The sequence below is a fragment of the Sphingomonas sp. 4RDLI-65 genome (assembly GCF_049472435.1).
In the GTDB taxonomy this organism is placed as follows: Bacteria; Pseudomonadota; Alphaproteobacteria; order Sphingomonadales; family Sphingomonadaceae; genus Sphingomonas.
This window is the reverse complement of the sequence record NZ_JBCEBT010000010.1, coordinates 1-57671: the sequence shown is the minus strand read 5'-3', so window position 1 is coordinate 57671 and position 57671 is coordinate 1. Positions and strand designations below refer to the sequence as shown.

At 66.8% G+C, this 57671-nt stretch carries 45 protein-coding genes and 1 pseudogene (1 of these 46 running past the window's edge); 18 read left to right on the top strand and 28 right to left on the bottom strand.

Annotated elements, in window-relative coordinates:
- From VH567_RS16310 to VH567_RS16295, 4 genes are all read right to left on the bottom strand, one after another.
- Positions 1–2782, bottom strand: partial view of a chromosome segregation SMC family protein gene (locus VH567_RS16310; protein WP_423327289.1) — the 5' portion only. The gene continues 605 nt to the left of window position 1, outside the view; the window shows 2782 of its 3387 coding nt (coding positions 1–2782); the start codon lies at positions 2780–2782; its stop codon lies off the left edge, out of view.
- Between the two features lie 362 nt (positions 2783–3144).
- Positions 3145–3885 (bottom strand): thioredoxin domain-containing protein, encoded by a 741-nt coding sequence (locus VH567_RS16305; RefSeq protein WP_423327288.1) that lies wholly within the window; start codon positions 3883–3885, stop codon positions 3145–3147.
- A gap of 17 nt (positions 3886–3902) precedes the next feature.
- A complete protein-coding gene (locus tag VH567_RS16300) occupies positions 3903–4568 on the bottom strand; it encodes a thioredoxin domain-containing protein (RefSeq protein WP_423327287.1) in 666 nt (221 codons plus the stop codon).
- A complete protein-coding gene (locus VH567_RS16295) occupies positions 4568–5131 on the bottom strand; it encodes a DUF721 domain-containing protein (RefSeq protein ID WP_423327286.1) in 564 nt (187 codons plus the stop codon). Before VH567_RS16295 ends, VH567_RS16300 begins: the two co-directional genes overlap by 1 nt.
- Before the next feature lie 26 nt (positions 5132–5157).
- On the opposite strand from VH567_RS16295, the gene VH567_RS16290 reads away from it, so the two are divergent.
- The 3 genes from VH567_RS16290 to nudC are packed head-to-tail and all read left to right on the top strand — an operon-like array spanning position 5158 to position 8440.
- A complete protein-coding gene (locus VH567_RS16290) occupies positions 5158–6207 on the top strand; it encodes an A/G-specific adenine glycosylase (RefSeq protein ID WP_423327285.1) in 1050 nt (349 codons plus the stop codon).
- Positions 6204–7556 carry a serine hydrolase domain-containing protein gene (locus VH567_RS16285; protein WP_423327284.1) on the top strand — a complete coding sequence of 451 codons (1353 nt, stop codon included), beginning with the start codon at positions 6204–6206 and terminating at the stop codon, positions 7554–7556. The genes VH567_RS16290 and VH567_RS16285 overlap by 4 nt, the downstream gene beginning before the upstream one ends.
- A 5-nt stretch (positions 7557–7561) precedes the next feature.
- Positions 7562–8440, top strand: coding sequence for an NAD(+) diphosphatase (gene nudC, locus VH567_RS16280; RefSeq protein ID WP_423327327.1), 879 nt, complete (start codon positions 7562–7564; stop codon positions 8438–8440).
- Between the two features lie 168 nt (positions 8441–8608).
- Here nudC and VH567_RS16275 read toward each other — a convergent pair whose 3' ends face one another.
- Positions 8609–9607: an LLM class flavin-dependent oxidoreductase gene (locus VH567_RS16275; RefSeq protein WP_423327283.1), complete on the bottom strand. Its 999-nt coding sequence runs from the start codon at positions 9605–9607 to the stop codon at positions 8609–8611.
- 125 nt (positions 9608–9732) lie between these two features.
- Between VH567_RS16275 and VH567_RS16270 the strand changes: the two genes are divergently transcribed.
- From VH567_RS16270 to VH567_RS16255, 4 genes are all read left to right on the top strand, one after another.
- On the top strand, positions 9733–10398 hold the full coding sequence (locus tag VH567_RS16270) for a pyrimidine 5'-nucleotidase (RefSeq protein WP_423327282.1): 666 nt from the start codon (positions 9733–9735) through the stop codon (positions 10396–10398).
- Positions 10395–11213 (top strand): 2,3,4,5-tetrahydropyridine-2,6-dicarboxylate N-succinyltransferase, encoded by an 819-nt coding sequence (dapD, locus tag VH567_RS16265; RefSeq protein ID WP_423327281.1) that lies wholly within the window; start codon positions 10395–10397, stop codon positions 11211–11213. The genes VH567_RS16270 and dapD overlap by 4 nt, the downstream gene beginning before the upstream one ends.
- Positions 11214–11274: 61 nt before the next feature.
- A complete protein-coding gene (gene glpX, locus VH567_RS16260) occupies positions 11275–12246 on the top strand; it encodes a class II fructose-bisphosphatase (RefSeq protein ID WP_423327280.1) in 972 nt (323 codons plus the stop codon).
- 264 nt (positions 12247–12510) lie between these two features.
- On the top strand, positions 12511–13227 hold the full coding sequence (locus tag VH567_RS16255; RefSeq protein WP_423327326.1) for a CPBP family intramembrane glutamic endopeptidase: 717 nt from the start codon (positions 12511–12513) through the stop codon (positions 13225–13227).
- On the opposite strand, the gene VH567_RS16250 is transcribed toward VH567_RS16255, so the two are convergent.
- From VH567_RS16250 to VH567_RS16230, 5 genes are all read right to left on the bottom strand, one after another.
- Positions 13199–13960, bottom strand: coding sequence for an ABC transporter permease (locus tag VH567_RS16250; RefSeq protein ID WP_133030257.1), 762 nt, complete (start codon positions 13958–13960; stop codon positions 13199–13201). The genes VH567_RS16255 and VH567_RS16250 overlap by 29 nt on opposite strands.
- 127 nt (positions 13961–14087) lie before the next feature.
- Entirely contained in the window at positions 14088–15017 is a 930-nt protein-coding gene (locus tag VH567_RS16245; RefSeq protein ID WP_423327279.1) for an ABC transporter ATP-binding protein, read from the bottom strand.
- A 144-nt stretch (positions 15018–15161) separates the two neighbouring features.
- Positions 15162–15872: a DsbA family protein gene (locus tag VH567_RS16240; RefSeq protein WP_423327278.1), complete on the bottom strand. Its 711-nt coding sequence runs from the start codon at positions 15870–15872 to the stop codon at positions 15162–15164.
- Positions 15869–17224 carry a M48 family metalloprotease gene (locus tag VH567_RS16235; protein WP_423327277.1) on the bottom strand — a complete coding sequence of 452 codons (1356 nt, stop codon included), beginning with the start codon at positions 17222–17224 and terminating at the stop codon, positions 15869–15871. The genes VH567_RS16240 and VH567_RS16235 overlap by 4 nt, the downstream gene beginning before the upstream one ends.
- Before the next feature lie 640 nt (positions 17225–17864).
- On the bottom strand, positions 17865–20840 hold the full coding sequence (locus VH567_RS16230; RefSeq protein WP_423327325.1) for an Rne/Rng family ribonuclease: 2976 nt from the start codon (positions 20838–20840) through the stop codon (positions 17865–17867).
- 552 nt (positions 20841–21392) lie between these two features.
- Between VH567_RS16230 and VH567_RS16225 the strand changes: the two genes are divergently transcribed.
- Both VH567_RS16225 and VH567_RS16220 read left to right on the top strand, forming a co-directional pair.
- Positions 21393–22631: an N-acetylmuramoyl-L-alanine amidase family protein gene (locus VH567_RS16225; RefSeq protein ID WP_423327276.1), complete on the top strand. Its 1239-nt coding sequence runs from the start codon at positions 21393–21395 to the stop codon at positions 22629–22631.
- A gap of 161 nt (positions 22632–22792) precedes the next feature.
- Positions 22793–24754 (top strand): OPT family oligopeptide transporter, encoded by a 1962-nt coding sequence (locus tag VH567_RS16220; RefSeq protein ID WP_423327275.1) that lies wholly within the window; start codon positions 22793–22795, stop codon positions 24752–24754.
- Positions 24755–25005: 251 nt separating this feature from the next.
- On the opposite strand, the gene VH567_RS16215 is transcribed toward VH567_RS16220, so the two are convergent.
- The 3 genes from VH567_RS16215 to queF all read right to left on the bottom strand — a co-directional run bounded on the left by VH567_RS16215 (position 25006) and on the right by queF (position 29241).
- Positions 25006–26289 (bottom strand): glycoside hydrolase family 130 protein, encoded by a 1284-nt coding sequence (locus VH567_RS16215; protein WP_423327274.1) that lies wholly within the window; start codon positions 26287–26289, stop codon positions 25006–25008.
- Between the two features lie 63 nt (positions 26290–26352).
- Positions 26353–28623 (bottom strand): glycosyltransferase, encoded by a 2271-nt coding sequence (locus VH567_RS16210; protein WP_423327273.1) that lies wholly within the window; start codon positions 28621–28623, stop codon positions 26353–26355.
- A 159-nt stretch (positions 28624–28782) separates the two neighbouring features.
- Positions 28783–29241 carry a preQ(1) synthase gene (queF, locus tag VH567_RS16205; RefSeq protein ID WP_133030263.1) on the bottom strand — a complete coding sequence of 153 codons (459 nt, stop codon included), beginning with the start codon at positions 29239–29241 and terminating at the stop codon, positions 28783–28785.
- A gap of 20 nt (positions 29242–29261) precedes the next feature.
- On the opposite strand from queF, the gene VH567_RS16200 reads away from it, so the two are divergent.
- The 4 genes from VH567_RS16200 (at position 29262) to VH567_RS16185 (ending at position 34061) form a co-directional block, all read left to right on the top strand.
- Positions 29262–30818, top strand: a complete 1557-nt coding sequence (locus VH567_RS16200; protein WP_423327272.1) for a cryptochrome/photolyase family protein — start codon at positions 29262–29264, stop codon at positions 30816–30818.
- 24 nt (positions 30819–30842) lie between these two features.
- The gene (locus VH567_RS16195) at positions 30843–31673 is read left to right on the top strand and encodes a sulfurtransferase (protein WP_423327271.1); all 831 of its coding nucleotides are present in this window, start codon (positions 30843–30845) and stop codon (positions 31671–31673) included.
- Entirely contained in the window at positions 31670–32866 is a 1197-nt protein-coding gene (gene metC / locus VH567_RS16190; RefSeq protein ID WP_423327270.1) for a cystathionine beta-lyase, read from the top strand. The genes VH567_RS16195 and metC overlap by 4 nt, the downstream gene beginning before the upstream one ends.
- A 343-nt stretch (positions 32867–33209) precedes the next feature.
- The gene (locus VH567_RS16185; RefSeq protein ID WP_423327269.1) at positions 33210–34061 is read left to right on the top strand and encodes a TorF family putative porin; all 852 of its coding nucleotides are present in this window, start codon (positions 33210–33212) and stop codon (positions 34059–34061) included.
- Between the two features lie 333 nt (positions 34062–34394).
- On the opposite strand, the gene VH567_RS16180 is transcribed toward VH567_RS16185, so the two are convergent.
- The 7 genes from VH567_RS16180 to VH567_RS16150 form a co-directional block, all read right to left on the bottom strand.
- Entirely contained in the window at positions 34395–34808 is a 414-nt protein-coding gene (locus VH567_RS16180) for a DUF3035 domain-containing protein (RefSeq protein WP_423327268.1), read from the bottom strand.
- Positions 34801–35304: a signal peptidase II gene (lspA, locus tag VH567_RS16175; protein ID WP_107963221.1), complete on the bottom strand. Its 504-nt coding sequence runs from the start codon at positions 35302–35304 to the stop codon at positions 34801–34803. The genes VH567_RS16180 and lspA overlap by 8 nt, the downstream gene beginning before the upstream one ends.
- Complete coding sequence (gene ileS, locus VH567_RS16170) at positions 35297–38263, bottom strand: isoleucine--tRNA ligase (RefSeq protein ID WP_423327267.1); 2967 nt, start codon at positions 38261–38263, stop codon at positions 35297–35299. The genes lspA and ileS overlap by 8 nt, the downstream gene beginning before the upstream one ends.
- A gap of 62 nt (positions 38264–38325) precedes the next feature.
- A complete protein-coding gene (locus tag VH567_RS16165; protein ID WP_423327266.1) occupies positions 38326–39249 on the bottom strand; it encodes a bifunctional riboflavin kinase/FAD synthetase in 924 nt (307 codons plus the stop codon).
- 108 nt (positions 39250–39357) lie between these two features.
- Positions 39358–39822: a dihydrofolate reductase gene (locus VH567_RS16160; protein ID WP_423327265.1), complete on the bottom strand. Its 465-nt coding sequence runs from the start codon at positions 39820–39822 to the stop codon at positions 39358–39360.
- Positions 39823–40015: 193 nt separating this feature from the next.
- Positions 40016–40534 (bottom strand): hemerythrin domain-containing protein, encoded by a 519-nt coding sequence (locus VH567_RS16155; protein ID WP_423327264.1) that lies wholly within the window; start codon positions 40532–40534, stop codon positions 40016–40018.
- Between the two features lie 54 nt (positions 40535–40588).
- Positions 40589–41383, bottom strand: coding sequence for a thymidylate synthase (locus tag VH567_RS16150; RefSeq protein WP_423327263.1), 795 nt, complete (start codon positions 41381–41383; stop codon positions 40589–40591).
- Positions 41384–41483: 100 nt separating this feature from the next.
- Here VH567_RS16150 and VH567_RS16145 point away from each other — a divergent pair, with 100 nt between their 5' ends.
- Positions 41484–41861 carry a JAB domain-containing protein gene (locus tag VH567_RS16145; protein ID WP_423327262.1) on the top strand — a complete coding sequence of 126 codons (378 nt, stop codon included), beginning with the start codon at positions 41484–41486 and terminating at the stop codon, positions 41859–41861.
- A gap of 141 nt (positions 41862–42002) precedes the next feature.
- Here VH567_RS16145 and VH567_RS16140 read toward each other — a convergent pair whose 3' ends face one another.
- From VH567_RS16140 to VH567_RS16130, 3 genes are all read right to left on the bottom strand, one after another.
- Positions 42003–42698 (bottom strand): class I SAM-dependent methyltransferase, encoded by a 696-nt coding sequence (locus VH567_RS16140; protein WP_423327324.1) that lies wholly within the window; start codon positions 42696–42698, stop codon positions 42003–42005.
- Between the two features lie 23 nt (positions 42699–42721).
- Complete coding sequence (gene prfB / locus VH567_RS16135; protein WP_423327261.1) at positions 42722–43849, bottom strand: peptide chain release factor 2; 1128 nt, start codon at positions 43847–43849, stop codon at positions 42722–42724.
- A 113-nt stretch (positions 43850–43962) separates the two neighbouring features.
- The gene (locus tag VH567_RS16130; RefSeq protein WP_423327260.1) at positions 43963–46482 is read right to left on the bottom strand and encodes a penicillin-binding protein 1A; all 2520 of its coding nucleotides are present in this window, start codon (positions 46480–46482) and stop codon (positions 43963–43965) included.
- Between the two features lie 123 nt (positions 46483–46605).
- Here VH567_RS16130 and hrpB point away from each other — a divergent pair.
- Both hrpB and VH567_RS16120 read left to right on the top strand, forming a co-directional pair.
- Positions 46606–49048 (top strand): annotated as a pseudogene (gene hrpB, locus VH567_RS16125) (ATP-dependent helicase HrpB).
- 9 nt (positions 49049–49057) lie between these two features.
- Positions 49058–49339 (top strand): ETC complex I subunit, encoded by a 282-nt coding sequence (locus tag VH567_RS16120; RefSeq protein ID WP_056051595.1) that lies wholly within the window; start codon positions 49058–49060, stop codon positions 49337–49339.
- Between the two features lie 44 nt (positions 49340–49383).
- Here the strand turns inward: VH567_RS16120 and VH567_RS16115 are convergent, their stop codons facing one another.
- The 5 genes from VH567_RS16115 to VH567_RS16095 form a co-directional block, all read right to left on the bottom strand.
- Entirely contained in the window at positions 49384–50709 is a 1326-nt protein-coding gene (locus tag VH567_RS16115; RefSeq protein ID WP_423327259.1) for a PQQ-dependent sugar dehydrogenase, read from the bottom strand.
- A 310-nt stretch (positions 50710–51019) separates the two neighbouring features.
- Positions 51020–53293, bottom strand: a complete 2274-nt coding sequence (katG, locus tag VH567_RS16110) for a catalase/peroxidase HPI (protein WP_423327258.1) — start codon at positions 53291–53293, stop codon at positions 51020–51022.
- A 194-nt stretch (positions 53294–53487) separates the two neighbouring features.
- Positions 53488–54393, bottom strand: coding sequence for a hemolysin family protein (locus tag VH567_RS16105; protein WP_423327257.1), 906 nt, complete (start codon positions 54391–54393; stop codon positions 53488–53490).
- Positions 54394–54401: 8 nt separating this feature from the next.
- Complete coding sequence (ybeY, locus tag VH567_RS16100; protein ID WP_423327256.1) at positions 54402–54923, bottom strand: rRNA maturation RNase YbeY; 522 nt, start codon at positions 54921–54923, stop codon at positions 54402–54404.
- A gap of 72 nt (positions 54924–54995) precedes the next feature.
- The gene (locus VH567_RS16095) at positions 54996–55886 is read right to left on the bottom strand and encodes a LysR family transcriptional regulator (protein WP_423327255.1); all 891 of its coding nucleotides are present in this window, start codon (positions 55884–55886) and stop codon (positions 54996–54998) included.
- 239 nt (positions 55887–56125) lie between these two features.
- Here VH567_RS16095 and VH567_RS16090 point away from each other — a divergent pair, with 239 nt between their 5' ends.
- The gene (locus VH567_RS16090; RefSeq protein ID WP_423327254.1) at positions 56126–56845 is read left to right on the top strand and encodes a pirin family protein; all 720 of its coding nucleotides are present in this window, start codon (positions 56126–56128) and stop codon (positions 56843–56845) included.
- Positions 56846–57028: 183 nt separating this feature from the next.
- Positions 57029–57631, top strand: coding sequence for an NAD(P)H:quinone oxidoreductase (gene wrbA / locus VH567_RS16085; protein WP_423327253.1), 603 nt, complete (start codon positions 57029–57031; stop codon positions 57629–57631).
- Positions 57632–57671: the final 40 nt, after the last annotated feature.

The following is a 57671-nucleotide window of genomic DNA, read 5'->3' as shown; positions in this document are numbered from 1 at the left end:
CGACGAGGTTGACCGGGCCGATCCGTTCGCGATCGGTGGTGAGGCGGTCGTGGGTGGCGGACTCCTCGGCTGGCGCGCGGACGTCGGCGACTGCGAAGCCGAGGCGTTCGGGGAGGACGGGGGCGGGGCATTGGAAGCGCTCACCCGCGAGGCGGCTAAGATCGAGGCGGCGCGCTTCGTGGTTTTCGACGCGGGCGATCGCGCCAGCGCGGGCTTCGCGGGCGACCGCGAGCGCTTCGGTGGCGGCGCGGTGGGCGTCGTCGGCAGTCCCGGCGGCGGTCTCCGCGGTGCGTTCGGTGGCGAGGAGCGCGTCGGCGGTTGTGCGCGCTTCTTGGTGTTCGGCGTCGAGCGTCTCGATTTCAGCGTCGAGGGCGGCGGGGCGAGCGGCGATCGCGGCTAGGTCGGCACCTAGCGTGGCTTCGCGCGAGTCCATGGCGGCGATGCGCTTGGCGGCTTCACCGGCCCGGGCGCGCCAGCTTCGCGTGTCGGCCTGGGCTGCGGACAGGCGTTCGCGGTGGGTGGCGATGCTGCGGTCGAGCGTGGTGCGATCGGCGCGGGCCTGCGCGACCGCGGCGCGGGCACGTTCGGCGTCGTATTGGAGCGCGGCGACCTGGCGCGCGTTGGCGGTGCCGTCGGGAACGGCGGCCATCGCGGCTTCGGCGCGGGTACGGTCGGCGTGCGCGTCGGCGACGTCGTCGGCGATGCGGTGCGCGCGGACGTCGAGATCGGCGCGCTGGGTGGCGAGGCGTTCGAGCGCGGCGGCGGCGCGGTCTTCCTGGCGGAGCGCGTCGCGCGCGGCGGTTTCGGCGCGTTGCAGCGCGGCTCGGGCGGTTTGCGACTGGCTTCGGGCCTGGGCGATCCGCTCGTCGATCGCGGCGCGGGTTCGTTCGGCGTCGTCCAGCGCTTTGGCTGCGGCGGGGCGGGCGGCCTGGAGCGCGACGAGGCGGTTGCGGCGAACGAGGCGTTCGGCGGCGGCTGCGCCGGTGCCGGTTGCGGTGAAGCCGTCCCAGCGGCGAAGTTGGCCGTCTCGGGTGACGATGCGCTGGCCGACGGCGAGGTGTTGCTGGCCATCGGTGTCGACGACGAAGACCTGCGCGAGCCTGCGGGCGAGGGTGGGGGGCGCGTCAACATGCTTTGCCAGCGGTTCGGCGTCGGCGGGCGGGGCGGGGTCGTCTTCGCGGGGCTCGGCGCCGGCCCATGCGTCGAGGCCGGTGTCGAGATCGTCGCCGAGCGCAGCGGCTAGCGCGCGTTCGTAGCCGGCGCTGGCTGAGACATGGTCCAGCAATCGGTCACGACCGCTGCGCTGCGTTGCCTTGGTGAGTGCTGCCACTTCGCTGTCGATCGCCGCGAGGTTCGCGCGGGCGGTGGCGCGGGTGGTTTCGGCGGCGTCTCGCGCGCTGGTTGCGGCGGCTTCGTCGGTGTCTGCTTGTGTGATGGCCTGGCGGGCGGACTCGGCGGCAGCCATTGCGGTGCGTCGGACTTCGGCGGCGGTTTCGCGCTCGGCGGTCAGCGGGGCGGGGTCGCCGAGGGCCCGGAGGGCGGCAGCGATCTGGGCAGCGTCGCGCTCGGCGCGGTCGGCGCGGGTCCGGGCGGCGGCGAGCGCGGCGCTAGCGACGCGGACTTCGGCAGCGTCGCGGGCCTGGGTAGCGAGCGCCTGGGCGAGAGAGACTTCGGCGTCTCGGGCTTTGCGTTCGGTGTCGGCGAGCGCGGCGTCGAGATCGGGGATTGCGGCGGTGGCGTCGGCGATCGCGGTGTCGAGGGCCTTGGCTTCGTCGGCGAGGCGGGCGAGCGCGGCGGCGGCGTCGCTGGCGAGCGATCCTTCGCGCGCGCGGTCGTCGGCGATGCGGGCGCGGGCGTCGGTGAGGTCGGCGATCCTGCGCTCTACGCTGGCCTTTTCGGTCCTTAGCGCGGCGAGGCGGTGGGCGAGATCGCCGACCAGGTCGCGCGCGGCGAGGGCGGCGGCGCGTGCGGTGGCGACGGCTTCGATCGCGCGATGCTGGTCTGCGGCGGCTGCGCGCTCGGCGTCGGTGAGCGCGCGGACGCGGGTTTCTGCAGCGGCGGCTTCGGCTTTGGCGGTATCGGCTGCGGTGGCGGCTTCGCGCCATCGGGCGAACACTGTGCGCGCTTCGGCGACGCGGATCTGGGCGGAGATCAGGCGATAGCGTTCGGCGGCGCGGGCCTGGCGTTTCAGCGTGGCGGCGCGGGAATCCTGGTCGGAGATGATCTCGTCGAGCTTGGCGAGATTGGCTTCGGTGGCGCGGAGTTTCCCTTCGGCGTCCTTCCGCCGGACGTGGAGGCCTGCGATCCCCGCGGCTTCTTCCAGCATCGCGCGGCGGTCGGCGGGCTTGGCGGCGATGACCGCGCCGATCCTGCCCTGGCTGACGAGTGCGGGGGAGTGCGCGCCGGTGGCGGCGTCGGCGAAGAGCAGGCCGACGTCCTTTGCGCGGACGTCGCGGCCGTCGATCCGGTAGGCGGAGCCGGCGCCGCGTTCGATCCGGCGGACGATTTCTCTCTCGTCACCGGCTATCTCGGCGAGAATCGAGACTTCGGCGAAGTCGCGCGGGGGGCGGGTCGCGGTGCCGGCGAAGATGACGTCTTCCATGCCCGCGCCGCGCAGGGATTTGGCGCTGGCCTCGCCCATCGTCCAGCGGAGGGCTTCGAGGAGGTTGGACTTGCCGCAGCCGTTCGGGCCGACGACGCCGGTGAGGCCGGGTTCGATGCGGAGATCGGCGGGGTCGACGAAACTCTTGAAGCCGGTGATGCGGAGGCGCTTGATCTGCATTCTTGCGCCCCCCGACGACGGTTGGTTTTGATCGTGTGCCGAACCGCGGAGCTTGTTTCCCCGCGAAGGCGGGGACCCAGACTGGGCTCCCGCCTTCGCGGGAGAACAAGGAAGGGTAGGCTGCCCTCGGACATGCCCACCACTTCGCGCTCACCCCATCCGTTCGTGCTCAGTAGGGACCGAGTAGCTTCGCAGAAGCGTATCGAGGGCTCGTATCGAAGCAGGGTTCCGCCCGTTAATCTGTCCTTCGATACGCCGTCTCGATACGCTGCGTTGCAGCTACTCGACGGCTACTCAGGACGAACGGCAGTGGAGTGAGTGTTCGTCCTGAGCGGAGTTCGTGCAGCGTTTAACAGCCGCGCTTACGCCCCAGCCGCCTTCAACGCCTTCTCCATCTGGTCCCAGCTCACGACCTGGTCGAGCTTCTTGTCGTTCAGCAGGAAGGTCGGCGTGCCGGTCACGGTGCCCGCCTGCATCGCGTTCTCGGTCGGCTTGGCCATCACTTCGAGCTGCTTCTGGTCCGCCAGGCACGCACGCGCCTTCGCCTCGGGGATCCCGCGCTGCTTGACGAAATCGATCGCGCCCATCTGTTCGGCGAGCTTGGTCGCGACGACCGTCGGCGGCTGGTTGGCGAGCGCCTGCTGTTGCGCCGGCGTCATCGCCTGGAGCTTGTCGAGGAAGGCGATCTGGTTGCCGTACATCTGCTCGAGGAGCGGGAAGAACGGTGCGACGCCGCCGCACTGGCCGAGCAGCGTCAGCGCGACGTCGGGTGCGCCGTGGACGAGGAAGTCGCGAAATTCGAAGCTGACCTTGCCGGTCGCGACGTACTTCTCGGTCAGCGGCCGGAACGCCTCACGCGCGAACGCGCCGCAGGTCGGGCACGAGCGCGCGCCGTATTCGACGAGCTTGATCGCCGCGTTGGGGTTGCCCATCAGATAGCCCTCGGGGGTCTTCACGACCGTCTCGGTCCAGTTCTGGCCGGCGGGCGCGGCAGCGGCGGCGACGGGCGCCGCGGCAGGCGCGTCGACGTTGCCGGTGGAATCGTTCTTCGAGCAGGCGGCGAGCGCGAGCGGCAGGACGGCGAGGGCGATTACGAACTTCATGCTGTTACTCCAGTGGATCACTTGGCGCCGGCCTTGCGGAGCGCGGGTTCTAGCTGTTCCCAGCCGACGTGCGGGACGATCTTGCCGTTGAGGTAGAAGGTCGGCGTCGAGTCGATCTCCTTCGGCGCGTCGGCGGTCAGTTTGACGATGCGGTCGATCTCGGGCTGGTTGCCGAAGCACGCGTTGATCGCCGCATCCGACAGCCCGCGTGCCTTGACCATCGCGGTCAGGCCGGAGCCATCGGCGTTGGCGCGGATCTGCGCCGCGGCCGGGTACATGTTCAGGCGCGCGGCGTTGCCCTCCTGATAGTCGATCCCGCGCTGGAGCCATCGCGGCTGCGCCGCGAAGATCGCGGACGAGGTGGCCGAGAAGCCCTTGGGGCCGGTGCAGCGCGCGAGGATCGCCGCGGAAAGATCGAGCCGGTCGCGAATGAAGTGGCGCAGTTCGAGGCTGGTCGAGCCGGATGCGATCATCTGGCGCTTCAATACGGGTTCGGATTTCACCGAGAAATCGGCGCAGTGCGAGCAGGTGTAGCTGGCGTATTCGACCAGCTTCACACGCGCGGCGGGGTTGCCGATCAGGTACGCGCCGGAGGGGAGGATGCGCGCGGTCTGCGACCAGTCGCGCTTGGGCGCGGCACCGGTCAGCAGGAAGAGGGCGAAGACGGCAAGGAGGACGCGCATCAGGTGATCCTGGGAAGGCCGTGCGTCGATGCGACGCCCGCGGCGAGGGATTCGAGTACGGCGCGCAGTTCCGGATCGGCGATGCCCTTCAGGCTCGCACCGAGATCGACGGGGACCGGGCGGATCGAGGGTGGTGCGCGGCGTGGTGCGGGAGGCGCGACCTCGCCCTGGCGGATCGCGACCTTCACGATGGCCGCATAGCCGAAGAAGCGGTTGACACGCTCGATGATCTCGGGCGCTATGTGCTGCATCATCGGGGCGTGCGCGCCGCGGACGGTGAGCGTGAGGACGCCGTCCTGTTTCTTGCCGACTGGGAAGCGGATCGATTCGGGGATGCTCGCGCCCGCCAGTTTCGCGCCGACGATCTCCGGCCAGCGGCTGACGATCGACGACTGGACGAAGCCGAATCGCCGGAACGCCGCGCCCCCGATCGCGGGCAACAGCTCGGCGACCGCGCGCGAGCGATTCTCGCGCGGCGCGTCGGGATCGGTCCTGCCTTTCACGCGCTTCGTCGCCGGCTTGGGCGTCGCGGGTTTAGGCAAAGAAACAGGCGGCTTGCTCATCCACAATCCCATGCCATAGGCGACGCGTGAACGCCAAGCGCTCTTCGGTCTCCGGGGCCCTGCTCGACTGGTATGACGCGCATCGTCGCGACCTGCCGTGGCGGGCGAAGCCGGGCGACGCGGTCGATCCGTACCGGGTGTGGCTGTCCGAGGTGATGTTGCAGCAGACGACGGTGGCCGCGGTGACGCCGCGGTTCCTGGCGTGGACCGCGCGGTGGCCGGATTTCGCGAGTCTGGCGGCGGCGGACGATGCCGATGTGATGGCGGCTTGGGCGGGGCTTGGGTACTACGCGAGAGCGCGCAATCTGGTGAAGGCGGCGAAGGCCGTGGTGGCCGATCATGGCGGCGTGTTTCCGCGGACCGAGGTGGAGTTGCGCGCGCTGCCGGGGCTGGGCGCGTATACCGCGGCGGCGGTGGCGGCGATCGCGTTCGGCGAGCGCGCGGTGGTGGTCGATGCGAACGTCGAGCGCGTGGTCGCTCGGCTGTTCGCGATTGAAACGCCTTTGCCAGCTGCGCGGCCGGCGATTCGGGTGGCGGCGGATTCGATCACGCCGGATGCTCGCGCGGGGGATTTCGCGCAGGCGATGATGGATCTGGGGTCCGGGACCTGCACGTCGCGTAGTCCCAAATGCCTGCTGTGTCCGATCCGGGAGTTTTGCGAGGGCTTCAAGCAGGGCGCGCCCGAGCGGTTGCCGGTGAAGGCGAAGAAGGCGGCCAAGCCTCAGCGCTACGGGACGATCTTCTGGCTGGAGCGCGATGGGCAGGTGTTGCTGGTGCGGCGACCGGATACGGGTTTGCTGGGCGGGATGCGGGCGTTTCCGACCGGGCCTTGGGGCGAGGCGGCACCCGGTTTCGAGGACGCGCCGGCGCAGGCGGACTGGCGGATGCTGGACGCGACCGTCGCGCACGGCTTTACCCATTTCGATCTGCAACTGACGCTTGCGGTGGCGACGGTCGAGGCGCATCAACCCCGCGTTCCAACGGCAAGCGAATGGTGGCCGATCGACGAGCTGGATACCGCCGGGCTCCCGACCGTTTTCGCCAAAGCCGGTAAGGCCATACGGAGAGCTGCATGAAACTGGTGCACTGGATTTCGACCGGCGGCCTCGCCGCGCTGGCCGCCGCCACGGCCTATGCCCAGCAGGCGCAACCGCGTCCGCAGGTTAGTCCGCCGGCTCGGCCGACGCCGCGAATGACGATCCCGGTCAATGCACTGTTGCCCGCCACGTCCGCGCTGTTCGATGGCTATGTCGCGCAGGACAGGATGCCGGGGATCGTCGGCGCGTTTGGGGTTGGCGATGGGCCGACCTTGTTCCCGTCGGCGGGCAAGATCGGCGACGATGCGGGGGCTCCGGCGGCGGGGCCTGATTCGCTGTGGCGCGTGTATTCGATGAGCAAGCCGATCACGGGCATGTCGGCGATGATGCTGGTCGAGGACGGCAAGCTGAACCTCGACGATCCGGTCAGCAAATATATCCCGGCGTTCAAGGACATGAAGGTGGCGACCAGCCCCGACACGTCGCTCGCTACGCGTCCGGCGACGCGGCCGATCACGATCCGCAACCTGCTGACGCATACCGCCGGGCTCGGCTACACGATCGTGACCAAGGGGCCGTTGCTCAAGGAGTATGAGCGGCTTGGTATCCTGCCGTTGTCGGTCAGCGCGGCGATGGAAGAGAAGATGCGGCCCGTCCGGCCGAAGTCGCTGGAGGAATTTGCCAACCGTGTCGCGACGCTGCCGCTGATCGCCGAGCCGGGGACCAAGTGGAGCTATTCGATCGGGCTCGACGTGATGGGTCGCGTGATCGAGGTCGCGAGCGGCATGAGCTTCGAGCGGTTCGTGCAGACGCGGCTGTTCGACCCGCTTAAGATGAAGTCGAGCTTCTGGCAGGTGCCACAGAGCGAGGTCGGGCGGCTCGCCACGAACTATGCGTTCGTCGGCGACACGCGGACCCCGCTCGATCCGGCGGCGAACTCGGTGTTCCTCCAGAAGCCGAGCTTTCCCTATGGTGGCGCCGGGCTCGTCATGTCGTCGCGCGATTACGACCGGTTCCTGCATATGATCCAGGACGGCGGCTCGCTCGACGGCGTGCGCGTGATGAAGCCCGAGACGATCGCGCTGGCGACGTCGAACCTGTTGCCGCCGGGCGTGACCTATGGCGGCGTGAGCGGTGGGACCGGCGGCACGAAGGGCAGCAACATGGGCTTCGGTGCGGGCGGTTCCGTAGTGCTCGCGACGACGCCGAACGGGCCGGGCAAGGGCACCTATGCCTGGGGCGGCGCGGCCGGGACGATCGCATGGGTCGATCCGGTCAAGCGGTCGCGCGGCAACGTGATGGTCAATTACTTCCCCGCGGACCGCATTCCGTTGCGGGAGCAGGTGGTCGCGGCGCTGATGCAGGATGCGGCGAGGTTGCGTCGATGAGCGTGATGGAGACGCCGGGATTCACGGGCGGGACGCTCGACCGGTCCGATGCGCTGCGGCACGATCCGGCAGGGCTGGCGGCGGCGCAGAGCGATTGGCGCGCGCGCCTGCTGGTGCTCGACGGGTTGCAGCCTGGGGTGACGGACGACGGCCACCTCGCCTGGACGTCGATGGCAGACATGCCGGAAGATGCCGAGCCGATCCTGCTCGGGCTCGACGAGAGCGGGCGGCCGCATTTCGCGGCGCTGCTGAACGGGATGCGCGTCGACAACGCGCCCGCGATGCGGTCGCCGGCGCTGATGGCGGTGCTGGCAGCGCTCGCGCCGGGAGAGGCTGCTACCTATGCTGGCGCGCGGAGCGTCATCGATTGGCACGTCCGGCATGGGTTCTGTGCGAAGTGTGGTTCGCCGACCGCGGTGTTTCGTGCCGGATGGGCGCGGAAGTGTCCGAACTGCGCGACCGAGCATTTCCCGCGCGTCGATCCGGTGGTGATCATGATCGCCGAGCATGACGGGCGGGCGTTGCTCGGCCGCGGCAAGGGGTGGCCGCCGGGGCGCTACTCGGCGCTGGCTGGGTTCCTGGAGCCGGGCGAGTCGATCGAGGAAGCGGTCGCGCGCGAGATCGTCGAGGAGGCAGGCGTGCGGGTCGGCAAGGTACGCTATATCGCGAGCCAGCCCTGGCCGTTCCCGTCGTCGCTGATGATGGCATGCGTCGCGGAGGCCGAGGACGATGCGATCACGCTCGACGTGAACGAGCTCGAGGATGCGATGTGGGTGCCGCGCGAGATGGTACGCGCAGTGTTGCGTGGGGAAGAGGGGCCGTTTGTGGCACCGCCGCCCTATGCGATTGCTTATACGTTGTTGAGGGAGTGGGCGGGGGAGTAGGCAACCGATCCTCCCGCATACCCTCCCCCGGCGGAGGCCGGGGCCCAATTGGAGAGGTCGCAGTAACGACGTGCTGCCCTCCGTTACCACCGTCCCCCAATTGGGCCCCGGCCTCCGCCGGGGGGGTGCCTGTGTTGCAGGCGGTGGCAGCCTAACTACGCGGCGATACTACGCGGCGATCTTCAACTCCTGCATCACGTCCGCCGTAATCGACAAACTCCGCTTCCGAGCCTCATGATCGTAGATCGCGCTCGTCACCATGACCTCGTCGACTCCGGTCCGCTCGATAAACGCCGCGATCCCGCGCGCGACTTTGGCCGGGCTCCCGACCGCCGAGCATTGCAGCACATGGTCAAGGATCTGGTTGCCCTGCGCGCCGAGCGACTCGCGATAGCCGGCAAGCGGCGGCTTCATCTTGCCGGGGTTGCCGGTGCGCAAAGCCACGAAGGACTGTTGCTGCGAACTCGCGAGCAGTTCGGCCTCGGCATCAGTTTCAGCCGCGAACACGTTGAACCCGGCCATCGCATGCGGCTTGGCAAGCCGTGCGGACGGGCGGAAATCGCGGCGGTAGATCGCCAGCGCGGCGTCGAGCGCGTCGGGCGCGAAATGCGAGGCGAACGCGTAGGGCAGGCCGAGCGCGGCCGCCAACTGCGCGCCGAACGTGCTGGAGCCGAGGATCCACATGTCTATGTCCGCGCCAGCACCCGGCGTGGCGACGATGCCGGTCTGGCCATCGTTCGCGAAATAGCTCTGAAGCTCCATCACGTCCTGCGGGAAGGCGTTGGCGTCGGTTTCCAGCGTGCGGCGCATCGCGCGCGCGACGCGCTGGTCCGAGCCCGGCGCGCGGCCGAGCCCGAGGTCGATGCGACCGGGGAACAGCGCGTCGAGCGTACCGAACTGCTCGGCGATCGTCAGCGGCGCATGGTTGGGCAGCATGATGCCGCCCGAGCCGACGCGGATTGTGCTCGTCGCGGCGGCGACGTGCGCGATCACGACCGCGGTTGCGGCGGAGGCGATGCCGGTCATGCCGTGATGTTCGGCGACCCAGTAGCGCTGGAATCCGACGCCCTCGGCATGCCGCGCGAGATCGGCCGCATTGGCGAGCGATTGGGAGATGGTGCCGCCTTCGACGACGGGGACGAGATCGAGCAGGGAATAGCGTGTCATGTCCCAGAGATAGGTACCGAACGGTAGCTTATCCACCCTTGATATGAATCGCGGTGCTTTCGTCCGCTTGGGCAAACGTCACCCGGCTTGTCGCCAGGCCTCGCGCTCCTTAGAGGTTCCGGCCGATGCTTGCCCGCCTTCACCATGTCCGCAACTGGATCTTCGATCTCGACAATACGCTGTACCCGGCGAGCGCGGACCTGTTCGCGCAGGTCGATGCGCGGATGACCGGGTTCATCCAGGATCTGCTCGGGCTCGAGCATGAAGAGGCGCGCCGCGTGCAGAAGGGCTATTTCCACAACCATGGCACGACGCTGTCTGGGCTGATGACCGAACATCACGTCGACCCCCACGCGTTCCTGGAGCATGTCCACGACATCGAAATGGACGTGCTGGAGCATGACGCGCCGCTGGTGGCCGCGATCGCCAAGCTGCCGGGGCGCAAACTCGTCTTCACCAATGGCGACAAGCCCTATGCGCTGAAGATCCTCGACCGGCTCGGGCTGGGCGAGAGCTTCGAGGCGATCCACGATATCCACGCGATGGATCTGATGCCGAAGCCACATGCGTCGGCCTATGCGGGCTTCTGCGCGGCGTTCGATATCGACCCCAGGGAGTCGCTGTTCGTCGACGACATGACGCGTAATCTCGCGCCGGCCAAGGCAATCGGGATGACGACCGTGTGGGTCGACAACGGCTCCGAGCAATCGCCCGGCGGGACGCGCGACCATATCGATTTTACCGTGCCGGTGCTCGCACCATGGCTCGAAACCATCCTGGAGACATCATGACCTTGCAGACCATCATCGACGCCGCCTGGGAAGACCGCGCAAACCTCGGCCTCGAAACCAAGGGTGAGATCCGCGATGCCGTCGAGTCCGCGCTGGCAATGCTCGATGCGGGCACCGCGCGTGTTGCTGAGCCGACCGCTGATGGCTGGCAGGTCAACCAGTGGCTCAAGAAAGCCGTGCTGCTCTCGTTCCGGCTCAACGACAATGTCGTGATCGACGGCGGTTCGGCTGGCGCGCCTGGATTCGACAAGGTCCCGTCGAAGTTCGCGGGCTGGGGCGACGCGGAGTTCCGCGCGGCAGGCATTCGCGTCGTACCCGGTGCTGTCGCCCGGCGCGGGAGCTTCATCGCCAAGGGCGCGATCCTGATGCCGAGCTTCGTCAACATCGGCGCGTATGTCGGCGAGGGCACGATGGTCGACGCCTGGGCGACGGTCGGGTCATGCGCGCAGATCGGCAAGAACGTCCATCTGTCGGGCGGTGCCGGCATCGGCGGCGTGCTCGAGCCGTTGCAGGCCGATCCCGTCATCATCGGCGACGGCGCGTTCATCGGCGCGCGCGCGGAAGTCGCCGAGGGCGTTCGCGTCGGCGAGGGCGCGGTGCTGTCGATGGGCGTGTATCTCGGCGCATCGACCAAGATCGTCGACCGCGCGACCGGCGAAGTCTTCAAGGGCGAAGTGCCGCCGTACGCGGTGGTCGTACCGGGCTCGATCGGCGGCGGAGACGGCAAGCCGGCGCTGTATTGCGCGGTGATCGTCAAGCGCGTCGATGCGCAGACGCGGTCCAAAACCAGCATCAACGACCTGTTGCGCGACTGATCGGGTCGACAACAGGTCAGGCCCTGCCTATCCGGGACGAAACATCGCTAGGAGAAATATTTTGACCGCTGCCGCCAGCCAGGTTCTCGACCGCGTCCTCGTCCTCGAAATGGTCCGCGTGACCGAGGCGGCGGCGATCGCCGCGTCCACGCTCGTCGGCCGCGGCGATGAGAAGGCGGCGGACGCGGCGGCGGTCGAGGCGATGCGCGAGGCGCTCAACTCGCTGTACATGGATGGCACCGTGGTGATCGGCGAAGGCGAGCGCGACGAGGCACCGATGCTGTTCATCGGCGAGAAGGTGGGTTCCGCGATCGGCACCGGCCCCAAGATCGACATCGCGCTCGATCCGCTCGAAGGCACGACGATCTGTGCGACTGCGGGCCCGAACAGCCTCGCCGTGCTTGCGATCGCGGAGGAGGGCGGCCTGCTCAACGCGCCCGACGTTTACATGGACAAGATCGCGGTCGGGCCGGGCTATCCCGAGGGCATCATCGATCTCGACAAGACGCCGACCGAGAACATCAACGCCGTCGCCGCTGCCAAGGGCGTGCCGGCGCGCGACCTGATCGTGTGCGTGCTCGACCGCCCGCGCCACGAGGCGCTGATCGCCGAGCTCCGGAAAGTCGGCTGCGGGATCATGCTGATCGGCGACGGTGACGTCGCCGGCGTGATCGCGACGTCCGACCCCGAGACGACGGTGGACGTGTACATGGGCTCGGGCGGTGCGCCGGAGGGCGTACTGGCGTGCGCGGCGCTGCGCTGCGTCGGCGGCCAGTTCAAGGGACGCCTGCTGTTCCGCAACGACGACGAGCGCGGCCGTGCGGCGAAGTGGGGGATCACCGATCTCGACAAGCAGTATGACCTTTCCGAGCTGGCGAAGGGCGACTGCATCTTCGCGGCGACCGGCGTGACCGACGGCTCGCTGCTGGCCGGCGTGAAGCGGAAGAAGGGCAAGATGACCACCGAGAGCGTCGTGATGCGCGCATCGTCGGGCACCGTGCGCTGGGTCAAGGGCGAGCATCGGACTGACTGATTAGCAACCCGAGGGGGAGCACCACCCCGGCAAAGGCCGGGGCCCAATTGGAACGTCCTGAGTAATGAAGCGGATCGCTCCGTTGGCGACGTTTCCTAATTAGGCCCCGGCCTCCGCCGGGGTGGAACACTGGTATTTTGGTGGTGAACCAGCACCATGTTTCCCCGCGAAGGCGGGGATCCAGACTGGGCTCCCGCCTCCGCTGGAGAACAAGGAGGAGGTGCGAGTGTGATTCTCCCGAACACTCTTCTGCTCGTGACCCTCATGGCCCTCGTCTGGTTCCTCAAGGGCGACCTCCTCGGCTATCGCCGCATAAAGCGCCTCCCCGACACCGCCTCGCGCCAGAAGACCTACCGCCTGTGGATCGCCAAAGCCGCGATCGCCTTCGTCCTGCCCGCCATCATCGGGCTAGCGCTGCTCGGCCGTCTCGACGCGCTCACCGATATACCGCCGGAGTTCGACGACCTCCGCACACTGCTCCCGAGCTTCGAAGGCGACAGTCGCGCGTTCGTGCTCGGCATGATGGGCGGCGGCGCGCTCGCAGGGCTTGTCATCGGCGCCTTCCTCGCGACGCGGCGCAACTGGCGCGTGCTGAGGCCGATCGGCAATGTCGGATCGCTCCTACCGCGCAACCGCCCCGAGATCGCCAACGCCGCCGCCATGTCGATCGCCGCGGGCATCTCCGAGGAACTCGCCTTCCGCCTGTTCCTCCCACTGCTGATCGCGCTGGTCAGCGGCAGCGCGATCGTCGCATTCGGCATCTCGCTCGCCCTGTTCGGCGCGATGCACCGGTACCAGGGCTGGGCGGGCGTCATCGCCACGACGATCGTCGGCGCGCTGATGGCGGCGGTCTACCTGATGACCGGATCGTTATGGCTGGCGATGCTGCTCCACGCGCTGATCGACCTGAACGCGCTGGTAGTCCGGCCGATCCTGGCCGGCGCGTGGCGGGTCAGTTTTTCATCCGCCAGCCGGTCTTGAAGATCCAGGCGATCGCGATCAGGCACACCGCGAGGAAGCCCGCCGTCACCGCGAGGCTCACCCCGACCGCGACGTCGCCCTGCCCGAAGAAGCTCCAGCGGAAGCCGCTCACCAGGTAGACGACCGGGTTGAACAGGCTGAACGTCCGCCAAGGCTGGGGCAGCATGTCGATCGAGTAGAATGCGCCGCCGAGGAACGTCAGCGGCGTGATCAGCAGCGCAGGCACGAAGTTCAGCTGCTCGAAGCCGTTCGCCCAGACGCCGATGATGAACCCGAACAGGCTGAACGCCACCGCGGTCAGGATCAGGAACGCGATCATCGCGAACGGGTGTTCGATGCGCAGCGGCACGAAGAACGACGCCGTCGCGAGGATGATCAGCCCGAGGATCACCGACTTGGTGGTCGCCGCGCCGACATAGCCGATCACCATCTCCATCGCCGAGACAGGCGCCGACAGCAGCTCGTAGATCGTGCCAGTGAATTTGGGGAAGTAGATGCCGATCGACGCGTTCGAGATGCTCTGCGTGAGCAGCGACAGCATGATCAGGCCGGGGACGATGAAGCTGCCGTAACCGACGCCGCCGACCTGCTGCATCCGGCTGCCGATCGCACCGCCGAAGACGATGAAATACAGCGAGGTGGTGAGGACGGGGGTGACGAGGCTCTGCCACAGGGTGCGTAGCGCGCGCGCCATTTCGAAGCGGTAGATCGCCCAGATACCGTGGGTATTCATGCGCGTGTCCCTCCCGTCATGCCGGGCTTGTTCCGGCATCCACTGTTCCGCGTAATCTTCAAGCCGTTGGTTTGCGGCACGGTGGACCCCGGAACTAGTCCGGGGTGACGGAGGGTTTTTGGGATGGTCATGCGCGTTCTCCGACGAGATCGACGAAGATGTCTTCGAGGCTCGATTTGCTGGTTTCGAGGTCCTTGAAGCCGATGCCGAGTTCGCTGAGTTTGCGGAGCAACGACGGGATCCCGGTGTGGTCGGCCTGTGCGTCGAACACGTAGCGCAAGCGCTTGCCGTCGTCCTCCAGCGACAGGTCCCAGTCGGCGAGCTCTGGCGGGATCGTCGTCATTGGGTCTTGAAGCGCGATGTCGAGTTCGCGTTTGCCGAGCTTCTTCATCAGCGACGCCTTGTCGTCGACGAGCAGCAGCTTGCCCTTGTTGATGACGCCGACGCGGTCGGCCATTTCCTCGGCTTCCTCGATGTAATGCGTCGTCAGGATGATCGTCGTGCCACCTTCGCGCAGGCGGTGGACGAGCTTCCACATGTCGCGGCGAAGCGCGACGTCGACGCCCGCAGTGGGCTCGTCGAGGAACAGGATTTCGGGCTCGTGGCTGAGTGCTTTCGCGATCAGGACACGGCGCTTCATGCCGCCGGAGAGTTCGCGGATCTTCGCGTCGCGCTTGTCCCAGAGCGAGAGGTCGCGGAGCACCTGTTCGATGTACGCGCTGTGGCCTGAGCGGCCGAACAGGCGGCGGCTGAAGGTGACGGTGGCGAGCACCGTCTCGAACATGTCGACGTTGAGTTCCTGCGGCACGAGGCCGATCCGGCTGCGCGCCTGCTTATAGTCGCGGATCGCGTCGTAGCCGGCGACCTTGATCGTGCCGGCGGAGGGCGTGACGATGCCGCAGATGATGCTGATCAGCGTCGTCTTGCCCGCACCGTTGGGGCCGAGGAGCGCGAAGATCTCGCCTTTCTGGATGTCCAGGTCGACGGGGTGGAGGGCTGTGGTGCCGCTCTTGTAGGTCTTGGTGACGCCCGCGATGGACAGGATCGGTTCGGTCATTGGCACCCCTTTTTGTGAGGGCAAGATGGGGTTGGTAGGAGGGGAAAGTAAGGGCTGCCGTCTTGTTCTCCTGCGCACGCAGGAGCCCAGGATACCGGACGTTGCGCTTTGTAACCCTGGGCTCCTGCGTGCGCAGGAGAACGGTTAGCTGGCGCGAGCTGCGGCTACCGCTTTTTGCAGGTCTTCGAGCGGTAGCGCGCCGGACAGGACGCGGTCGCCTACCACCCAACTCGGCGTACCGGTCATGCCGAGCTTTGCGGCCGTCTCCATGTTCTTTGCGATCTCGGCGTCAGCGGTCTTGGCGAAGCTCGCCTGCGTCGTGTCGACCCCGGCCTTGCCCGCCGCCGCCGCAATCGAGGCGTCGCTTACCGGCCCGCCGGCGTAGAGCGCGTCGTGGAAGGTGGCGAACTTGCCCTGTTGCGCGGCGGCGAGGCTGGCGCGAGCGGCGATGCGGCTTTCGGCGCTGAGGATCGGGAGTTCGCGGAAGACGACGCGGACCTTGGGATCGGCGGCGATCAGCTTGGCGATCATCGGCAGGCTCGCGCGGCAATATCCGCAATTGTAATCGAAATACTCGACCAGCGTGACGTCGCCCTTGGGATTGCCGGCCCAGGCGCTGCCGAACGGTGTGACGATCGCGTCGCGGTTCGCGGTGACGGTCTTGCCGGACTCGCGGTCGCGCAGTTTCTCCATCGCCTCGGGGAGGATTTCGGGGTGCGCCAAGACGTAGTCGTGGATGATCGATTCGACCTGCGCGCGCTCGACGCCACCGCCCTGGCGATCATAGCCCCAGACCGCGAGGCCTCCGATGACGGCGCCGGCGACTGCGATTGCCGGAAATGTGAACTTGCTCATTTGCGGCGCTTATACTGCTTGGGATTGTCGTCCATCTCGTTCTGCGCGGCCATCGCGATATCCTGCGCGCGGATCCAGTCGGTCGTGTTCGCCGGGATGTTCGCCAGCGCATATTGCGCGCTCGCCGACGCGGTCCGCATGTCGCCGCCCATGCTGGCGCGCTCCGCCGTTGCCAGAGCCGCCCGCGCGGTGTCGCCGGTCAGTTCGTAGACGGTGCCGAGCTGCATCCAGGCGAACGGGTTCTGGTCATCGCGGCCGACTGCTGTGCGCAGGACCCTGGTCGCTTCGGGGTAGTTGGTCTTGTTCTCGGTCGCGATCAGCGCGTGGCCGAAGGTGGTGGCGATCAGCGGGTTGTTACGGGAGCCTTCGGTGGCCTCGCGCAACGGGACCAGCGACTCGTTGGGCTTGCCCGCCTCGAGCAGGATTTGCCCCTTGATCTCGAGGAAATACGGATCGGTCGGCTCGGCCTTCACCAGCGCGTTGGCCTCAGCATCGGCTTTGTCGGGGTAGCCGGCTTTGTGATACGCGTAGGCGCGGGCGTAGTGCGCGTAGACCGACTGGTTGCTGGGCGGGTAGGCTTGCAGCGTCTGGTCGGCGGGCATGACGTAGCCGGCGAGCTTGGCCTTCACGCGGCGGAAGCGTTCTTCCAGCGCGGCGTCGGGCTTGTTGGCCCACGCGGGCGAGGCTTGCAGATCGGCGGTGAGCGTCGCGACGCGTTCGCCGGAGAGCGGGTGCGACTGCATGAACGGATCGATGTTGGCGGTGCCGAAGCGGTATTCCTGCTGCTGCAATTTCTTGAAGAAGCTGAGCATGCCGCGGCCGGAGACGTTCGCCTCGCGCAGGAATTTCGCGCCGGTCGCGTCGGCGGTCGATTCCTGGACTCGGCTGAACGAGAGGTAGCTGCCCATCGCCGCCTGCTGGCCCGCGGCCATGATGCCTGCGCCTGCCTCGCCACTGCCGGCGGCCATCGCGGCGAGGCCGAGGACCATCGAGAGCAGGTACATGCCCATTGCGGGCTTGGTGCCGCGGTCGGCGAGGACGACGTGGCCGTCGGCGATGTGGCCGAGCTCGTGCGCGATCACGCCCTGGACTTCGTTGGCGTTGTCGGCGGCCTGGATGAGGCCTGAATGAACGTAGACGGTCTGGCCGCCAGCGACGAACGCGTTGATCGACTCGTCGTTGATGAGGACGACCTTCACGTCGCGGGTGGAGAGGCCTGCCGCCTTGATCAGCGGGTTCGACATCTCCGCGAACATGGTTTCCGTCTCGGCGTCGCGGAGGATCGACTGGGCCTGGAGGGGCGTCGTCCAGAGGAGGAGGGCGGTGGCTGCGGCGGCTACTAGGCGCTTCATATTACGGGGTATCGTCGATTGGGGGCGGGGGGGCAATGGTCGTGCGGTGAGGGGTGTGGTGGAGTGTGGGGTAGTCAGGAGCTGGCGTCGCTTCCCCCGATTACCGTCATCCCAGCGAAAGCTGGGATCTCATCGTTTGGCGGGCGTCGCGTGCCTCAGGGGGACACCCCAGCTTTCGCTGGGGTGACGGGGGTTGGTTCGGAGTGACGGGTTTTTGGTTCGGAGTGGCGGGGGCGCGCGTTCGAGACGATGCTGCCGAGACGGTGCCGCTCAATCGCTACCACCCCGGCGAAGGCCGGGGTCCAATTGGGGGACGTCGCTAACTGAAGGTGGTGCTTCGTTATTGCCACCTTTCCAATTGGGCCCCGGCCTTCGCCGGGGTGGTGGTGGGTGGGGCGGTGGGACCGCCCCGCATGACGCGCGAAAACCGCAAACCCCGCATTACCCGTATCTTGTTCACCCGCGAAGGCGGGTGCTCAGTCTGGGTCCCCGCCTTCGCGGGGATACAAGCTTTTCGCGGTTTGCCGTCGCCACCGGAGGCCGACGGATATCGTGTGGCCGGACGATCGCCACACCCTCCACAAACGAAAACGGGCGCGGCCTTTCGGTCGCGCCCGTTCTTCGGTCATAGCGTCCGGCGTTAGCCGAAGGTGCGCTGCCACCAGCCGCGACGTGGGGAGCCGTCGGGGTCGTCGTTGGTGTCCGTGGTGGCGACGTCCTGGGGTTGGACTTCGGCCTTGGGCGGCGTGGTCGCGATCGGCTCGGCGAGCGGTTCGCTGGTCGGCGCAGCGTCACCGGCTTCGATGATCGGCGTCTTCCGCGGGCGACCGCGGGGCTTGGCGACCTTCACCGGCGCTTCCTCGACGACCGCCTCTTCAACCGCTGGGGCTTCGACCACGGCATCCGACGCCTTGCGACGCGCGCGCTTCGGCTTTGGTGCCGAGGCTTCGATGGTCTCGTCGGGCGTTGCGCTCACTTCTTCCATCGTTGCTTCTACAACCGCGGCGCGACGACGACGGCCTGCCTTTGGCGCAGCCGGTTCGGCGACGGCGACGGGCTCTGGAGCGATCGGCTCCGGAACAACGACTGGCTCCGGCGAAACCGTCTCGACGTCCGCTTCGACCGCACGGGGCTTGCGACCACGGCGAGCCTTGGGGGCTGCATCGGCCACCGCCTCGACGATGTTCGCCGCAGCGGCTGCTGCACGGGCACGCGGACGACGGCGCATCTTCGGACCCTCGGCGACTTCCGCCACCGGGGTTTCCTCGACGACCGGCTCGAACGCGGGCTCGTAAGGCGGCTCGGCATAGGTCGACTCGACCGGCTCATACGCTTCCGGCTCGGGTGCCTCCGCGATCAGCTGGGCGTCGTCGACGCTGCTGACGGCGACCGACTGGCCGTTGTCCGCACCCTGCTCGTTGCGGCGACCGCCACGACGTCCCCGACGACCGCGACGACGACGGCCTTCGCCCTCGACGCCGTTGGCCTGCTCGGCCGGTGCGCCAGCCTCGACAGCTTCGCCGCCGCCGACTTCGACGATGTCGCCCTCGACCTCGTCGATTTCCTCGACGTTGGTGTCGGCGTCCTCGAACGAGCCGTCCTCGTTGACGCCCTCAGCCGCACCTTCCTCACCCGGACGCGCGCGACCGCGACGACCGCGACGACGACGGCGCTTCTTGCCGGCTTCACCGTCCGCATCGCGACCGTTTTCACGCGGTGCACGCTGCTCGCCATTACCCTCGCGGGGCTCACGACCGCCCTCACGACCACCCTCACGACGGCGCGGCTGCTCGGCTTCGGCCTCCTCGACCTCTTCCTCCTCGATCTCGTCCTCGATCTCCTCGGGGAGGTCGTCCTCGTCTTCCTCGATGATCTGGACGAACTTCGGGGCGTGCGCGGGCGGCGGGCCGCTGGCCTCGACCGTCATGTGCGCGCCTTCCTCGTCCTGGCCGGGGATGATCTCGACGATTACGCCGTAGCGATCCTCGATCTCGGCGATGTCGGCGCGCTTGCGGTTGAGGATGTAGACCGCGGCTTCCTGGCTCGCGCGCAGGGTCAGCAGCGAACCGCGACCGCGGGCGGCTTCGTCCTCGATGAGACGCAGCGCGGAGATGCCCGACGACGACGCGGTGCGGACCAGGCCGGTGCCCTCGCAATGCGGGCAGGCGCGGGTCGAGGCCTCGAGCACGCCGGTGCGCAGGCGCTGGCGGCTCATTTCCATGAGGCCGAACGACGAGATGCGGCCGATCTGGATGCGCGCGCGATCGTTCTTGAGCGCCTCCTTCATCGCCTTCTCGACCTTACGGACGTTGGAATTGTTATCCATGTCGATGAAGTCGATGACGACGAGCCCGGCCATGTCGCGCAGGCGGAGCTGGCGGCCGATTTCCTGGGCGGCCTCGAGGTTGGTCGCGGTCGCGGTCTGCTCGATCGAATGCTCGCGCGTCGAGCGGCCCGAGTTGATGTCGATCGACACCAAAGCTTCGGTCGGGTTGATGACGAGGTAGCCGCCCGACTTCAGCTGGACGACTGGATGGTACATCGCCGACAGCTGATCCTCGACGCCGGCGCGCTGGAACAGCGGCACGGGGTCGGCGTAATGCTTGATGCGGCGGGCGTGCGTCGGCATCAGCAGGCGCATGAACTCGCGCGCCTGGCGATAGCCGTCCTCGCCCTCGACGATGACCTCTTCGATTTCCTTGTTGTAGATGTCGCGGATCGCGCGCTTGATCAGGTCGCTGTCGCCGTAGACGAGCGCGGGGGCCGACGCTTTCAGCGTGGCCTCGCGGATGCCGTCCCAGAGACGGGCGAGGTAATCGAAGTCGCGCTTGATCTCGACCTTCGAGCGCTGGAGGCCCGCGGTGCGGACGATGCAGCCCATCGACGGCGGCAACTGCATGTCGGCCATGATCGTCTTGAGGCGCTTGCGATCGCCCGCGTTGCTGATCTTCCGCGAGATGCCGCCGCCGTGCGACGTGTTCGGCATCAGCACGCAGTAGCGACCGGCGAGCGACAGGTACGTGGTCAGCGCCGCGCCCTTGTTGCCGCGCTCCTCCTTGACGACCTGGACGAGCAGCACCTGGCGGCGATGGATCACGTCCTGGATCTTGTAGCGGCGGCGCAGGTTCATGCGACGCTCGCGCAGGTCCTCGACCGCGGCGTCATCACCGTTCGACTTGCGCTTGCGGCGCGGGGCCTCGCCAGCTTCGTTGCCCTCGAGCTCGTCGGCGACGTCGGGATCTACCCCGCCATCGTCCTCGAAGCGCTCGATATCGTCCTCGTCGTCACCCTCTTCGTCGTCCGAATCGTAGTCGGCGCGCAGCGCGGCTTCCTCGGCGGCGTGCTCGGCCTCTTCACGGAGCAGCGCGTCGCGATCTTCCTTGGGGATCTGGTAGTAATCGCAGTGGATCTCGCTGAACGCGAGGAAGCCGTGGCGATTGCCGCCGTAATCGATGAACGCCGCCTGGAGCGACGGCTCGACCCGCGTGACCTTGGCGAGGTAGATATTGCCCTTGAGCTGCTTGCGTTCGGCACTCTCGAAATCGAATTCCTCGATCCGGTTACCTTTGACGACGGCGATCCGGGTTTCTTCCCGGTGGCGTGCGTCGATCAGCATACGCGTTGTCATAATAGATTCTCCGCGCGCGCGCCGGGCCTGCCGGCAGCCGTCGCGCGCTTGATGGTGGTGCGGTCGGGCACGGACGCCCGGACTCGCGGATGGTGTGCGAAACTGCCTCTGCGCGAAGTGCATGCCGCGGGAACTCTCCCTGCGGCGCCCGCACGACCGCGAGTCCGTCGGCGAAGGCCGGTCGGAGTGCGGGGCGGGGGGAATGCGTCATTCGAGCGTCAACCTGAAGTGCCGCGCCGGCGAAGGATCCGCAGGCGGGCGTGAAGACCGGCGCGTCGCTGGTAAAAACTAGGCGACACACGGCTGTACGACAGGACTAGCACTGCATACCCGATCTCGCAACTAGCCCGATATTGGCTGCTTTCCGCCGCGTTTCGGCTCGAAATAGGGGCGGGGAGGCGCAGACTTGCCGGGGCGGCAGAGCCTTGCCGGCAAATTCGTGGCAAACGGCAAATTAACCGCACACCGCAACCCGCTCTTGGGACGCCGGGGCTTACCTGTCCGTGCAGCGATCGGATGTATCGATCAAAGGGGTGTATCATGGCTTTTCGCTGGACCGGCGGTCGATCCGCACGGCATGGACGTGGGGTGTTCACGGTAATTGCCCTCATGGCCGGCTGGCTGTCGAGCGTTCCCGCCTGGGCGGCGACCGTGCAGAGCGTCGCGATCCGGGGCGGACAGATCGTCATCCGCTTCGACGAGGCGGTCGGCAATGCCGCCAGCCAAATTCTGACCGGGCCACAGCAGATCGCGGTCGACGTGTCGGGCCTGACGCCCGGGCGCGATTTCGCGGGGCGCGGCGTGATTACCAGCGTGACGCAGATGCGCCGCGGGACGGGCGCGCGGATCGTGTTCGATTTGGCCGCGCCGGCGATCGTCACTGACGGCGGGTTCGATTCAGAGGGTCGCGAACTGACGCTGGCGCTGCGGAACGTCGATGACGACCAGTTCGTACAGGCGGGGATCGCCGGGCCGCTGAATTTCTTCCCATTCAATTTCGGCGCTGCGTCGCGGCCCAAATACAAGGTTTCGATCGCGGTACCGCCCAAGGCGCGGGGGATGCGCCTGCCGCGCGTGCAGGGCGACGACACGCGGCCGCTGGTGGTGATCGATGCGGGGCATGGCGGTGTCGATCCAGGCGCGATCGGGCCGAACGGACTGCGCGAGAAGGACGTGACGCTGAAGGTCGCCAAGGCCATCCGCGACGAGCTGCTTGCATCGGGCCGCGTGCGCGTGGCGCTGACGCGGAGTGACGACCGCTATCTGGTGTTGCGCGAGCGCTACGGCGTGGCGCGGCGGCTGAAGGGCGACCTGTTCATCTCGATCCACTGCGACAGTACCGGGTCGGAGAATGCGACCGGGGCGACCGCCTACACGCTGTCCGAAGTGGCGTCCGACAAGGAGGCGGCGCGGCTGGCGGCGCGCGAGAACAAGGCGGACGTGATCTCGGGGGTGAACCTTGGCGAGGCGCCTGCGGACGTGTCGTCGATCCTGATCGACCTGACGCAGCGCGAGACGATGAACGCGTCGGCGACGTTCGCCCGGCTGCTCGGGCGCGAGGCCAGGCCGTTGATGCCGTTGAAGGCGAACTTCCACCGCATGGCGTCGCTGATGGTGCTGAAGGCGCCCGACATGCCGTCGATCCTGTTCGAGACGGGCTATATCTCGAACCCGCAGGACGCGGCGTTCCTGGACAGCGAGGAGGGGCGGCACCGGATCGCCGAGAGCGTCACGCGCGCGGTCGAGGTGAATTTTGCGCGCCGGATGGCGGCTCGGTAGCATTGGGGAGGGGCTGCTCCCTTCTCCTTGTTCTCCCGCGAAGGCGGGAGCCCAGACTGGACTCCCGCCTTCGCGGGAGAACATGCTAGTAACGGTCGATACGGTTTCCTCTAGCTGCACATCATGCCACAAGCCCTGCAAATTCCATTGGGGCTGACCAGATGACCGACGCGACACGGGGCGTACCCGAGACGAGCATGCGCGAGCTTACTTTCCGCGGGATCGTGCTTGGCGGGATCATCACGCTGCTGTTCACCGCGGCCAACGTGTATCTCGGGCTCAAGATCGGACTGACGTTCGCGACGTCGATCCCCGCCGCGGTGATCTCGATGGCGGTGCTGCGGTTGTTCAAGGATTCGACGATCCTCGAGAACAACATCGTCCAGACGATCGCGTCCGCCGCGGGAACGCTGGCGGCGATCATCTTCGTGCTGCCGGGCCTCGTGATGATCGGCTGGTGGCAGGGGTTTCCGTTCTTCACCACAGCGGCGATCACGATGTTCGGCGGCGTGCTCGGCGTGCTGTTCTCGGTGCCGCTGCGCCGTGCGCTCGTCGTCGACACCGTGCTGCCGTACCCCGAAGGACGCGCCGCGGCGGAAGTGCTGAAGGTCGGCGCGGGCAGTCGTGAGGGGGGCGAGGAGAGCGCGCGCGGGCTCGGCATCATCGTCGTCAACGCGGTCGTGTCGGCCGGGTTCGCGATCCTGACGCAGACCAAGCTGGTCGCCGCCGAGGCCGCGACGTGGTTCCGCGTCGGCGCGGGTGCGACCGGGATTTCGGGCGGTCTGTCGTTCGCGTTGCTTGGCGCGGGGCATCTGGTCGGCATCTCGGTCGGGATGGCGATGTTTGCGGGCGTGGTGATCGGCTGGTGGATCCTGCTGCCGATCCTGACCTCTGGCGGCAGCGTCACTGGTACCGCAGAAGTGATCGCGACGACGGTATTTCGATCGGACGTCCGTTTCTTCGGCGCGGGCGTGATCGGCGTCGCGGCGATCTGGACTTTGTTGAAGATCGCCGGGCCGGTGGTCGGAGGCGTGCGTTCGGCGTTGGCAGCCTCTGCGGCCAAGCGCGGTGGGGAGATCCTGGCTTTGGAAGAGCGCGACATTCCGATCGGGATCGTCGGTATCGCGTCGTTCGCGATGCTGGTGCCGATCGGCATCCTGCTGTGGACCGTCCTGCAGGGCGGGCCGCTGGAGGCGTCGGCGATCGGGCTGATCGCGGGGAGCCTCGTGTTCATCCTCGTCATCGGTCTCGTGATCGCGGCGGTCTGCGGGTACATGGCGGGGCTGATCGGCGCGTCGAACTCGCCGGTGTCGGGGATCGGCATCCTCGCCATCCTCGCCGCGTCGATCCTGCTGGTGTCGTGGTTCGGCCGTGCGGTCGAGCCGGGGACGACGCAGGCGCTGGTCGCCTACGGGTTGATCGTGACGGGCATCGTGTTCGGCATCGCGACGATCTCGAACGACAATCTGCAGGATCTGAAGACGGGCCAATTGGTCGGTGCGACGCCGTGGAAACAGCAGGTCGCGTTGCTGATCGGCGTGGTGTTCGGGTCGATCGTGGTACCGCCGGTGCTCAATCTGCTGGGGAGCACGCTCGGGTTTGCGGGTGCGCCGGGGGCAGGGCCGAATGCGCTGGCGGCGCCTCAGGCGGCGTTGATCTCGGCGCTCGCCAAGGGTGTGCTGGGGGGGAACCTGAACTGGGCGATGATCGGGTATGGGGCGCTGACCGGCGTGGCCGTGATCGCGGTCGACGAGTTGCTCGGCAAGGCGGGGAAGCTGCGGTTGCCGCCGCTGGGCGTGGGGCTCGGGGTGTATCTGCCGATGTCGGTGACGTTGCCGGTGACGATCGGCGCGGTCGTCGGGTTCGCCTATGATCGCTGGGCGGACCGCGCGCGGGATCCGGAGCTTGCCAAGCGGATGGGTGTGCTGACCGCGACGGGGATGATCGTCGGGGAGTCGCTGTGGGGGGTTGGCTTTGCGGGGATCGTGTATCTTACCAACAAGGAGACGCCGTTGGCGCTGGTCGGGGACGGGTTTGCGAGCGTGGCGCTGGTTGGCGGGACGGTGTTGTTCGCGGTGCTGACGTGGGTGATGTACCGGCGGACGATGGCGGCTTCGCGGTAAAGCTTGTTTCCCCGCGAAGGCGGGGATCCAGACTGGGCTCCCGCCTTCGCGGGAGAACAAGATTGGGGCGGGACCTTGGCCCATTCCACCACCCCGGCGGAGGCCGGGGCCCAATTGGAAAGGTGGTCGTAACGGAGCGCAGTTCGCCGTTATCTGCGTCTCCCAATTGGGCCCCGGCCTTCGCCGGGGTGGTGTTTACGCGTGGGTGGTGTTTACGCAGGGGAGAAGGATGGCGTCCGTGGGCCCCCCCCTCACTTCATCGCGGCAAGCATGTCCTTGATCGGCACGAACGCGAAGCCCACCGAGCTGTCCGCGATCCCGTACGGCATGAAGATCGTATCGCCATGCTTCAGCGCGCCGCAGCTGTAGACCACGTTGGGCACATACCCCTCGCGGTCCTGATCCTTCGCCGCCAAAATCGGCTGCTTGGTCCGCCCAATCACCTTCGACGGATCGTCCTTGTCGAGCAGCACCGCGCCGATCGAATATTTGCGCATCGCACCGACGCCGTGCGTCAGCAGCAGCCAGCCCTCGTCGAGCTCGATCGGCGGGCCGCAATTGCCGATCTGCACCAGCTCCCACGGATATTCCGGCGTCAGGATCTTTTCGCCGTCGTCCCAGTCGGTCAGCGTATCGGACTTGAGCAGGAACAGATTCTCGCCGTCCTGCCGGCCGATCATCATATACTGGCCGTTCACCTTCCGCGGGAACAGCGCCATGCCCTTGTTGCGCGCGGCCGGACCGGTCATCGGCACCAGGTCGAACGCGCGGAAGTCGCGGGTGCGCATCAGTTCGGACTGGATCACCGAGCCGTTATACGCGGTGTAGGTGCCGATCCATTCGAACTCGCCGTTCTCGTGCTGGAACCGGACGATCCGCAGATCCTCGAGACCCTTCGACTGCGCCTGCGTGATCGGGAAGATCACCGTGCCGCTCAGCGTGCTATCGCGGTGGCGATAGACGGTGACGGGACCCTCGGGCATCTCGTCCTCGCCGCTGCCAACCGCGTCGGTCGCGGTCGCGAACGGCGGTTCCGGCGCGAGCTTCATCTGGTTTTCGCAGGTGATGATGCCCTCGCGGAAGGCCACGGAGGAGATGTGACCCTCGCCGACCGCGCGCAAGCTCATCAGGATGCGCATCGACCCCGGCGGCATGCCGGACTGGTCGAAATGCGGCACCGCGCTGGGGTTCATCAGCGCAGCCGCGGCATAGCTGTATTCGTGGCAGAAATACGCGCCGATCAGCTGGCGCTTCTCGTCGCCGATCTCCGCGCCGTTCAGCCCGAGCATGTCCTCGATCTGATCGTAGCGCGTCATGAACACGCGGCGCGTCTGCCAGTGGCGCGCCTCGAAATCCTTCAGCACGACCTCGAGCTGCGCGCGCGCCTGCGCGGGCGACATCTCCAGCACTTCGCCGACGAGCCGCTCGGTACGGCTCGGCGCGCCGCCATGACCGCCCCAGGCGATATGGAACGGCCGTACGACGACACGCGAAGGGTCCGCGTGCAGCCGCAGCTGGTGGTTGAACAGATCCATCGTAGCAGTGCCCCGCGTCGTTCCACTCAGCGCACCGTCGCCTGCAAGGCTGTCGCTAGCGAACTAGGCGACGACGCGGGTCGCTCCTGCCACGCTTTGCGCTGCTTTTGATACCCCCGAAATGGCACAACTTGCCAGTTGCAGGGCCAAAATCGACTCCGCACCCTGATTTCGGTTCAACCCGGTCGGCATCAGCCCGTCGTAGCAGCCGCCATCGGCGACGCTCGCGAGCGGCAGATCGAGGTCGTTAGCCCCCAGGAACCAGCCGTACGCGCGCTGCGCCTCGTCATGCCAGCGCATGTCGCCGGTCGCCTCGAACGCCGCCGCGCATGCATCGACGGTCGCCTGCGCCTCCAGCGGCTGCTGGTCGAACTGCAACGGATCGGCATAGGGCCGGTTGAAGCTCTCAGAACCCACGGCACGGAAGCGACCCTCGGGCGAGGTCTGCTTGGCGACGATCCAGTCGAGCGTGGCGAGGCCGCAATCGATCAGGTCCTGTCGGCCAAGCGCCTGGCCGGCACGGATCAGCGCCTGGGGAAGACGCGTATTGTCGTAGGCAAGCACGATTTCGAACCACTGCCACTCGGGACGCCGTGCTTTCGCCAGGAGATCGAGATGGACCTTGGGGAAGGCCTCCAGGATCGAAAGCGACAGCTGATGACCGGGCTTGGCCTCCAGCATCGCCGCCGCACCGAGCATCGCGAACGCCTGCGCGCGCAAGGAGCCGAGTTCGAGCGCCATCGACGCGGTCGAATCAAACATCGCGGTCGCCCAGTCGCGGTGCTTGGCGGCCTGCGCATCGCGCGCCGTCACGCCGAGCGACCAGAGCGTCCGGCCGTTCGAATCTTCCGAGCCCGAGTCCTCGCACCAAGTGCGATCGAAGTTCATGAAGTTCCGGAAGCGGCGCGTGTCCGGGTTCCAGGCATACTGCACGAACGACGCGTAGATCGTCATCCACTTGTCGCGGGTGACGTCGTCGAGATCGGGAAGCGCGCTCATCAGCATCAGCGCGCGGCAGTTATCGTCGATGCAATAGCCGTGGCGACGATCGGGAATCGAATAGATCGAATGCTGGAGCATGCCGGTCGAATCGCTCATTCGCTCGACCGCGGCGAAATCAGGAATCAACGGCTTGAGCGGCGCCGGCACCTTGGCGAGACGAAAAGGGCGCGCCGCCACGATCGCACGGATCTCCGCCATCATCGCCTCGGCGAGCTTCGGCCAGATCATCGTGCGGCCACGCGCATAGGCGCGCTCGGCCAGACGATTGCGATCGCGGTCGTTCGACATCAGCGCATCGATCTCGCGCGCGAATGCGTCGACGTCGCCGAACGGCACCAGCACGCCGTGACCATCCGCGAGGATCTCGGTCGCATGGACATAGGGCGTCGAGATCACGGGTTTGCCGACGCCGATCGCGTAGCTGAGCGTGCCCGACGTGATCTGCGCAGGGTTGGTGTACGGCGTCACATAGACGTCCGCCGCCTGGAGATAGTCGAGCAGCTCGCCATGTTCGAGGAATGCGTCGACGAACGCGATGTTGTCGGAAACGCCCTTCTCGGCTGCCAGCGCCTTCAGCTTGTCGCGATACTTCTCGCCCTCGAATGCGACGAGGTTCGGATGGGTCGCGCCGAGCACGACGTACAGCAGGTCGGGATGCTTCTCGATCACCGTCGGCAGAGCATTGATGACCGTCTCGATCCCCTTGTTGGGCGCGAGCAGGCCGAACGTCAGCATGACCTTGTGCCCCTGCCAGCCGAACTTGTCCTTCAAAGCAGCAGGATCGAGCAGGTCGCGATCGGGCACGCCGTGCGGGATCATGACGATCTGGCGCGGGTTGGCGCCATAGACACGCTGGAGGATGTCACGGCCACGCTCGGCCATCACCACCACGCGGGCGGCTCGACGCAATAGGCCCTCGAGCACACGTCGCTCGTCGGCGTTGGGCTTTTCGAGGATCGTGTGCAGCGTGACGATGACGGGCAACGTGGTACGATCGAGCAACGCGAGGATATGCTCGCCGGCGGGGCCGCCGAAGATGCCGTATTCGTGCTGGAGCCAGATCGCCTGCGCGCCGCTGGCCTCGATCTTCCGCGCGGTGTTTATATAGGCCGACAGCTCGGTCTCGGGGATCGTGCCGGTGACTTCGGGCGGATAGTCGTATTTGCCGGGATGGTCGTCCATCGCATAGACGTCGACGGCGATCTCGGGGAAGCGCGCGCGCATGGCCGTGAAAACGTCGGTCGTGAAAGTGGCGAGCCCGCACTGCCTCGGCAGGAAGTTACCGATCAGCGCCAGTCGCGCGATATTCCCACCGTCCGCCGGTTTCACCATACCCTGTCCCTCGTTTGAGCGCGCACTTCTGGGAGAACCCGGTCGCGCATCCATTTGAACGGTTCAGGTAGCATAAAGTTTCATTACATACTGCAGTGCAGCACGGGAATAATATCAATCTAAATCAATCCGATATTTCGGGTCCCTCACCCCGGGCCTTCATCCACGACCGCGATAGGAGGCGACCCCCTGGTCCGGCAGCCACAGATCCTGTGGCGGTGCACTCGATTGCCAGAACACGTCGATCGGGATTCCGCCGCGCGGATACCAGTATCCGCCGATGCGCAGCCACACCGGCTTCATCTCGTCGAACAGGCGCTCGCCTATGCCGACGGTGCAATCCTCGTGGAACCCGGCATGGTTGCGGAAGCTGCTCAGGAACAGCTTCAGCGACTTCGACTCGACGATCGTTTCGCCCGGCACATAGTCGATCACGAGATGCGCGAAGTCGGGCTGGCCGGTCACCGGGCAGAGCGACGTGAACTCGGGCGCCGCGAACCGCACCAGATACGTCCGGCCCGGCCGCGGGTTCGGAACATAATCGAGCACGGCCTCTTCCGGAGAGGCGGGGAGGGCGCTGTTCTGGCCCAGATGCAATGGGTTGGCGGGTGCGGTCATAGTGCGCCATGTAGGATGCGATGACGCGCAAGAAAACCACGCTCGTACCGATCCTAGGCGACCAGCTGACGATCGACCTCGCTTCGCTGCGGGACTGTGATCCGACGACCACGATCGTGCTGATGATGGAGGTCGCCGAGGAGACGACCTATGTTCGCCACCACAAGCGCAAGATCGCCTATATCCTGTCGGCGATGCGGCATCATGCCGAGGCGCTGCGCGAGGCCGGGTGGACGGTCGAATACACCAAGCTCGACGACCCTGACAATGCGGGCAGCTTCACCGGCGAGATCGCGCGCGCGGTCGAGCGGCACGATCCCGAGCGGATTGTCGTCACCGAGGGCGGTGAGTGGCGCGTGATGGCGATGCTCGAAAGCTGGGAGACGCTGTTCGGCATCCCGGTCGAGATCCGCAGCGACGATCGTTTCCTCGCCAGCCATGCTGATTTCGAGACCTGGGCGGCGGAACGGAAGTCGCTGACGATGGAGTGGTTCTATCGCCAGATGCGGACGCGCACCGGACTGTTGATGACCGACGGCAAGCCCGAGGGTGACCGCTGGAACTTCGACAAGGAGAACCGCAAGCCCGCCAAGAACGACCTGCTGATGCCGCGCCCGCTGGTGTTCGCGCCGGATGCGATCACGCAGGACGTGCTGGCGCTGGTCGCGGAGCGGTTCGCGGATCATTCGGGGAGCCTCGACGGATTCGAGTATGCCGTGACCGCGAAGGATGCCGAGCGACAGGCGGCGAATTTCTTCAAGCACGCGCTGCCGCAGTTCGGCGATTACGAGGATGCGATGCTCACCGGCGAGCGGCATCTGTGGCACTCGATCCTGTCGCCCTACATCAATTCCGGGCTGCTCGATCCGCTCGACCTGTGCCGGCGTGCCGAGGCGGAATACCGTGCCGGTCGTGCGCCGCTCAACGCGGTCGAGGGCTATATCCGCCAGATCATCGGCTGGCGCGAATATATGCGCGGGATCTACTGGCGCGAGGGGCCGCAGTATGTCGAGCGCAACTTCCTCGACCATCACCGCGAGCTACCCGGCTGGTACTGGACCGGCGAGACCGACATGCACTGTCTGCGCGAGGCGATCGGCCAGACGCTGGAGACTGCGCACGCGCATCATATCCAGCGGCTGATGGTCACGGGCAATTTCGCGCTGCTGATCGGCGCGGACCCGGCCAAGGTGCATCAATGGTATCTGGAAGTGTATGTCGACGCGTATGAATGGGTCGAACTGCCCAACACGCTGGGGATGAGCCAGTTCGGCGATGGCGGCTTGTTGGGGTCTAAGCCGTATATCTCGTCGGGCGCGTATATCGACCGGATGTCCGATTATTGCGGGTCGTGCCGCTACAAGGTGAAGCAACGGATCGGGCCGGATGCGTGCCCGTTCAACGCGCTGTACTGGGATTTCCTCGACCGGCACGAGGACAAGCTCGGGCGCAACAACCGGCTGGCGATGCCGTATCGCAACTGGGCGAAGCAGTCGGAGGCGGACCGCGAGGCGACGCGCGCGCAAGCGGCCGGGTTCCTCGCCTCCCTCGACGCGAGCGGCCCTGCTGGCTACTGACCTCACGAGCACAAGGAGCGGCATATGGACGCGTTGGTAAGCACCGAATGGCTGGCGAACGAACTGGGCGCGAGCGATCTGAGGATCGTCGACGCGACCTATGCCGAGGGTCGCGATGCGGCCGCGGAGTATGAGGCGGCGCACATTCCCGGCGCGGTGTTCATGAACCTGGCCGAGCTGCGCGATACCGATAGCGACCTCCCCAACACCCTCCCGTCAGCGGACAAATTCGCGAGCCGGATGCAGACGCTGGGCCTCGGCGATGGCAGTCGGATCGTCCTGTACGACAGCTCCCCCTGGCACACCGCCGCGCGGGCGTGGTGGATGCTGCGGCTGTTCGGCGCGCACAACGTGGCGATTCTCGATGGCGGGCTGGCCAAGTGGCAGGCCGAGGGACGCGAAACCGCATCGGGCAAGGAAACGCCGCGGCATCGTCACTTCACGACCTGGGCGGACCTGAAGGGCGTGCGTGATCTCGATCAGATGAAGGCGAACGTCGAGAGCGGGGCGGAGCAGGTGCTCGACGCACGCTCGGCGGCACGCTTTACCGGCGCGGAGGAAGACCCGCGGCCGGGCACTGCACTGGGCCATATTCCGGGCTCGAAGAACCTGCCGCAGGGCGCGGTGTTCAACACAGACGGCACGTGGAAGACCGGCGATGCTCTGAAGGCCGAATTCGACAAGGCCGGCATCGACCTGTCGAAGCCGCTGGTGATGACCTGCGGCTCGGGCATCACCGCGTCGGTACTCGCGTTCGGCGCGCATTTGCTCGGCAACGACGCAGCTCTGTACGACGGCAGCTGGTCCGAATGGGGCGGCGATCCCTCGACACCCAAGGCGACAGGCACGGCATGAGCGACACGAACAAGCCGGTCGGCGATGCGACCAAGGTCGTCCTCGCCGGCCGTCGCAAGGAATGGACGCAGGGCATCGTAAGCCCGCCAGTCTGGCGCGCCTCGACGATCCTCTACGACTCCGTTGGCCACCTCCGCGAAAGCGCCACCAAAGACACGCATCACCGCCTATTCTACGGGCGCAAGGGCACGCCGACGCAGTGGAGCCTCGCCGACGCGCTGACCTCGCTCGAGCCCGGCGCGGAAGGGACGTTCCTCTATTGCTCGGGCGTCGCGGCAATCGCGGCTGCTCTGCTGTCGGTACTGTCCCCCGGCGACGAACTGCTGCTCGTCGACAGCGCCTACGACCCGACCCGGGGCATGGCGGGCGGGCTGCTCAAGCGGTTCGGCATCACCACCCGCTATTACGACCCGATGATCGGCGCCGGCATCGCCGACCTGATCGGCGAGAACACGCGCGCCATCTTCATGGAAAGCCCCGGATCCTTGAGCTTCGAGGTACAGGACGTCCCCGCGATCGTCGCCGCCGCCAAGGCGCGCGGCGTGACGACATTGCTAGACAACACCTGGGCCACCCCGCTGTTCTTCCCCGCGATCGAGCACGGCGTCGACCTCACGATCCTCGCCGGCACCAAGTATGTCGTCGGCCACTCGGACGTCATGCTCGGCTCGGTCACCGCAGCACCCGGCCATTTCAAGAAACTGCGCGAGACGAGTTTCCAGCTCGGTCAGGTCGCCAGCCCCGACGATTGCTGGCTCGGCAGCCGCGGCCTGCGCACGATGGCGGTCCGCCTCGCGCAACATCAGTCGAGCGCGCTCCAGATCGCAAACTGGCTCCAAAGCCGCCCCGAAGTCGCGCAGGTCCTCCACCCCGCACTCCCCGATTGCCCCGGCCACGACCTGTTCGTCCGCGACTTCAAGGGTTCCAGCGGCCTCTTCTCGTTCGTTCTCAACGGTGGCGACGAAGCCTCACGCGCCGCGCTGATCGACACCCTCCAACTGTTCGGCATCGGCTATAGCTGGGGCGGCTTCGAAAGCCTCGCCATCCCCGCCGACCCGCACCGCTACCGCAGCGTCACCAAGCGCGACGCCGCCGGCCCGATGGTCCGTCTCCAGATCGGCCTCGAAGACCCCGCCGACCTGATTGCCGACCTCGAAGCGGGGTTGGCAGCGTTTGTAGCAACGCGGGGGTAGAAGTCGGGAACCTGCCCAATCGAGGTTTCAGAAGCCGAAAGAACGTCTGGTCGCTGTCGTCAGGAGCAACCGACGAGCATTAATGTCGGCTCGCTGCGCAAGGCCAGCGCTTCGGCGTAAGCATAAAATCGTCGGTGGCCAAGATGCACGGCCAGTGTGGCCCTCGCGCAACATGTGTGGCGTCAAACCCGGATTGTACGCAAGATTCGCTTGTGCGCCGCACCACGCGCTGTCACACATTCGTCACCGCAGGAAAGACCGCACTCGGAGGCCATGCCTCGATAGATGCGGCGTCCGCGGTTGCAGGCGGGGACATCGAATTTCCAGTATCGAAAGGGAAACGATGCGCTTCACCACTATTCTTCTCGGCGGCATCGCATTGGCTGCCGCTACCCCCGCGTTCGCTCAGGACGAGGCCACTGCGCCACCAAAGGCGATCACCGTCACCGGTTCGGTCGGGCTCGTCAGCGATTATCGTTTCCGCGGCGTGTCGCAGTCGGACGAGAACCTCGCCGTGCAGGGCGGCATCACCATCGCGCACGAGAGCGGCCTGTATATCGGCACCTGGGGTTCGAACCTCGCGGGCTGGGGTACGTTCGGCGGCGCCAACATGGAACTCGACCTGATCGCGGGCTACAAAGTCCCCGTTGGCGGCGGCGCGCTCGACGTCGGCGCGACGTGGTACATGTACCCGAGCGGCTTCGACAACACCGACTTCATCGAACCCTATGCCAAGCTGTCGGGCACCGCCGGCCCGGTCGCACTGCTCGCCGGTGTCGCCTACGCGCCCAAGCAGCAGGCGCTGGGTCCATGGTACACCAGCGGTGCCTCGGTGGCGGTCGGCTATGACCGGGTCAATGCCAAGGACAGCAACCTGTACCTCTGGGGCGACATCAGCAGTGGTATCCCCAACACCGGGCTGACCGTGAAGGGCCATGTCGGCTATTCGAACGGCAACAAGGGCCTCGGTCCGTTCGCGACCAGCGTGTCGCCGACCGGCGAATATTGGGACTGGCTGTTTGGCGCGGACTACGTAATCCCCAGCACACCGCTGACGCTGGGCGTAGCCTATGTCGACACCGACATCGGCAAGGGCGAATCGGCCTATCTCCAGCCGAGCTTCAGCCGCGGCCAGGACGGCACCGGATCGATCGCCGGTGGCAAGGTCGTGGTGTCGCTGACCGCGGCGTTCTAATCGGCTCTGAAGGGGGGCGAGCTTTCCGCGCCCCTCTCAGACCTCCAAGCGTGTTTCCCCGCGAAGGCGGGGACCCAGACTGGGCTCCCGCCTTCGCGGGAGAACAAGAAGGCGGTTGCCGAGGCTATCCCAATCCCCGTTCCCGTTCCCCCAATCCCCATTCCGTCACCCCAGCGAAAGCTGGGGTATCCCTCGAGGCGGGCGACGTTCGCCACATGGTGAGATCCCAGCTTTCGCTGGGATGACGGATTTAGGTGCGACCAAGATCAGCCGATACGAAAAAGGGCGGCCCCGCGAGGAGCCGCCCTTTTTCGTCCTTCAGGGAAACCCCGATCAGTTCGCAGTCGTACGTGCGTCCTGGCCGTCGCCTTCCGGCGCCGCGACGATGTCGCGCGTGGTCGAGCCCTTGTCGACGACCGTCGTGCCGGGATCGCCTGCGCTGGAGCGGATGCCGGGATCGTCGCTGTCGGCGCCGGCGTCGCTGAGCACGCCGGACTCCGCCGGGCTACGCGCAGCGGCACCACCGAACAGCGCGTCGAGCGTCTGTGCGTTGGCCGCGGTATCCTGCGGACGCGCGGCACCCGGCTGTGGCGGGACCAGCGCGAAGTCGGGCGGGATCACGAGCGGCGCCTGGCGCGCAACGGCGAACTCGTCCGGACGTGCGCGATCGAGGCTACGGCCTGCCCCGCAGCCGCTGAGCAGCGCGACGCAGGTGAGGCCGGCGGCCAGGGGTACGAACTTACGCATGGGAATTCTCCACAGGGGGCTTCTCGCGCACGAGGAGCGCCCGAACAAGCAGGACGAGCACGCCGACAGTAATCGCTGCATCGGCGACATTGAAGACCAAAAACGGACGCCACTCGCCGATATGCAGGTCGGCGAAATCGACCACATATCCAAGCCGGATCCGGTCGAGGATATTGCCGATCGCGCCGCCGAGCACGAAGCCGAGCGCGACCTGATCGGCGGGGTTCTTCTCGCGCGTCATCCACACCGCGACGCCGACCGCGATCGCGCCGGTGAGCAGCACCAGCGCCCAGCGGGTCAGGTGCCCGTCGGCGGGAAGCAGCCCGAGCGATATGCCGATGTTGGGCACGAAGCGCAGGTCGAAGAACGAGGTGATCGTCTGCGAGTCGCCGAGCGAATCGATCCCGAGGGGCTTTGTCACCGCCCATTTGCTGATCTGGTCGGCGAGGAACAGCGCGATCGCCGCGCCGAACCCGGCTTTGGGGAGGTTACGCATCGGCCACTACCTCGTCGCACCGGTTGCAGAGCTCGCCATCAACCGTCACCTCGGGGAGGTGGCGCCAGCAGCGGCCGCATTTGTGGAAGTCGGTGCGGGTCACGGTGACGGCGTCGCCCGGCGTGACCTTGGCAACGATGAACGCCTCGGCCAACTCCGCTGCTTCATTCGGCGCAAGAGGCGACACCGATCGAATTGTCACTTCTGCCTCTAAGCTTGAGCGAACAGTCTTTTCGCGACGCATCGGTTCGATTGCTTCGGTAACGGTTTCGCGCAGCGCACGGATCTGCGTCCACTTCTTCCCGATAGCAACGCCATCCTCCACCTCAGGCAGCGACGGCCATTCGAGGTAGTGTACCGAGCTGTCGTCGTTGGGGAAGCGCGATTGCCACACTTCCTCGGCGGTGAAGCACAGCACCGGCGCGGCGTAGCGGACGAGCGCGTGGAACAGCACGTCGAGGACGGTGCGATACGACCGGCGCTTGATATCGCTCGGTGCGTCGCAATAGAGCGAATCCTTGCGGATATCGAAGAAGAACGCCGACAGATCCTCGTTCGCGAAGTCGGTCAGCAGGCGCGTGTAGCGGTTGAACTCGTACGCCTCGGCGGCCTGGCGCAGTTCGGTGTCGATCATGCCGAGGCGGCGGAGTACGTAGCGCTCCAGCTCGGGCATGTCGGATACCGCGACGCGCTCCGACTCCTCGAAGCCTTCGAGCGCGCCGAGCATGTAGCGGAACGTGTTGCGCAGCTTCCGATACGCGTCGGAGGCGGTGGCGAGCACCTCCTTGCCGATCTTCACGTCGTCGAAATAGTCGGTCGAGGCGACCCACATGCGCAGGATGTCCGCGCCGGACTCGCCGATGATCTTGAGCGGATCGACGACGTTGCCGAGCGACTTCGACATTTTCCGCCCCTGGCCGTCGAGCGCGAAGCCGTGCGTGAGGACCGCGTCGTATGGTGCGCGACCGCGGGTGCCGCAGCTTTCGAGCAGCGACGACTGGAACCAGCCGCGATGCTGGTCCGAACCTTCGAGGTACAGGTTGGCGCGGGTGCCCTCGCCATAGCGTGCTTCCACGGTGAAGACGTGGGTGCAGCCGGAGTCGAACCAGACGTCGAGGATGTCCTTCACGACCTCATAGTCGGCGAGGTCGTAGTCGGGGCCGAGCAGTGCCTGGTGGCCGTCGGCATACCACGCATCCGCGCCGTTCTCGCGGAAGGCTTCGACGATGCGGGCGTTGACCGCTGGGTCGTTAAGGTACTGGCCGGTGACGCGGTTCACGAACAGCGCGATCGGCACGCCCCAGGCACGCTGGCGCGAGATGACCCAGTCTGGGCGGCCCTGGACCATCGACGTGATCCGGTTTTCCGCGCGCGCGGGGATCCAGGTGGTCGCGGCAATCGCGTCGAGCGCGATTTCGCGGAGCGTTGCGCCGTTCGACTCTTCCCCCCTCCCGCTTGCGGGAGGGGTCGGGGGAGGGCTTGTCGCGGAAAGCGCGGTGTCGTTGGACAGGCCCTCCCCTAGCCCCTCCCGCAAGCGGGAGGGGGACTCTGTTGCACGCCCGTCGGTGCCGAGCGACGTCGAGGCATCCATCGGGATGAACCATTGCGGGGTCGCGCGGAAAATCACTTTCGCCTTCGAGCGCCACGAATGCGGATAGCTGTGCTTGAAATCGTCGCTCGCCGCGAGCAACGCGCCGGCTTCGCGCAGGTCGGTGCAGATCGGGCCGTCGGCGCCCACGAACTTCTTGTTGATGACGCTGCCCTGGCCACCGAGCCACGCCCAGTCGGCGCGGTACATTCCCGCGCCGTCGACCGCGAAGACCGGGTCGATGCCGTATTGCTTGCAGAGTTCGAAATCGTCCTCGCCGTGGTCCGGCGCCATGTGGACGAGCCCGGTGCCCGCGTCGGTCGTGACGAACTCGCCGGGGAGGAACGGGCGCGGCTTCGCGAAGAACCCGCCGAGTGCTTGCATCGGGTGCCGCGCGGTTGCGTCGGCGAGGTCGGAGCCCTTACCGCGCCAGATAACATTGCTGCTAGTGAAGCCCATGCGCTTTGCGACGAGCGGCAAGAGCACTTCAGCGATCACCAACTTCTTGTTGATGACATTGCCGCCATTTTCGAACGACGCGTCCGTCAGTTCGCGGTCCCAGCTCGCTTCGACAGCGACATACTCGATCTCAGGCCCATAGCTCAGCGCCTGGTTCACCGGAATCGTCCACGGCGTGGTCGTCCAGATCACCGCATGCGCGCCGACCAGCTCCGGCGCGTTGGGCGCGTCCACGATCTCGAACGCGACGTCGATCTGGGTGGAGACGATGTCCTCATACTCGACCTCGGCCTCGGCGAGCGCGGTCTTCTCGACCGGCGACCACATCACCGGCTTGGCGCCGCGGTACAACTGGCCGCTCTCGGCGAACTTCAGCAGCTCGCCAACGATGGTGGCTTCCGCCTCATATTTCATCGTCAGATACGGATCGGCCCAGTCGCCCATCACGCCGAGCCGCTCGAACTCGGCCTTCTGCACGGCGACCCATTTCTCGGCATACGCCCGGCATTCGGCGCGGAACTGCGCGACCGGCACGTCGTCCTTGTTGAGCTTCTTCGCGCGGTACGCTTCCTCGACCTTCCATTCGATCGGCAAGCCGTGGCAATCCCAGCCGGGGACGTAGGGCGCGTCCTTGCCCATCAGCGACTGCGAGCGGACGATGATGTCCTTCAGGACCTTGTTCATCGCGTGGCCCATGTGGATGTCGCCGTTCGCGTACGGCGGGCCGTCGTGCAGGATGAACCGCTCGCGCCCGAGCCGCTGTTCGCGCAACCGGTCGTAGATGCCGAGCTTCGCCCAGCGCTCCAGGATCGCCGGCTCCTTGGCGGCGAGGCCCGCCTTCATCGGGAAGTCGGTCTTCGGCAGGAAGACGGTGTCGCGGTAATCGCGGGCGGGCGCAGGAGTATCGGTCATAAGTGGGCCGGGCTGTAGCCGGTAGCGCCGCGCGTTGCCATCCCTCTCCCTCGCAGAGAGGGTTATGCCAGGATCGTCCGCGCGCGCGCGCAGTCGGCGTCCATCTGCGTGATGAGCGCATTGAGGTTGGCGAACTTCGCCTCGGCACGTAGATACTCGATCAGCGAAACCTCGATCCGCTGCCCGTACAGATCCTCGCCGAAATCAAAGAAATGCGGCTCGAGCAATTCCTTGGGCGGATCGAAGCTCGGGCGGATGCCTAGGTTGGCGGCGCCCTTCAGCACGCGCCCGTCCTCGAGCCGCCCGGTCACCGCGTAGATCCCGTAGGCGGGGCGCAGGTAATTGCCCATGTCGAGATTGGCGGTCGGATAGCCGATCGTCCGGCCGACTTTGTCGCCATGCTGGACGAAACCCTGGATCGCGAAAGGGCGCGTTAGCAGGCGGGTTGCGGTGGCCATGTCGCCCGCGCGGAGGGCTTCGCGAATGCGGGTGGAGGAGATGACCTCTCCCTCCAGTTCGATCGCGCCGACCGTTTCCGCGCGAAACCCGTGCGCGGGGCCACGCGAGGCGAGCGTGCGGACGGTGCCGGCCTTGCCCTTGCCGAAGGTGAAGTCCTCGCCGGTGACGACGCCGGCGACGCGGAGGTTGCGTTCGAGGCGTTCGGTGATGAAGCGCTCGGCGGTCAGTGCGGCGAGATCGCCGTCGAAATTGAACACGACCATCGCATCGGCGCCGGCTTTCTTGAAAAGCTGCTGGCGCTGATCGAGCGTGGTCAGGCGGAAGGGCGGGGTGTCGGGGCGGAAATGGCGGACCGGATGCGGGTCGAATGTCGCGACGATTGCGGGGCGCCCCTCGGCATGAGCCCAGGCGACCGCGCGCGCGACCACGGCCTGATGGCCAAGGTGAAATCCGTCGAAATTCCCCAGCGCGACGATCCCGTTCGCCAGATACGAAGGGATGGAAGCGCCACCGTCGAGCCGTTGCATGCGCGGGTCAGTAACCAGCCGTCGCGAAAGGCGATAGTCCTTCTGTAAGCTTGTTTTCCCGCGAAGGCGAGAGTCCAGCCTGGGCTCCCGCCTTCGCGGGAGAACAAGCTAGGAGCGAACCAGGCTTACGAAGCTGTATGCCGGCCGTTCGCCCTCGATGGGGTAGTCTTCGCGGGCGACCTCCACCCAGCCGTCGAACGCGGGAACGGTCGCGTCGCCCTCTGGCTCGGCATGGACTTCGGTCAGTTCGATGCGGTCGGCATGGGGGAGCAACTGCGCATAAATCTGTGCGCCACCAATCACCGCCACATCGTCGCCGGCCATCGCCAGCGCTTCCTCGATCGAATGCGCAACCTCCGCACCCGCCGCCGTCCAGTCGCCGCGTGTGAGAACGATGTGGCGGCGACCGGGCAGGGGGCTCGGGAAGCTCTCGAACGTCTTGCGCCCCATGACCATCGGCCTGCCCATCGTCAGCGTCTTGAAGCGCTTCAGGTCGGCGGGGAGACGCCACGGGAGGTGCCCGTCGCGGCCGATGACGCCGTTGCTGGCGCGGGCAAGGTAGAAGGTGATCATGCGGTGGTAATGCCGCAATCGAGGGCAAAGAGCCACTTCGAGCATTGTGCCAGAACCTAACCCAAAGCACCTCCCCGGCGGAGGCCGGGGTCCAGTTGGGAAACGTCGCTAACGGAGAACTGCACTCCGTTACTTCCACCTTTCCAACTGGGCCCCGGCCTTCGCCGGGGTGGTAGCAAGTCGGTGGCGCGGTTCAGTTTGGCGCATGTTCCTTCACATACGCCTCGGGATCCTTCTCAACGACCTTCACGCCATTAAGATGATTCGCCTCAAACGCCGCAAACCGCACGCCCAGTTCATGCCGCTCCTCTAGCGTCGCATGCTTGCGGAAGTCGGTCAGGCCCTGGCGCTCTTCCTCTGCCAAGTGATCGCTGTTCGCCTTATTGCACTCCCCGACCGCCTCGAACCAGGCGTCCGATCCCACCGGGTGCTTGTCGACCGCCTCGCCCGTCTCGCGGATGTCGTTATGGTCCTCGATCGCGTCCTCGGTCTCCTCGGCGGCCGACTCGGCATCATTGCCACCGGTGCCGATCTTCATCAGCCGCGGGTAGAAGAAGCGCTCTTCCGCCTCGGCATGCGCGTCGAGCAGGTTCTTGAGGCGGGTCCACAGCGCCGACAGCGCCTCGGTGTCCTTGGCGTCGATCGAATCGATCTGCGCAAAGAGGTTACGCTGCTGCGCGTGTTCGTCGAGAATGAGTTGGGTGATGTCCATGCGCCTCTGAACCACGCAGCACGCAGCCGGTTCCTATTGCGATTCGCTCTCTGTTCAGACCGCGACGGGCGCCTTGATGTGCGCCTGCGCAACGTAATCGTGCAGCACGAAATCCTCATATTCGTACGCATCGATCGAGTCCGGCTTCCGCAAAATCTCGAGCCGCGGCAACGGCCCCGGCGAGCGTGTCAGCTGCAGCTGCGCCTGCTCCAGATGGTTCGAATAGAGGTGGCAATCGCCGCCGGTCCAGATGAACTCGCCGACTTCCAGCCCGCATTGCTGCGCGAGGATGTGCGTCAGCAGCGCATAGCTGGCGATGTTGAACGGCACGCCGAGGAAGATGTCGCCCGAGCGCTGGTAGAGCTGCAGCGACAGCTTGCCGTTCGCGACGTGCGTCTGGAACAGGCAGTGGCACGGCGCGAGCGCCATCGCGTGCAGGTCGCCCGGGTTCCACGCGCTGACGATCTGGCGACGTGAGGCGGGGTTGGTCTTAATCTGCGCGATCAGCTCGGCGATCTGGTCGATGTGGCGGCCATCGGCGGCGACCCAGTCGCTCCACTGCTTGCCGTAGACCGGACCGAGATCGCCGTTCTCGTCCGCCCACTCGTCCCAGATCGCCACCTTGCGCTCCTGCAACCAGCGGACGTTGGTGTCGCCGCGCAGGAACCACAGGAGCTCGACGATGATCGAGCGAAGGTGAAGCTTCTTGGTGGTGAGCACGGGGAAGCCCTGTGCGAGATCGAACCGCATCTGCGCGCCGAACACGCTGAGCGTGCCGGTGCCGGTGCGGTCCATCGTCTCGACGCCGGTCGAGAGCACGCGGTCCATGAGGTCTAGATATTGGCGCATCGGGTTTGCGTAGCGGCGCGGGGGCGGGGGCTCAAGCGGATGTAGTTGCGCGTGCGGTGGCGGGCGTCGCGGGGCAGGCGGGTACGTGCCGCCGTTGCCCGTGCCTTCTCCTCGTATCGCGGACCTCGCGGCGGCTCGCGCGCTGTTCGCCGGGTTGCGTAATGCCACGGTCGAGACGGTGGCGGTTGCGTATCTTGATCCGAATCGGAGGCTTCTCGGGATGCGGCATGTCGCTGGCAGGCGTGACCGGGTGCCGGTCACGATCCGGACGATCGCGGTGGATGCGCTGGGGTTTGGTGCGGTCGGCGTGGTGATGGCGCACAACCATCCGAGCGGCGACGCAACGCCGAGTGCGCGCGATGTGGCATTTACCCAGGCGCTGGCGGCAGGGTTGCGGACGTTGGAAGTGGTGTTGCTCGACCATCTGGTGATCGCGGGAGACCAGGTAACAAGCTTGCGCGCGATGGGGGTGGTTTGACCACTCCCCACATCAATCCTCCCCTAGAAGGGGAGGTGGCTGGCGCTTGCCAGACGGAGGGGTGATACCCTCTCGATAGCGCGATACCCCTCCGTCAGCCCGATGGGCTGCCACCTCCCCTTGCAGGGGAGGACTTGGTGCTCAATTCAACCGGCAAGCCCGGATCGCCTCCGGCTTCGGCCGCGGCCCAGTCGCGCGGAACGTCGCCAGATACCCGCCCGCCGACGGCATGTCGTCCATATCCACCTGCGTATACCCGACCGCCGCGAACTCGCACTTCAGCAACGCCGGCGGCGTGCCGTGGTTCTGCGTCGGTCGGTTCGCATCGACCACCACCACCAACCCCTCAGGCTTCAGCGACGGCCGCAACCGCCACAGGAACTCGTACGGCTGCTCGATCTCATGATACATGTGCACCATCAGCACCCGGTCGAAGCTCGCCTCGGGCAGCTTGGGATCGTTCGGCTCGCCCAGCTTCACGCTGACGTTCGCCAGATCCTCGCGCGCGACGCGCTCCGCCAGCGTATCGCGCACGCTCGCGACGATGTCCTCGGCCAGCACACGCCCGTCCTTGCCGACCCGCGCAGCCATGCGGATCGTGTAGTACCCCTCGCCCGCGCCGATGTCCGCGACCGTCATCCCCTTGCGGATCTCGGCCTTGTTCATGACTTCACCCGCCTCGTTCAGCCGATCGCGCGCTTCTTCGTTAGACCAGCGCGACGACACGATCGACGCTACCGGACGGTCGGCGGCAGGGAACACCGGCTCCTTGGGCTCGCGCTTGATCAGCGGCTTGCTGCCGTCGCACGCCGCGAGCAGGAATACCGGCGACAGCATCAGGGCAAGGGCACCCTTGAGCTTCAATCGACGTCCTCCACCTCGACGGCCTCGCCGGTCACGCGCTGCGACAGCGCCGCCGCCATGAACATCTCGAGATCGCCGTCGAGCACGTCCGACGGGCTGGTCGAGACGACGCCCGTGCGCAGGTCCTTCACCATCTGGTACGGCTGGAGTACGTACGAACGGATCTGGTGGCCCCAGCCGATATCGGTCTTGCCGGCATTCTCGGCGTTGGCGGCAGTCTCGCGGATCGCCAGTTCACGCTCGTACAGACGCGCGCGGAGCTGATTGTACGCCTCGGCCTTGTTCTTGTGCTGCGAACGCTGGTTCTGGCACTGCACGACGATCCCGGTCGGGATGTGCGTGATGCGCACCGCCGAATCGGTCGTGTTGATGTGCTGGCCGCCGGCGCCCGACGCGCGGTAGGTGTCGATCCGCAGGTCGCTCTCGTTGTATTCGACCTCGATATTGTCGTCGACGACCGGGTACACCCAGACGCTGGCGAACGACGTATGCCGCCGCGCCGCCGAGTCGTACGGGCTGATCCGGACGAGCCGGTGCACGCCGCTCTCGGTCTTGGCATAGCCGTACGCGTTCTCGCCCTTGAGCAGCAGCGTCGCGGACTTGATCCCCGCCTGCTCGCCCGAATGCTGGTCGATCAGCTCGACCTTCAGCCCGTGGCGCTCGCCCCAGCGCGAATACATCCGGCTGAGCATGCCCGCCCAGTCCTGGCTCTCGGTCCCGCCGGCGCCCGCGTTCACCTCGATATAGGTGTCGTTGGCGTCGGCCTCGCCTGCGAGCAACGCCTTGATCTTGTCCCGGTCGGCCCGCGCGGCGAGCTCGGCAAGCGCGGCAACGCCGTCCGCCACCAACGCGGTATCGCCCTCGGCCTCGGCCATCTCGATCAGCTCGGCGGTGTCCGACAACTCGCTCTGGATCGCCCGCGTCGCGCTGATCGCCTCGTCGAGACGGCGACGCTCGCGCATCACCTCCTGCGCGGCCTTGGGATCGGACCAGAGCGCCTGATCCTCGACGCGCGCGTTCAGCTCGTCGAGACGACGCAGCGCGCGGTCCCAGTCGAGGAAGCGGCGCAGCAGCGCCAGCGCGTCGTTGATGGTGTCTACGTGAGCCTGCGCTTCGGCGCGCATGGGTATTCTCCAAAATGTCCGTCATCCCAGCGAACGCTGGGATCTCCGTCCGCGAGGGCGCGGGTGCGGGTTGAGATCCCAGCGTGCGCTGGGATGACGATGTAGGAACTGCGCTAGTAGATTCCGCCTTGTCTTTGCAAGAAATCGCTGTCGCGCGGAGCTTCGGCCTTCTTCACCGCGGTGGTGGTCGCCGCCGCGGCCGGGGCTGCATCGGAACGTCGTGCAGCACGGCGTGGCTCGCTCTCGGGCTTGAACGCTTCCCAGATCACCGCGGGCTTCGGATCGTCGGTATTCGGCCACGTGCCATAGACCGGACGGCCGCTCCCACGATCGATCCGGACCATACGGATACCCGCCGGCGCGCGGAACGGCAGCTTAGGGAGATTTTCATACGCCTTCACCGCGAACTGCTTGAAGATCGGCGCAGCCAGCGTACCGCCCTGCGCCGCACCACCGAGATTCCGCGGCGTATCGAAGCCGATATACAGCCCGCCGACGAATTGCGGCGTACCTCCGATGAACCACACATCGGTCGGGCCATTGTTGGTGCCGGTCTTGCCGAACATCGGCCGATCGAGCTCGCGCAACGTCACCGCGGTGCCGCGCTGGACGACGCCCTCGGTGATGTGGACCATCTGGTACGCGGTCATCGCATCGAGCACCTGGCGCTGGCGCGTGATAGGCCGCGGCATCGGCTTGCCGTCCCAGTCAGGCGCATTGCACCGGTCGCACGGCCGCCAATTCTCAGGCCAGATCACCTTGCCATGACGGTCCTGCACGAAGTCGATCAGCGACGGCGGTCCGCCCTTCCCGTTGTTGGCGAGGATCGAATACGCGTTGACCATGCGCCCCACGGTCGTCTCGCCCGCGCCGAGCGCGAACGAGAGATACGGAGAGTAATCGCCAACCCCCATCTTCTTGATCGTCGCGACGACCTTCGGCATCCCCGTCTGCGCGGCGGCGCGCACCGTCATCAGGTTGCGCGACTGCTCGATGCCCCAGCGCATCGTGTGCGGCCCGGCGCCACGCGAATTGCCGAAGTTGCGGAAGCATTTCTGCCCCAGTCGCGCGCCCTGATAGACGCAGAACGGTCCGTCGACGATGATCGAAGCAGGCGTCATGCCGTTGTCGAGCGCAGCGGAATAGACGATCGGCTTGATCGTCGAACCCGGCTGCCGCATCGCCTGCGTCGCGCGGTTGAACGCCTGCAACCGGTCGTCGAACCCGCCTTGCATCGCCAGCACGCGGCCTGACGCGGGCTCCTCGACGACGAACGCGCCCGACACCTTCGGGATCGCCCGCAACGCGAACGTACCACCGTCCGGCGCCACCGCGATGATATCGCCGACCTCGATCGCGCCGAATGCGTTGCCGCCCTTGCCGCGCACCGCCATCTGCGCGGCATAGCGCGGCAGCGTGCCGGTCTTGCCCGTGCGGAAGCCGAGGCTCCAGGCGTTGCCGTCCTTGCCCGTCACGATCGCCGCGACCCAATCGCGGTAGTCGAGCGCGATATTGCTGTTGAGCAGGGGCTGGAGCCAGTTGTCGTCCTCGATCTCGACATGACGGATCGGCCCGTTCCAGCCGCGCCCACTGTCGAACCGCACCAGACCATCACGCAAGGCTTGCTGCGCGAGATCCTGCAGCTTCGCGTCGAACGAGGTCCGAACCCACAGTCCGCCCGAATACACGCTGTACGGGCCGTCCTTCGCGCTCTCGCCGAACTTCGCCATCAGCTGGCGGCGGACTTCCTCGACGAAATACCCGCCGACGCTCTCGAACTTCGGCGTGCGCCGCATGACCGCCCCCAGCGGCTCGGCATTCGCCTGGTCACGCTGCGCGCGCGTGATGAAGCCGTTGTCGAGCATCCGGTTCAGCACATAGTTGCGCCGAATCATCGCGCGCTCGGTATTGCGCACCGGATCGTAGTTCGACGGCCCCTTCGGCAGGATCGCGAGATACGCCATCTGCGCGAGATCGAGCTGGTCGAGTTCCTTGTCGAAATACGCGTGTGACGCCGCCTCGACGCCGAACGCGTTGCGCCCCAGCGCGATCTGGTTGAGGTACAGCTCCAGGATCTGCGGCTTGGTCAGCGTATCCTCGATCTTGTACGCCAGCACCGCCTCGCGCAGTTTCCGCGACGGCGAATACGCGTTGCCGATCAACAGGTTCTTCGCGACCTGCTGCGTGATCGTCGAGCCGCCCTTGGCGCGCTTGCCGGTGCCAAGCTTGCTTGCATAGTCGTACACCGCGCCAGCGAGGCCGGGATAATCCACGCCGTGATGCTCAAAGAACGACTTGTCCTCGGCGGCAAGGAACGCCTTCACCAGCAGCGGCGGATATTCGGCATAGCTCAGCTCGACGCGCCGTTCGCGCGCGTAGGAATGGATCGGCGCGCCATCGATCCCGCGGACATTGGTCGGCAACGGCGGCTCGTAGGTGCGCAGCGTATCGACCGAAGGCAGATCGCGCATGACCGCGAACCAGAACGCGAAGATCGCGACGAAGCCGAGCACGACCAGCACCAGCGCGGCCTTGGTCCAGCGACTCGCCCACGCACGCGCAAACTTGCCGCGCAGCCGGTCGGAAGTGCGGCCTGTCGCCGTCGTCGAGTTGGGGGAGGGATCGGACGCCATGATTACTGCCGCAGCGTCTAGCAGGTTAGCGAGCGCTTGCCAGCCTCCGGTGCGATGGGGGGCGGGAGGGGCACCCGACTACAAAACCTGTCACCCAACCCCCCGTTGTGGCAGCAGGCCCGCATGACCCCGCCGCCACTCCCGATCCTAGCCGTACTCCCCGACCTCCTCGCAGCCCTGCGCGAACGCCAATCAGCCGTCCTGGTAGCCCCTCCAGGCGCCGGCAAAACCACTGCAGTAGCCCCCGCCCTCCTCACCGAACCCTGGTGCACCGGCGAGATCCTCCTCCTCTCCCCCCGACGCCTGGCCGCCCGCGCCGCCGCCGAACGCATGGCCTCGACCGCCGGCGAGCCCGTCGGCCAGACCTTCGGCTACGCCACCCGCATGGACAGCAAGCGTTCCGCCGCGACCCGCGTCACGGTGATCACCGAAGGCATCTTCGTCGCGCGCATCCAGGCCGATCCCGAACTCGCCGGCGTGTCCGCAGTCCTGTTCGACGAAGTCCACGAACGCAGCCTCGACGGCGATTTCGGCCTCGCGCTGGCGCTAGACGTCCAGGCCGGCTTCCGCCCCGATCTCCGCATCGTCGCCATGTCCGCAACGCTCGACGGCGCGCGGTTTGCGGCATTGATGGATGGCGCCCCCGTCATCGAGAGCGAAGGCCGCAGCTATCCTTTGACGCTCCGCCACATCGGCCGTCAGGCGGAGTTACGCATCGAGGACTCCGTCGCCGCCGCGATCCGCCGCGCGCTCGGCGAAGCGGACGGCGGCGTGCTCGCCTTCCTCCCCGGCGTCGCGGAGATCGAGCGCACCGCCGACCGCCTCGCCAATCTGCCCGACGACATCGTCCTGCACGAACTCCACGGCAGCCTCGACCCGGCCGCGCAGCGCGCCGCGATCCTCCCCGAACCCGACGGCCGGCGCAAAGTCGTGCTCGCGACCAGCATCGCCGAGACCAGCCTGACGCTCGACGGCATCCGCATCGTCGTCGACTCGGGGCTGGCAAGACGCCCCCGCTACGATCGCGCCGCTGGCATGACGCGGCTGGTCACCGAGCGCGCGAGCCAGGCGGCCGTCACCCAGCGCGCCGGCCGCGCCGCGCGCCTCGGACCCGGCATAGCGTATCGCCTGTGGGAAGAGGCCGCGACCGCCGGCCTCCCGCGCTACGATCCGCCCGAGATCCTGGAGGCAGACCTCTCCGCGCTGGTCTTGGCCTGCGCGCTATGGGGTGTCGGCGACCCGCGAGACCTCCGCTGGATCGACCCACCCCCCGCCGCCGCGATCGACGAAGCGATGGCGCGGCTGACGACGCTGGAGGCGATCGAAGACGGTCGCCCGACGCCGCATGGCCGCGCCATCGCGAAGCTCCCGATGCCGCCGCGGCTCGCGCATATGCTGTTGCGTGCAGGGGAGCGGGGGCTGGCGAACACAGCGGCCCAAATCGCGGTCCTCCTAGGCGAACGCGGCATCGGCGGGCAGGACGTCGACCTCGAAACCCGCCTCCGCCGCTGGAAAACCGAACGTGGGGCCAAGGCGCAAGCGGCACGAGCAATGGCCGAAAGGTGGGCGAAACTTGCCCCCCCTCCCGCAAGCGGGCGGGGGAGCAGAAGTATGCGTGGCGCTCGGTTTCCCCGATCGCGTGGCGCGCCGCCGTGACGCGTCCGGCGAGACCTGGGCCTCGGTCGGCGGCCGCGGGTTCAAGCTCGACCCCACCTCGCCGCTCGCCCGCTCCGAATGGCTCGCCGTCGCCGACACGCAAGGCTCGGCCGCCGGCGCTCGCATCCTGTCCGCCGTCGCGATCGACCAAACGACTGTGGAAACCCTCTTCGCCGACCGCATCGAATCCCGCCGCACGGTCACGTTCGACCCCACGACCGGCGGCATCCAGGCCCTCCGCGAGCGCCGCCTCGGCGCGATCCGCCTGTCCAGCGGCCCCGACAGCGGCGCCGACCCCGACGCGATCCTCGCCGCGCTCATCGACGGCGTCCGCGAGCACGGCCTCGCGCTGCTCCCGTGGAGCGACGGCGCCCAGGCCCTGCGCGACCGCGCCGCCTATGCCGGCGTACCGCTCGACGACGCGACCCTGCTCGCCCGCACCGACGAATGGCTCGCCCCCCTGCTGACCGGCAAGCGCCGGCTCGACGCGATCGCCCCCGGTGCACTCGCCGAAGCCCTCCGCAATCTGCTGGGCTGGGACGCGATGCAGACCATCAACCGGCTCGCCCCGCCCGATTTTACCAGCCCTGCCGGCAGCACGCACGCGATCGACTACGCCGCGGAAGGCGGCCCGCGCGTCGAACTCCGCGTCCAGGCGCTGTTCGGCCTCGCCGTCCACCCGGTAATCGGCGAGGCCCGCGTACCGCTGGTGCTGAGCCTCACATCCCCCGCCGGCCGCCCGATCCAGACTACCCGCGACCTCCCCGGTTTCTGGGCCGGCAGCTGGACCGCGGTGGCGAAGGAAATGCGCGGTCGCTACCCCAAGCATCCCTGGCCCGACGACCCCGCCGCGGCATCCGCGACGCTGCGCACGAAAAAGGCGGATGCAAGGGCCGCCGGTTCGCGATAAGGGGGTCTCATGCCAACCGCCCGTATCTTCCAGCGCCCCAAGAACGCCATGCAGTCCGGCAAGCACCGGACCGACGCCTGGCAGCTCGAATTCGAACCCTCGGAGCCCAAGCGCCCCGACCCGCTCACCGGCTGGGCCGGCAGCGGCGACACCCGCGATCAGCTGCGCCTGCTGTTCCCGACCGCGGAAGCCGCGATCGCGCACTGCGAGCGCGAAGGGTTCGGCTACACCGTCGTCCCGGCGCCGCAGAAGACGCTCAAGCTTCAGAGCTACGCCGACAATTTCAAGTAACACGACGATCGGGACGCGCTGACGTCCCGATCGTCGCGTGGCGATCAGCCTGCGGTGACCCGCCAGATCGCGTTGCCGACGTCGTCCGCGACCAGCAGGCCACCGGTCTTGTCGGTGATGACGCCGACCGGGCGACCCTGTGCGTCGCCGTCCGTGTTCAGGAACCCGCCGAGCACGTCGACCGGCTTTGCGTTCGCCGCCGGGAAGCCGGTGTCGCCGAACGGCACGTATACCACCTTGTAACCCGACACCGGCTTGCGGTTCCACGAGCCGTGCTCGCCGACGAACGCGCCGTTGGCGAAGCGTGCGCCAAGCTTGGCGTCTGCCGAGAAGGTCAGGCCGAGCGCGGCGACGTGCGGTCCGAGCGCATAGTCGGGACGCTTCGAATATTGCTGGAGCGCGGGGTTCTTCGGTTCGACGCGGCTGTCCGGATAGCCACCCCAATAATACCAGGGCCAGCCGAAATTATCGCCGAACTCGACCTGCGTCAGGTAATCGGGCGCCAGATCGGAGCCGAGCATGTCGCGCTCGTTGACGACGGTCCACAGGCCGCCCGACTTCGGGTTGATCGCCATGCCGTTGGGGTTGCGCAAGCCCGCGGCGTAGATCCGCCAGTTCTTGTCCTTCGGCCAGACCTGCAGGATGTTGGCGCGGTACTTCTCGGCGTCCATGCCGTTCTCGGCGATGTTCGAGGACGAGCCGACGCCGACGTAGAGCGTCTTGCCGTCGGCCGCAGCGATGACGTTGCGCGCCCAGTGATTGCCGCCGGGGTTGAGCTTGATGACGAGCTCGGGCTTGGCGGTGATCTTGGTCGCGCCGTCGGTGTAGGGGACGCGGACGAGCGCGTCGGTGTTGCCGATGTAGAGCTGACCGTCGAGCAATGTCATGCCGAACGGCGAGTTGAGGCCGGTCATGAACACCGACTTGGTTTCCGCAACGCCGTCGCCGTTTGTGTCCCGGAGCAGCGTAATACGGTTCGCGGACGGCACGCCGGCGCCGGCGCGGCCCATCAGCACCTTCATTACCCAGCCGGTGATCCCGCCGCCCTCGCGCGGGGGCGAGTTGGTTTCCGCCACCAGCACGTCGCCATTGGGCAGGCGGTACATCCAGCGCGGGTGATCGAGCCCGGTCGCAAACGGCTGGACCTTCAGCCCCGCGGCGGGGGTGGGCATCGCGCCGTTCTGCCAGCCGACGACTTTCGCGACCTTGACGGTCGGGATCGTCTGGATGCGCGGATCGGTGATCTTGGGCAGCTTGCCGGCGACCTGGTCGACCGGCAGTTTCGCCGTGTCCGGCCAGGCGAGATAGGTAACGCCCGCGGCGATCACCAGCAGGATCAGGCCGAGGACGATGAGGATATGTTTGCGCATGGGGGGGAGATTAGGAGGGCGAGCGGGCGGGGGCAATCTCTACCCGACGGTCATCTCGGCTTTTGCTGAGATGACGGGTTTCGATTACGGCGGCCCCCATTTCATCCTCCCCTGGCAGGGGAGGTGGCTGGCGTCAGCCAGACGGAGGGGTGTCGCCCTCTCGATAGCGGGTCACCCCTCCGTCATCCCTACGGGCTGACACCTCCCCTGCAAGGGGAGGATCGATGGTTTCCGATCCCCGCCCACTTCCAACAAAAAAGGCCGCCGGCATTGCTGCTGGCGACCTTTCTTCATCACTCAAACGTCGCGTTTACGAGATCGCGGCGTCCTGCTCAGCCCGCACCTTCGGCAGGTCGAAACGGTCGGCGTTCATCACCTTGTTCCAGACCTTCACGAACGCACCCGCGAACTTCTCGCTCGCATCGTCCGCCGCATACACTTCGGCCAGTGCCCGCAGCTGCGAGTTCGAGCCGAATACGAGGTCGACACGGCTACCCGTCATCGTCGTCTCGCCGGTCTTGCGATCCTTCGCTTCAAAGGTGCCGTCACCAACCGCAGTCCACTTCGCAGTAAAGCTCGTCCGCAGCAGGTTGCGGAAGAAGTCGTTGGTCAGAGTCTCGGGACGATCGGTGAACACCCCGAGCTTCGAGTCGCCGTGGTTGGCACCAAGCACACGCAGGCCACCGACGAGCACCGTCATCTCAGGCGCCGTGAGGCCCATCAGATGCGCGCGGTCGACCATCAACTCCTCCGCCGAATAGACCGAAGTCTCGCCGAGATAGTTGCGGAACGCGTCGGTGCGCGGCTCGAGCGGCGCGAACGAGATCGCATCGGTCTGCTCCTGCGATGCATCGGTACGGCCCGGCGTGAACGGCACGGTCAGATCGTGACCCGCCTTCTTCGCCGCCGCCTCGATCGCCGCGTTGCCGCCGAGCACGATCAGGTCGGCAAGCGACACGGTCTTGCCGCCGGTGGCAAAGTCGCGCTGGATGCCCTCGTACGTCGAGAGCGCCTTGGCCAGTTCCGCCGGCTCGTTGACCGCCCAATCCTTCTGCGGCGCGAGACGGATGCGTGCACCATTCGCGCCGCCACGCTTGTCGGTGCCACGATAGGTCGAAGCCGACGCGAACGCCGTCTTCACCAGACGCGAGATTGACAGACCCGAATCAAGGATCTTCGCCTTCAGCGCCGAAACGTCGGCGTCGGACAGCGGCTCACCTTCGGCGGCGGGCACGGGATCCTGCCAGATGCGCGGCTCGGCCGGGACTTCGGGGCCGAGCAGCAGCGGGTAGGGACCCATGTCACGGTGCGTCAGCTTGTACCAGGCCTCGGCGAACGCCTTGGCGAACTCGTCTGGGTTCTCGTGAAACCGGCGCGAGATCTTCTCGTACGCAGGGTCGACACGCAGCGCGATGTCGCTGGTCAGCATCGTCGGGCGATGCTTCTTTGTGGCGTCATGCGCGTCGGGCACGTCCTCGGCCGCGTCCTTGGCGATCCACTGGTGCGCACCGGCCGGGCTCTTGGTCAGCTCCCATTCGTGACCGAACAGATTCTCGAAATACAGGTTGGTCCACTTGGTGGGCTCCTGCGTCCAAGTGACTTCGAGACCGCTGGTGATCGTGTCACCGGCGTTGCCCTTGCCGTAGCTGTTCGCCCAGCCGAGACCCTGCATCTCGATCGACGCGCCTTCCGGCTCCGGCCCGATATACGGATCGGGCTCGGCGGCGCCATGCGTCTTGCCGAAGGTGTGGCCACCGGCGATCAGCGCGACGGTCTCCTCGTCACCCATCGCCATGCGCGCGAACGTCTCGCGGATATCGCGTGCCGAGCCCAGCGGGTCGGGGTTCCCGTTCGGACCTTCCGGATTGACGTAGATCAAGCCCATCTGCACCGCGGCCAGCGGGTGCGCGAGATCGCGGTCGCCCGAATAGCGCTCGTCGGCAAGCCACTCACGCTCGGCGCCCCAGTTCACGTCGGTCGCGGGCTCCCACACGTCGATGCGCCCGCCCGCGAACCCTGCGGTCTGGAAGCCCATCGATTCGAGCGCGCAATTGCCGGTGAGCACGAGCAGATCAGCCCAGGACAGGCTCTGGCCGTACTTCTGCTTGATCGGCCACAGCAGCATGCGGGCCTTGTCGAGGTTGGCGTTATCCGGCCACGAGTTCAGCGGCGCGAACCGTTGCTGACCCGCGCCCGCGCCACCGCGGCCGTCACCGATGCGGTACGTGCCCGCGGCATGCCACGCCATGCGGATGAACAGCGGGCCGTAATGCCCAAAATCGGCCGGCCACCACTCCTGCGAGTCGGTCATCAGCGCGAAGATATCGGCCTTCACCGCAGCGAGATCGAGCGCCTTGAACGCTTCGGCATAGTCGAAGTCCTCGCCCATCGGATCGCCCGCGGGCGGGTTCTGGTGGAGCACCGAGACGTTGAGCTGGTTCGGCCACCAGGTGCGGTTGGACATCTCGAAGAGAACGGCGGGGCCATCCATCTTGCCCGGCTCGTTGGTCGCCTGGTGGGTCGAGCCGCCATGCATCGGGCATTGTCCGGCAGCGGGGGCTGCGGTGGTTGCGTCCGTGGTCATACCATCTCCAATTCAGCGTCTTCTGAAGTTGGAATAGGGTATGCCACTCCCCGATTGATTGGTGAAATAGATTACGTCGTCCGCAGTGATCGGTTGAGTGATATATATCAATCGCCATTCGTGCTGAGCGAAGTCGAAGCATCTGCGTATACGGCAGGCCCTCCGACTTCGCTCAGGGCGAACGAAAATAGGTGTCAGTCGTCGTCCTCGATCGGCACGACCGGCGGATGCAGACGCAATCGGTTGATGCGGCGTTCGTCGGCTTCGGTGATCTCGAACTTCCAGCCGCTCGGATGATCGACGCATTCGCCGATCTGCGGCACGTGTCCGGCGAGCAGTGCAGCGAGGCCGCCGAGCGTGTCGACGTCGCCGTCCGCCTCCGCCAGCCGCGCGTCGATCAGTTGCGCGACGTCCTCCAGTTCGGCACGCGCATCCGCATCCCACGCGCCGCCGTCGATCGGCACGAGCAACGCCTCGGGCGCATCGTCATGCTCGTCCTCGATATCGCCGACGATCTCCTCGATCAGGTCCTCGATCGTGACGAGACCTTCGGTGCCGAAATACTCGTCGAGCACCACCGCCAGATGAACCCGCTTCTGGCGCATGTCCGCCAGCAGATCGAGCGCACCGCGTGACATCGGCACGTAGAGCGGCTCGCGGATCAGGTCGGCGATCGAGGCGGGGTGATCGGCCCCTGTGGCCAGGATGTTGAAGACGTCCTTGATGTGGACCATGCCGATGATCGTATCGAGCTTTTCGCGGTACACCGGCAGGCGGCTATGTCCTGCATTGGCGAACAGCTGGACGAGATCGGCAAAGCTCGTGCCTTCCTCGACCGCGACGATGTCCGCGCGCGGCACGCCGACGTCGCCTGCGTCACGCTCGCCGAAATGGAGCAGGTTGCGGACCATCTGGCGTTCGAGCGGGGTGAGATCGCCGACCGCATCGGGGGCGGGATCGCCCTCGTGCTGGTTGATCGCATGTTCGAGCTGGTCGCGCAGCGTTTCCTCGGGCGCACCGAAGATCAGGCCCTTCAGCCCGCGCCAGATGCCGCTTTCGGTACTACTATCGCCGTTTCCGGCATTGGGGCCATCGGCCATCGTGGTCGTCAGTCCTCTGTTATGAAGTAAGGGTCGTGTAGGCCTAGCGCCGCGAGCGCATCGCGCTCGATCTGCTCCATGCCCTCGGCCTCGTCGTCGTCGATATGGTCATAGCCTAGCAGATGCAGCGTACCGTGCACCATCAGATGCATCGCATGATCCTCGACCGAAATGCCGCGCTCGGCAGCTTCCGCGACGCAGACGCCGTGGGCGAGGATGATGTCGCCGAGCAGCACTTCACCGTCGTCCGAATTCTGGGTGACCGTGGCGAGCAGGTCGGGCTGCACCATCGGAAACGACAGGACGTTGGTCGGCTTGTCCTTCTGGCGATACTGCTTGTTGAGCGTGTGGACCTCGTCGTCCGACGCAAGCCGGATCGAGATCTCGACCGTCGCCGCGCTGGTCAGCAGTTCGCCGTGCGGAGTCCGCTCGATCGCTGCCGTCGCCGCGCGAAGGGCCAGCGCCTCCCAATCATACCCAGGGCCTTGGCCAGGCCAGGGAGCGTCGGACGAGAGCGCGATTTCGAGCATGCGGGCCTTTCGGGCGATGGCGTCAGGACGAAAGCATTACCCTCGAACAGAAGTTCCGCACCAGCGTGTTTCTCAGCGATCGCGCAGGCGTTCGCCGAGAAACGCGATCAAGGCCTCGACGCGGGCAGGGCGGAGCGGGCTCGGTGGCGTCAGCAGATGCAGGCCGATCGGCCCCGGCGCCCAGTCGACGAGAAGCTCGACCAGCGCGCCGCTGGCGAGATGCGCACCGATGATGAAGTCGGGCAGCCGCGCGATGCCGAGCCCGGCGAGCAGCGCGGGCAGGATTGCCTCGCCGCTGTTGGCGGTCAGCTGGCCTTGCGTCCGCACCGACACCTCGGCCCCACCAGGGCCGTGAAAGCGCCACGGGCCGACGACGTTCGAATAACCGAACAGCTTGTGCTCGCCCAACTGCGCGGGATGCGTCGGCGTGCCATGCTCGGCGAGATAGCGCGGCGCGGCAACGATGTGCGTGCGGATCGTGCACAGCCGCCTCGCGCGGAGCGAACTGTCGGGCAGCTCGGCGATCCGCAGTGCGACGTCGAACCCTTCCGCGACGATGTCGACGCGCGCATCGGACAGGTGCAGGTCGACCTCGATGCCGGGATGCGCGGCGAGGAATTCTGCGAGCAGCGGCGCGACGTTGGTGATGCCGAAGCTCATCGGCGCGGCAAGGCGGACGCGGCCGGTGGGCGCGCGGGCAGCATCATGCGCGGATTCTTCCGCCGCGCGCGCCTCGGCAAGAATGCGCGCGGCATGCTCGGCAAGCGGCTTGCCCGCCTCGGTCAGTGCTAGGCGGCGCGAAGTGCGGTGGAACAGCGACTGGCCGAGATGCGCCTCGAGCCGGGTGATCGCCTTCGACACGGTCGCCTTGCTGAGGCCGACCGCGTCGGCGGCGGCGCTGAACGAACGGTGCTCGACGACACTGGCGAAGATCGCCCAGGCTTCGAGATCGGGCAGGCGCATGGGGGGCTCCAGAGATATCGGTAAGACACCACCCCGGCGGAGGCCGGGGCCCAATTGGGGGACATCGATAACGAAGCGCAGTCCTCCGTTATGTCGACCTTTCCAATTGGGCCCCGGCCTTCGCCGGGGTGGTTGATTTCACGGAAGCCACGCTAGCACCGAAACGATCGGTTTCCACCGTTTCTATTTACGCCGCGATCCGCGCGCCTATCTTGGGATCAACTAGTGGAGACATCACCATGACGACCACGACCCTGACCAAGATCGACCGCCGCCCCTTCGCCAGCCTCGGCCATGCCGATCACGGCTGGCTCAACGCGCGGCATCATTTCTCGTTCGCCAGCTATTACGATCCCGCCCGGATGGGCTGGGGCGCGATCCGGGTGTGGAACGACGACCAGATCGCCGCCAACTCGGGCTTCCCGCCGCATCCGCACCAGGACATGGAGATCATCACCTATGTCCGCTCGGGCGCGATCACCCACCAGGATTCGCTCGGTAACAAAGGCCGTACTGAGGCTGGCGACGTCCAGGTAATGAGTGCGGGCAGCGGCGTCCGCCATGCCGAGTATAATCTCGAATCCGAGACGACGACGATCTTCCAGATCTGGATCGAGCCTTCGCGCAAAGGCGGCGCGCCGAGCTGGGGCGCCAAGCCCTTCCCCAAGGGCGAACGGTCGGGCCAGTTCGTGACGCTCGCCAGCGGGTTCGAGGGCGACACCGACGCACTGCCGATCCGTGCCAATGCCCGCGTGCTGGCGGCGACGCTGAAGGCGGGCGACAGCGTCGACTATGCGATCGACGAGGGGCGCCACGTCTATCTGGTCCCCGCGACCGGCGCGATCACGATCGGCGACGAGGCGTTCGGCGCGCGCGACGGTGCCGCGCTGCTCGGCGGCCAGACCGTGACGATCACGGCACAGGACGACGCTGAGATCGTTCTGGTCGACTCGGAATAACCTTCTTCCCCTTCCCGCTTGCGGGAGGGGGCAGGGGGTGGGCCCGCGCTCACCCCTCGCGAGACGCCCCTGACGAGAAGACAGTCGAAGATACGCCTTTCAACCCGGATCGCTTGCCGAAGCCGGGCGCCCACCCCCCAGCCCCCTCCCGCTTGCGGGAGGGGGAGCCACGAAGGAAACGAAATGACCAAGGTTCTCGTGCTCTATTACTCGTCCTACGGCCATCTCGAGACGATGGCCGACGCGGTCGCCGAGGGCGCGCGCGCCGGTGGTGCGGACGTCGACATCCGCCGCGTCGCCGAGACTGCGCCGCAGTCGGTGGTCGAGGCCGCGCACTTCAAGACCGATTCCGCGCACGCCGAGATCGAAGGCCCCGACGCGCTCGCCCAGTATGACGCGATCATCGTCGGCGCGCCGACCCGCTTCGGCCGGATGCCCGCGCAGATGGCGCAGTTCTGGGATACGACCGGCGGGCTGTGGTTCTCGGGCGCGCTGGTCGGCAAGGTCGGCGGTGCCTTCACCTCGACCGCCAGCCAGCATGGCGGCCAGGAGACCACCCTGTTCTCGATCCTGACCAACCTGCTGCATCACGGCATGACGATCGTCGGGCTCGATTACGGCTTCCAGGCGCAGATGGGCGTCGATGCGGTCAAGGGTGGCTCGCCCTACGGTGCAACGACGATCGCCGACGGCGACGGCAGCCGCCAGCCAAGCAAGGACGAGCTCGACGGCGCCCGCTACCAGGGCAAGCGCATCGCCGAAACCGCGGCCAAGCTGACCGCCTGACCTAACTCCCTCCCCTTCAGGGGAGGGTCGGGGTGGGGGS

Coding starts and splice junctions, on each gene's coding strand:
- VH567_RS16220 (WP_423327275.1), top strand. CDS start 22,793: ATGACCGACGCGACACGGGGCGTACCCGAGACGAGCATGCGCGAGCTT.
- lspA (WP_107963221.1), bottom strand. CDS start 35,304: ATGCGTAACCTCCCCAAAGCCGGGTTCGGCGCGGCGATCGCGCTGTTC.
- VH567_RS16160 (WP_423327265.1), bottom strand. CDS start 39,822: ATGATCACCTTCTACCTTGCCCGCGCCAGCAACGGCGTCATCGGCCGC.
- VH567_RS16305 (WP_423327288.1), bottom strand. CDS start 3,885: ATGAAGTTCGTAATCGCCCTCGCCGTCCTGCCGCTCGCGCTCGCCGCC.
- VH567_RS16210 (WP_423327273.1), bottom strand. CDS start 28,623: ATGGTGAAACCGGCGGACGGTGGGAATATCGCGCGACTGGCGCTGATC.
- VH567_RS16140 (WP_423327324.1), bottom strand. CDS start 42,698: ATGCTGTCGCCGGTATTCCTGCTCGCGGCGTGCGACGGCAGCAAGCCG.
- VH567_RS16105 (WP_423327257.1), bottom strand. CDS start 54,393: ATGGCCGATGGCCCCAATGCCGGAAACGGCGATAGTAGTACCGAAAGC.
- VH567_RS16185 (WP_423327269.1), top strand. CDS start 33,210: ATGCGCTTCACCACTATTCTTCTCGGCGGCATCGCATTGGCTGCCGCT.
- wrbA (WP_423327253.1), top strand. CDS start 57,029: ATGACCAAGGTTCTCGTGCTCTATTACTCGTCCTACGGCCATCTCGAG.
- VH567_RS16285 (WP_423327284.1), top strand. CDS start 6,204: ATGAAACTGGTGCACTGGATTTCGACCGGCGGCCTCGCCGCGCTGGCC.
- VH567_RS16155 (WP_423327264.1), bottom strand. CDS start 40,534: ATGGACATCACCCAACTCATTCTCGACGAACACGCGCAGCAGCGTAAC.
- VH567_RS16130 (WP_423327260.1), bottom strand. CDS start 46,482: ATGGCGTCCGATCCCTCCCCCAACTCGACGACGGCGACAGGCCGCACT.
- VH567_RS16255 (WP_423327326.1), top strand. CDS start 12,511: ATGGCCCTCGTCTGGTTCCTCAAGGGCGACCTCCTCGGCTATCGCCGC.
- VH567_RS16245 (WP_423327279.1), bottom strand. CDS start 15,017: ATGACCGAACCGATCCTGTCCATCGCGGGCGTCACCAAGACCTACAAG.
- VH567_RS16215 (WP_423327274.1), bottom strand. CDS start 26,289: ATGGATCTGTTCAACCACCAGCTGCGGCTGCACGCGGACCCTTCGCGT.
- VH567_RS16270 (WP_423327282.1), top strand. CDS start 9,733: ATGCTTGCCCGCCTTCACCATGTCCGCAACTGGATCTTCGATCTCGAC.
- ileS (WP_423327267.1), bottom strand. CDS start 38,263: ATGACCGATACTCCTGCGCCCGCCCGCGATTACCGCGACACCGTCTTC.
- VH567_RS16090 (WP_423327254.1), top strand. CDS start 56,126: ATGACGACCACGACCCTGACCAAGATCGACCGCCGCCCCTTCGCCAGC.
- katG (WP_423327258.1), bottom strand. CDS start 53,293: ATGACCACGGACGCAACCACCGCAGCCCCCGCTGCCGGACAATGCCCG.
- VH567_RS16180 (WP_423327268.1), bottom strand. CDS start 34,808: ATGCGTAAGTTCGTACCCCTGGCCGCCGGCCTCACCTGCGTCGCGCTG.
- VH567_RS16200 (WP_423327272.1), top strand. CDS start 29,262: ATGACGCGCAAGAAAACCACGCTCGTACCGATCCTAGGCGACCAGCTG.
- VH567_RS16250 (WP_133030257.1), bottom strand. CDS start 13,960: ATGAATACCCACGGTATCTGGGCGATCTACCGCTTCGAAATGGCGCGC.
- VH567_RS16095 (WP_423327255.1), bottom strand. CDS start 55,886: ATGCGCCTGCCCGATCTCGAAGCCTGGGCGATCTTCGCCAGTGTCGTC.
- VH567_RS16230 (WP_423327325.1), bottom strand. CDS start 20,840: ATGCTGATCGACGCACGCCACCGGGAAGAAACCCGGATCGCCGTCGTC.
- VH567_RS16225 (WP_423327276.1), top strand. CDS start 21,393: ATGGCTTTTCGCTGGACCGGCGGTCGATCCGCACGGCATGGACGTGGG.
- ybeY (WP_423327256.1), bottom strand. CDS start 54,923: ATGCTCGAAATCGCGCTCTCGTCCGACGCTCCCTGGCCTGGCCAAGGC.
- VH567_RS16165 (WP_423327266.1), bottom strand. CDS start 39,249: ATGCAACGGCTCGACGGTGGCGCTTCCATCCCTTCGTATCTGGCGAAC.
- VH567_RS16150 (WP_423327263.1), bottom strand. CDS start 41,383: ATGCGCCAATATCTAGACCTCATGGACCGCGTGCTCTCGACCGGCGTC.
- prfB (WP_423327261.1), bottom strand. CDS start 43,849: ATGCGCGCCGAAGCGCAGGCTCACGTAGACACCATCAACGACGCGCTG.
- dapD (WP_423327281.1), top strand. CDS start 10,395: ATGACCTTGCAGACCATCATCGACGCCGCCTGGGAAGACCGCGCAAAC.
- queF (WP_133030263.1), bottom strand. CDS start 29,241: ATGACCGCACCCGCCAACCCATTGCATCTGGGCCAGAACAGCGCCCTC.
- VH567_RS16275 (WP_423327283.1), bottom strand. CDS start 9,607: ATGACACGCTATTCCCTGCTCGATCTCGTCCCCGTCGTCGAAGGCGGC.
- metC (WP_423327270.1), top strand. CDS start 31,670: ATGAGCGACACGAACAAGCCGGTCGGCGATGCGACCAAGGTCGTCCTC.
- VH567_RS16240 (WP_423327278.1), bottom strand. CDS start 15,872: ATGAGCAAGTTCACATTTCCGGCAATCGCAGTCGCCGGCGCCGTCATC.
- VH567_RS16195 (WP_423327271.1), top strand. CDS start 30,843: ATGGACGCGTTGGTAAGCACCGAATGGCTGGCGAACGAACTGGGCGCG.
- nudC (WP_423327327.1), top strand. CDS start 7,562: ATGGAGACGCCGGGATTCACGGGCGGGACGCTCGACCGGTCCGATGCG.
- VH567_RS16120 (WP_056051595.1), top strand. CDS start 49,058: ATGCCAACCGCCCGTATCTTCCAGCGCCCCAAGAACGCCATGCAGTCC.
- VH567_RS16295 (WP_423327286.1), bottom strand. CDS start 5,131: ATGAGCAAGCCGCCTGTTTCTTTGCCTAAACCCGCGACGCCCAAGCCG.
- VH567_RS16235 (WP_423327277.1), bottom strand. CDS start 17,224: ATGAAGCGCCTAGTAGCCGCCGCAGCCACCGCCCTCCTCCTCTGGACG.
- VH567_RS16115 (WP_423327259.1), bottom strand. CDS start 50,709: ATGCGCAAACATATCCTCATCGTCCTCGGCCTGATCCTGCTGGTGATC.
- VH567_RS16300 (WP_423327287.1), bottom strand. CDS start 4,568: ATGCGCGTCCTCCTTGCCGTCTTCGCCCTCTTCCTGCTGACCGGTGCC.